Here is a 45,178-nt window from a genome sequence, read left to right as displayed (position 1 = left end):
CCCACCGCCCACCGCCCACCGACCGGTCTTCGAACGCGGGAACCGTCCGGAATCCGGCCGTCCGCACGGCGCGCCGCCGTTCGGCGCGGCCCGTTGCCCCCGCGAGCGCACCGTCCGGCGGGGCCTGGCCGTGCCGGACGGATCGGGGCCACCGAGTGGCATGGTTGTTGCCTCCTTGCAAGCGAGCCGCCGCCCGGGATCGAACGACGACCCCGCTCGAACCGGAACGCGGCTCGTCACGACTTCAATCATTGGAGACATCACCATGGAAGGACTTTCGCAAGTCCAGGTCTTGGGCATCGACGCGGGCGGCACGATGACCGATACCTTCTTCGTGCGCGACGACGGACGGTTCGTCGTCGGCAAGGCGCAAAGCAATCCGGACGACGAATCGCTCGCGATCTTCAACTCGTCGCAGGACGCGCTGGCGCACTGGCAGCGCGACGTCGACGACGTCTATCCGGAGCTCGTCACCTGCGTGTACTCCGGCACGGCGATGCTCAATCGCGTCGTGCAGCGCAAGGGGCTCGACGTCGGGCTGCTCGTCAACAAGGGCTTCGAGCACGTGCACCTGATGGGGCGGGCGATCCAGAGCTACCTCGGCTACGCGCTCGAAGAGCGCATCCACCTGAATACGCACCGCTACGACGAGCCGCTCGTGCCGCTGTCGCGAACGCGCGGCGTCACCGAGCGGACGGACGTCCAGGGCGAGATCGTCATTCCGCTGCGGGAGCACGAAGTGCGGCAGGCCACGCGGGAGCTGGTCGCCGCCGGCGCGAAGGCGATCGTCATCTGCTTTCTCCAGTCGCACAAGAACGCGACGAGCGAGCGCGCGGCGCGCGACATCGTGCGCGACGAACTGGCCGCGCGCGGCGTCGATCTCCCGGTGTTCGCGTCGGTCGACTACTACCCGCAGCGCAAGGAGAGCCACCGGATGAACACCACGGTGCTCGAGGCGTACGCGGCCGAGCCGTCGCGGCAGACGCTCAGGAAGGTCAGCGACCGCTTCCGCAAGCACGGCGCGAAATTCGACCTGCGCGTGATGGCCACGCACGGCGGCACGATCAGCTGGAAGGCGAAGGAACTGGCGCGCACGATCGTATCGGGGCCGATCGGCGGCGTGATCGGTTCGAAGCTCCTCGGCGAGGCGCTCGGCTACGACAACATCGCGTGCTCGGACATCGGCGGCACGTCGTTCGACATGGCCCTCATCACCAAGGGCAAATTCGCGATCGCGTCCGACCCGGACATGGCGCGCCTCGTGCTGTCGCTGCCGCTCGTCACGATGGATTCGGTCGGCGCGGGCGCCGGCAGCTTCGTGCGGCTCGATCCGTACAGCGGCGCCATCAAGCTCGGCCCGGACAGCGCCGGCTATCGCGTCGGCACGTGCTGGCCCGACAGCGGCCTGACGACGGTGTCCGTGTCCGACTGCCACGTCGTGCTCGGCTACCTGAATCCGGACAACTTCCTCGGCGGCCAGATCCGGCTCGACGTGAATCGCGCGCGCGAGCACATCGCCGCGCAGATCGCCGGGCCGCTCGGGCTCTCGGTGGAGGACGCGGCGGCCGGCGTGATCGAACTGCTCGACCTGCAACTGCGCGAATACCTGCGCTCGAACGTCAGCGCGAAAGGCTACAACCCGACCGAATTCGTGTGCTTCTCGTACGGCGGCGCGGGGCCGGTCCACACGTACGGCTACACCGGCGGCCTCGGCTTCCGGGACGTGATCGTGCCGGCGTGGGCGGCCGGCTTCTCGGCCTTCGGCTGCGCGTGCGCGGATTTCGAGTACCGCTACGACAAGAGCGTCGACCTCGCGCTGCCGCAGCTCGCGCCCGACGCCGACAAGGCGCAGGCCGCGCAGACGATCCAGAAGGCGTGGTCCGAACTGGCCGCCAAGGTCGTCGAGGAATTTCGCATCAACGGCTTCAGCGAGCGGGACGTGATCCTGCGGCCGGGCTTCCGGATGCAGTACATGGGCCAGCTCAACGATCTCGAGATCGAATCGCCGATCGCGAGCGCGTCCGGCGCGGACGACTGGGACCGGATCGTGACGGCCTTCGAGGACACCTACGGCCGCGTGTATGCCAGCTCGGCGCGCTCGCCGGAGCTTGGCTTCTCGGTCACGGGCGCGATCATGCGCGGCATGGTCGTCACGCAGAAGCCGGTGCTGCCGGAAGACCCCGTCGCGGGCCCCACGCCGCCGGCGGACGCACGCATCGGCACGCGGCGCCTGTACCGGCACAAGCAGTGGCACGACGCGGCGATCTGGCGCATGGAGTCGCTCAGGCCGGGCAACGAGATCGCGGGGCCCGCGATCATCGAGTCCGACGCGACGACGTTCGTCGTCCCGAAGGGTTTCGCCACCACGCTCGACAAGCACCGCCTTTTCCACCTCAGGGAAGTCGTTCAAGGAGACACGCGATGAACATGATGTCCAGCCAGGAAGTCGGCTTTGCCGACCTGCTGAAGAACGGCCAGACGCTCAAGCAGTTTCGCGATGGCATTCTGGCGCGCACCGCGCAAACCGGCCATTACAACGGGCTCGAGCGGCTCGCGTTGCGCGAGCGCGATCCGATCCGCTACGAGAAGATGTTCTCGAAGCTGCGCGGCGGCCTCGTGCATGCGCGCGAAACGGCCAAGAAGATCGCCGCGAGCCCGATCGTCGAGCAGGAAGGGGAGCTGTGCTTCACGCTCTACAACGCGGCGGGCGACTGCGTGCTCACGTCGACGGGGATCATCATCCACGTCGGCACGATGGGCGCGGCGATCAAGTACATGATCGAGAACAACTGGGAAACCAATCCGGGCATCCAGCCCGGTGACATGTTCACCAACAACGACTGCTCGATCGGCAACGTCCACCCGTGCGACATCGCGACGATCGTGCCGATCTTCGCGCAAGGCAAGCTGGTGGGCTGGGTCGGCGGCGTCACGCACGTGATCGACACGGGCGCGGTGACGCCGGGCTCGATGTCGACGGGCCAGGTGCAGCGTTTCGGCGACGGCTACATGATCACGTGCCGCAAGACGGGCGTGAACGACACGCCGCTGCGCGACTGGCTGCACGAAAGCCAGCGTTCGGTCCGCACGCCGAAGTACTGGATTCTCGACGAGCGCACGCGCATCGCCGGCTGCCACATGATCCGCGCGCTGATCGAGGAAGTTATCGGCGAGGAGGGCCTCGACGCGTACGAGCAATTCAGCTTCGAGGTGATCGAGGAAGGACGGCGCGGCCTGCAGACGCGCATCAAGGCGATGACGCTGCCCGGCAAGTATCGCAAGGTCGCGTTCGTCGACGTGCCGTACAACCATCCGGACGTGCAGACCTCGTCGGCGTTCGCGAAGCTCGACTCGATCATGCATTCGCCGGTCGAGATGGAGATCCGCAAGGACGGCTCGTGGCGTCTCGATTTCGAGGGCGCGAGCCGCTGGGGCTGGCACTCGTACAACGCGCACCAGGTCGCGTTCACGAGCGGCATCTGGGTGATGATGACGCAGACGCTGGTGCCGACGCAGCGCATCAACGACGGCGCGTATTTCGGCACCGAGTTCCACCTGCCCAAGGGCGCGTGGATGAACCCGGACGATCGCCGTACCGGGCATGCGTACGCATGGCACTTCCTGGTGTCGGGCTGGAGCGCGATGTGGCGCGGCCTGTCGCAGGCGTACTTCAGCCGCGGCTATCTCGAGGAAGTCAACGCGGGGAACGCGAACACGTCGAACTGGCTGCAGGGCGGCGGGATCAACCAGGACGGCGACATCCACGCGGTGAACAGCTTCGAGGCGTCGTCGTGCGGCACCGGCGCGTGCGCGATCAAGGACGGCCTGAATCACGCGGCCGCGATCTGGAACCCCGAAGGCGACATGGGCGACATCGAGATCTGGGAGATGGCCGAACCGCTGCTGTACCTCGGCCGCAACGTGAAGGCGAACTCGGGCGGCTACGGCAAGTATCGCGGCGGCTGCGGATTCGAGACGCTGCGCATGGTCTGGAAGGCGCAGGACTGGACCATGTTCTTCATGGGCAACGGCTACATGAACAGCGACTGGGGCCTGATGGGCGGCTATCCGCCGGCCACCGGCTATCGCTTCGAGGCGCATCGCACGGGCCTCGAGGAGCGCATCGCGCGCGGCGAGAGCCTGCCGCTCGGCGGCGACGCGAATCCGGATCTCCCCGACTACGAACATCACCTGAATGCCGGCGCGGTCGTCAAGCGCGACCAGCAATGCATGACCACGGAGGATTGCTACGACAACTACGACCTCTACCTGAACTACCTGCGCGGCGGCCCCGGCTTCGGCGATCCGCTCGACCGCGAGACCGACGCGATCGAGCGCGACCTCAACAACGCGGTGCTGCTGCCGGAATACGCGAGGAAGGTTTACGGGGCGGTCGCGACGCGGGACGCCAACGGGATCTGGACGGTCGATGCGCAGGCCACGGCGCTGCGGCGCATCGAGATCCGCAACGAGCGTCTCGCACGCGCGCAACCGACCCGCGAATGGATGAAGGGCGAACGCGAGCGGATCCTGCGCAAGCACGCATCGACCCAGGTGCAGCACATGTTCGCGACGAGCTTCGGCCTGTCGACGAAATTCGAGCAGCGGTTCCGCGCGTTCTGGGAGCTGCCGGACACGTGGACGCTGACCGAGGACGAACTCGACGTGCCGACCTACGGCTCGAAATTCCGCATGGACCTGTCGAAGATGCCCGACGTCAATACGGTGGTGCTGGTCGAGGAGTGAGCCGGACCGTTCGCACCACCACCCATATGGAGGACTGGAGATGTCTACCTACACCAAGGAACAGATCAGGAACATGGTCGACGGCAAGCTCGACTGGGACACGACGTTGCGCATGCTGTCGATGCCGAAGGACGGGGAGCGCTTCCGGATGTATGTCGAGGCGCTGCAGCACAAGCTCGGCTGGAAGGACCGCATCGTGCTGCCGCTCGGCCCGCACCTGTACATCGTGCAGCAATGGGCGACGAAGCACTGGGTCACGCAGTGCGACTGCGGCCACGTGTTCTGCGACTACCGCGACAACTGGAAGCTGCACGCGAGCATCTTCGTGCGCGAATCGGAGGAGGCGATGGACGAGGTCTATCCGCGCCTGATGGCCCCCGACACGCAATGGCAGGTGTATCGCGAGTACTACTGCCCGACCTGCGGCGCGATGCACGACGTCGAGGCGCCCACGCCGTGGTATCCGGTGATTCACGACTTCGAACCCGACATCGATGCGTTCTATTCGGAATGGGTGAAGCTGCCGGTGCCGGAGCGCGCGCAATGATCTGACGCTCGACGCTGCCGGCGCGGCTCGCCATGCGCCGGCCCCGCTTCGGCGCGTCCGCGCGAGGCGTTCGATTTCCGGCCGTTCGATTTTCGAACGGCCGGTTTCTTTTCGTCCGCCCGTCGACCCGGGTTTTCGCCGGCGCGCGGGGCCGGGCGACCACGCGCGGGCGCGCGCCGGCTGGCCCGCGCATTGCTTGCGGTGGCTTGCGGTGGCTTGCGTCCGGACGGCCGTCGCTGCGCCGGAACGGAGTACGATAGTCGCCACGCCCGCCGCCGGCTGCGGCCGGGCCCCCACAAGTCGACAAAAAGGCCGCTGCGACGGCCTTGCGGTTCGTGCCGTCGCGAAGCCGCCAGGAGACAGACATGCAACAGAGAGGCACGCCGATGGACTGGTTTCCCAGTCCGCATCACGACGCGAGCATCATGGCCGCCTGGGAGCATCTGGTGACCGGCAGCGACTGGCGCTCGCCCGACGTACGCGGCGTGATCGACGACTCATGGCAGCGCTGTCTCGTCGGCCAGGTCGATCCCGGCGTTCACCGCGCGCCGCCGCCGCTCGACGAGGACGGGCTCGTGCAGTGGCGGACGTCGAACGCGCGCCTCGTCGACGCGAGCCTGCCGCTGATGCAGCAGACCCGCGATTTCCTTTCGCAGACGGGCACGGTGATGCTGCTGGCCGATCCCAGCGGGATGATCCTCCAGCAGGAAGGCGACCTGCGGATCGTCGAGCCCGCGCGCGAGGTCGGCCTGGTGCCGGGATGCGAGTGGACCGAGCTGAATTGCGGCACCAACGCGATCGGCACCGCGCTCGCGCTCAGGCAGCCGGTCCAGATCCATGGCGCGGAGCACTTCTGCGCGGGCATCAAGCGCTGGACCTGCTCGGCGACCGTCATCCAGGATCCGCGCGACGGACACGTGCTGGGCGTGATCGACATCTCGGGGCTGGCCGACACCTACAACCGCTACGGTCTCGCGCTCGCGGTGTCGCTCGCCGGCCGTATCGAGAGCCGGCTCGCGAAGCTGGGCATGGCGCGCCGCCTGAGCCTGCTCGACCGCTGCGCGTCGCGCTTCGGGGCGTCTTCCACCGATGCGGTGCTCGTCGTCGACGAACGCGGCCGGCTCGTCAAGGCCAACGCGCAGGTCGTTCCCGTGTTGCGCCGGTTCGGCTTCGACATCCGGTGCGACGCGTCGCTGGCGCTGCCCGAACTCGACCGCTACACGGGCGACGGCCGCCTGCCGGCAAATGCGCCGGCGTGGCTGCGACTCAGCCACATCGAAACGGTGCGCGACGGCGCGGACGTGCTCGGCTACCTGATCGTGACGCCCGGCGTCGCGAATCCGCGCGGCGCCGTGCCGCTCGCACGCGGACGGGAACGGCACGGCGATGCGCCGCGAGGGTTCGCGCGCATCGTCGGCGATAGCGCCGCGTTGCGGGAGGCCGTGAACCGGGCGCGCCAGCTCGCGCCGTCCAAGGTGCCGGTGTTGCTGCTCGGCGAGACCGGCGTCGGCAAGGAGCTGTTCGCGCAGGGCATTCATCAGGCGAGCGAGCGCGCCGACGGCCCGTTCGTCGCGCTCAACTGCGGCGGGTTGTCGAGAGACCTGCTCGCGAGCGAGCTGTTCGGCTATGCGGAAGGCGCATTTACCGGCGCCCGCAAATCCGGCGCGGCGGGCAAGATCGAGGCCGCCGACGGCGGCACGCTGTTTCTCGACGAGATCGGGGAGATGCCGCTCGACATCCAGCCGCATCTGCTGCGCGTGCTGGAGGAGAACGAAATCTACCGGCTCGGCGAGAACACGCCGCGCAGGGTGAATTTCCGGCTGGTCGCGGCGACGCACCGCGACCTGAAGGACGCCGTCGCGAAAGGCCGGTTCCGGATGGATCTGTACTACCGGATCGCGGTCACGACCGTGTCGATTCCGAGCCTGCGCGAGCGGGGCGAGGATCTGCCGGCGCTGATCGCGCACTGGCTGGCGCAGTTGTGCGACAGCTATGGCCTGGCCCCGAGAACATTCGACGACGACGCGTATGCGCGCCTGCTGCGCTATCCGTGGCCCGGCAACGTGCGGGAACTGCGCAACGCGATCGAAGGCTCGCTGCTGCTGTCGGACGGCCCCGTGATCAGGGCCGACAGGCTGCCTGCGGAGATCGGGGCGGCGGCGTCGGTCGATGCGTGCGCGGTGCAGGCCGCGGACGCGCTCGCGCCGGACGTCGGCGATTCGTTGAAGAAGGCCGAGGCGGAATCGATCCGCCGCGCGCTCGCGCGTCATGCCGGCAACCTCACGAAGACGGCGGGCCAGCTCGGCATCGCGAAGAGCACGCTCTACGAAAAGATCCGCAAGTATCGTCTGCTCGATGCGGTGAGCGACGTCCGCCGGAGTCGCGCGCGGTAAGCCGCGGCGGGTGCCGCCGTGCGACGGGCGCAGCCGCCCGTGGCGTCGTCGCGTCCTTCCGGCCGCGCCTGTCGGCATTTTGCAAAGAATGACGGTGTTGCCGGCCCGATCCCACTATGCTTCGCTTTTTTGCGATAAGCCGCCGGGGACGGCACAATGTCCGCGCTCGCGCCGTCGAGGGACGCGCGCCGGTGTTTCATGCGGGTGCCCCGGTCGTCGTGTATCGACAGGTCCGCGAGCGGGCGAACGCGTGGCCGGCCGGATGACGCCTCGATGCGATGGCGGACCGGACGCCGCCCGCCGCCCGTCGCAACGGGAATCCATCGCGTGCCGGGGTCTGTCCGGCACGTACAACGACAACGAAGGGAGGGCCGTCCATGAGGCTGGACGACGAAAGGGAAAGCACGAACGTCGAGGATCGTCGCGGCGCCGGCGGTTTCGGTGGCGGGCGAGGCGCGACGATCGGCATCGGCACGATCGTGGTTGCGCTGGCCGCGTCGTATTTTTTCGGGATCGACCCGCGCGTGGTGCTCGAGGGCGCCTCGGCGCTGCAGGGCCGCCAGCAGCAGGCCCAGCCGGCCCCGGCGCAGCGCCAGGGTGCGCCGGCGAACGATCCGGGCGCGGTGTTCACGCGCAAGGTGCTCGCCAACATCGAGGATACATGGTCGGGCATCTTCTCGACCCAGTTGCATGCGCAGTACCAGCCGCCGAGGCTCGTGATGTTCACGAACTCGACGCCGACCGCCTGCGGCACGGGCCAGACCGCGATGGGGCCGTTCTATTGCCCGGCCGACCGCAAGGTGTATATCGACCTCGGCTTCTACGACGAGCTGCGCCGGCGATTCGGGGCGGGCGGCGATTTTGCGCAGGCTTACGTGATCGCGCACGAAGTCGGCCATCACGTGCAGAACCTGCTCGGCATTTCCGACAAGGTGGATGCCGCGCGCAGGCGGTCGACCCGCGCGCACTCGAACGCGCTGTCGGTGCGGATGGAGCTGCAGGCCGACTGTTTCGCCGGCGTGTGGGCGAACAACGCCCAGCGCGCGAACCGGCGGCTGATGGAGCCCGGCGATTTCGAGCAGGGGCTGAAGGCGGCGGCCGCGATCGGCGACGATCGCCTGCAGCAGCAAGGGCAGGGCTACGTCGTGCCGGAAAGCTTCACGCACGGCACCAGCGACCAGCGCGTGTACTGGCTGCGGCGCGGGATGGAGTCGGGCGAGGTGAGCGCCTGCGACACGTTCGCCGCGAACGCGCGCTGACGGCGCGTCCGTCGTCGCGTCCGCATCGTCCCGGCCCGGCCGGGACGATTTGCCGATTTGTGCTCACCGGCACGTGGCGGCGCCGGTAGGCTGGCCCGGACCTCGAGATTCGATCCGTTCGCCCGCCCGCCGATTCCGCCATGCCGACCTCATCCGTTTCCGCCGACCAGGGCGCCGCCGACTGGCAACGCGCGCTGCGCGCGTGCGTGGACGCGTTCGACGCGTTTGCGAGCCCGTCCGCGATCGTGTTCTACCGGCTCGACCAGAGCGGCGAACCGGCCGATTTCGAGCTGTTCGGGATGCCTGAATCGATGCATCGCACCTATGTCGCGCGCTACCGGATGCTCGATCCGCTGCATCCGTCGCGCTGCGCGGCCGGCGAGCGCGCGGTCGTCACGCTCGCGTCCCAACTGCCTGACGAAAGACGCGACGCCTCCGCGTACTGGACCCGTTTCCTGCGGCGGCACGACGTGGCCGACGTCGTCGAGATCTGGCTGCGCGACGCGGGCCGCACGGTCGGCGCGTTCTCGCTGCTGCGCTTCGGCGCGGGGCGCGCCGACGGCGACGGCACGGCAGGGCGCTTCGCGCCCGGCGAAATCGACGCGCTCGCGCGGCTGCAGCCGGTCGCCGAGGCCGCGCTGAGCCCGCTGCTGCGCGCCCGGCGCGGGATTCACCGGATCGGCTGCGAGGAGCGGCTCACCTATCGCGAGGAGCAGATCGCGCGCCTCGTGCGCGACGGCTGCTCGAACAAGGAGATCGCGCGCGATCTCGCGCTGGGGCAACCGACCGTCAAGACGCACCTGATGCGCATGTACCGCAAGCTGGGCGTGTCGAACCGCACGGAACTGGTCGGGGCGCTGTTTCTGTCATCCGGCGCATAATCGCGGTCCGGACATCGACCTTTTCCCGATCGCGGATTCATGAATATCCAAGCGCTGCTGGCCGTGCTGCTCGTCCTGCCGGGCGCGTCCTCCACCCTGGCCTTCGCGCAGCAGGGCGATGGCGACGCATGCGTCGTGCTGCTACCGACCCGGATGATGGCCGACGACGTCGGCACCCCGCCGGCGGACGGGTGGCTCGGGCTCGCGCCCGACGGGCGCCGCTGGAAGCTCGCGCCGGCGCGCCTCCGCCTCGAACCGGTGCAACCGGACGGTGAAGTCGTCGACATCCGGTCCGACCTCGCCAGTGCCGTCGCGCTGTTTCGTTGCGGATCGCTCAGGCCGGGCAAGGTCGACGCGGCGAACGTGGCGCTCCCGAACGGCGGGGCGGTGATCGAGCCCGGTGTCGAACCGTTGCGGGTCGGTTTTCACGGCCGCCGGTATGCGTTGCGCTACACCGCATCCGGTTCGGTGATCGCAGAAGGCGGCGGCCGGCGGTCGGTCCTGCATGATTTCGGCGGCAGCATGCCGCCGTTCCGCGCGACCCTGATCTGGGCGGGCAACCTCGATCGTGACGGCGGGCCGGACTTCCTGATGGAATTCGAAAGCGGGATCGGCGCGAACGTCTGCCTGTTCACCTCGCACGGCGCCGGCCGGAACGAGCGGGTCAGACGCGCGGGCTGCACGGAGATCAGCGGCTGACCGGCAATCGATGGGGATGCGTGCCGGCTGAACGGGCGGAACGGGTCGGGGCGCTGTTTCTGTCATTACTCGGCATGTCGGCGCTGCGGGCCGTGCGGTACGTCGCGCGCTTGTCGAATCGACCGGGATCGATCCGGCATCCGTCTTGCCGTCGGCACGCCGCCGCTGCGAAGCGTGGATGTACACGGTGCGCCAGCAGCCGAATTCCGCCGAAGGATCGCACTTCCGGCGACGAAATCCTGCAGGGTCGACTTCCGCCGTGCGGCCATGCAATCCGGGGCGGGTTCGGCGCAACCGGACAATTCGATCGGAGATGACGGGGGCTGGCACGCTGCGATTCGCACCGAACGCCGCTCAAGGCACGTGCCGCAAGTGACAAATGTTCAATTTTTGCCGTATTCGTATCGGTAGCATGGAGTCCTCGTCGCTCCGGCCTGGAACCATGCGTTGATGTGGCGTTTCTCGTGTCGAAATCGTCAGTGTCACCTCCCGATGGCTTTCCCGACGGTATCGCGGCAGGGTGGCGCGTGCGTCAGGAAGACGATGTCCGCCGGCACGGGCGTGCCAACCCCGCAGCGGTCGCGTTGGCGCAACTGCTTGGGTTTGCCCCTTCAGCGAAGCCCGCCGCCAGCCAAGCCGGGAGAGCAATCCCCTCCCGATCGTGACAACGTCGATTCGCGGATACCCGAACCGCAGTGTTCGTCACGTATCGTCTCGCGGGCCCGGGCAAGGGCCATGCGGCATTCATCGCGGGCAAGTCCTCGCTACGCGAATCCGCCCGGCGGGCTTGATCGATTTCCCTGCTCCGTGACTCCCCGACCCCAGTGATGGCGAACGAACCGAACATCTCTCAGGAGAAAGTCAGCAAGGTGGCGGAACAGATCCGCGACGCGGGCGGTCGCCCGACGGTTCGCGCCATCCGCGAGCGCCTGGGAACGGGCTCGATGACGACCGTGCTGAAGTTCTTTCAGGTATGGCAGGACGCCCAGATCCGGCCGGCGGAGGTCCCGGTCGTCCTTCCGCATGCGGTACAGCGGGGGGTGCTGGATTTCGTCGCGGCGGAAGTGGAGCGGGGCAGGGCCGAGTTGCGGACGGACCTTGAAATCGCGAACCAGGTCAATGCGGATCTCGTCCTCGAATTCGAACGGCAAGCGGCAGTCGGCGAGAATCTGTCGGCGTCGCTCGTGCGCGCGGACGCGGAAAAGGCCGAGCTTTCCGGGCGTCTTGCGCGGATGGAAGCGGAGCGTGACGAGGCTCGCCGAGGCGCGGCGGCCGAACGCGCGGCGGCAGAATCCGTGCGCCTGGATCTGGCCAGGGCGTTGCTTCGGCTCGAAGCGCTGTCACGTCTGGAGGCGGATCTCAAGGCCGCCCGCGAGGGCCTGGAGCAGGAACGCGTCGCGCGCATGAAGGCCGATCAGGCGGCAGCGGTGGCGGCCGCGAAATCCGACGCGGCTCGCGACGCGCAGCAAGTGCTCGAGCGCACGCTCGAAGCGTTTCGGTTGCATGGGCGGGAGAAGGAGGCCGATTAGTCCGATCTCCGTGCGGAACTCAGGAAGCGGCGCGGCGGCGCCCCTTCGTTCCGAACGACGTACGGCGATCCGGCGGCCGAGGGCGCGCGCGCCGTTCGACGCGCCGCGTGTCGACAAGGAGTCGACCGGCGCGAGGAAGTAGTGCCCGGTGAATGGCGTTCCCGATGGAAGGGGCGAATCCGGACTGTGAGGTCGGCGGCCGACGAATACCGCTGATAGCCGGCGTGAGGGCGCTCCGGATCGGTGGCGATCGACGCTCCCCGGTCTTGCGCAATTGCGTCGGGCGCGATGTGGCCGGTATGTCCGATCGCCCGCGGCAATCTTCCGCGAAGAACCCGGAATGCCGTACCCGGAAGGCGGGACGCGAAGGGCGCGGGAGCAATGCAGTCCGGAGAGACCGGGGGAGTCGCTATCGCTTGCTCAAAATACGATAGCCCGGACTGCGAAACGATATTAACGCCGGTCCATCTGCGGCATTGTGAACAGTTGTGATCGTGTCATGCGTCGGGTCCGAATGTGACCCTCGATCGCGCAAGCCGGTGCCGTCAATCGGGCAAGCCGTTCGTGAGTCGTCCCCTTCAGAGCGAGCCGTCGCGGCTCATTCATCAGACATGACGAGACCCCGGCGGGGCCATGCGGCGGCGAGCAGGCTGGTCCGACGCCGGCACCTTCCCCCTCGCTTGCAAGGCCATGTCGATCGTCGCGTGAGAGCTTGCACCTGAACGCCTTGCACGACCGGCATCGTGCAAGGCCCGTTTTTCCCGCCGGCCGCCCCACGGCGTTCGAACCCGCCACCTGTCTTCCACGCGCTGCCAATTTGCGCTCACCGGGCGCGATCCCTCGCCGATACAGTGGTCCGACGTCCGCGTGCCCCCGCGCACGCGGCCCGCCACGACAATCCTCGAGACGCCCATGAGCAACACGAACCTCGTCGCCGTCAGCGACACCGTGCGCACCTTCGTTGCGCGCGAATTCGGCCTCTTCATCGACGGAGACATGCGGCCCGCGCACGCGGCCGCGCGACTCGACGTGTACGACCCCGCGACGGGCGAGCGGCTGGCGACGGTCGCGGATGCCGACGAACACGACGTCGACCGCGCGGTCGCCAGCGCGAAACACGCATTCGACACCCGCGTGTGGAGCGGCCTGCGCCCGGCCGACCGCGAGCGCATCCTGCTGAAACTCGCCGACCTGATCGAGGGCGACGCCGAGACGCTCGCGCAGCTCGAAACGCTGAACCAGGGCAAGTCGATCCACGTGTCGCGCGCGATCGAGGTCGGCGCGAGCGTCGAGTACGTGCGCTACATGGCGGGCTGGGCGACCAAGATCACCGGCCAGACGCTCGACGTGTCGATCCCGTTCCCGCCCGGCGCGCGCTATACGGCCTATACGCGCAAGGAGCCGGTCGGCGTGGTCGCGGCGATCGTGCCGTGGAATTTCCCGCTGATGATCGCGGTGTGGAAGCTGATTCCCGCGCTCGCGGCCGGCTGCACGATCGTGCTGAAGCCGTCGCCGGAAACGCCGCTCACCGCGCTGCGCCTCGCCGAGCTGGCCCGCGAGGCGGGGGTGCCGCCCGGCGTGTTCAACGTCGTCACCGGCGGCCGCACGTGCGGCGCCGCGCTCGCGCGCCATCCGTCGGTCGCGAAGATCTCGTTCACGGGCTCGACCGCGACCGGCAAGCTGGTCGGCGCGGCCGCCGTGCAGAACATGACCCGCTTCTCGCTCGAGCTGGGCGGCAAGAACCCGATCGTGATGCTCGACGACGTCGACGTCGCGCAGGCGCTCGACGGCGTCGCGGCCGGCGCGTTCTTCAACCAGGGGCAGGTGTGCGCGGCCGCGTCGCGCATCTATGTGCACCGCAGCAAGTTCGCGCAGCTCGCCGACGGCCTCGCGGGCGTCGCGCAGTCGATGAAACTCGGCGCGGGCCTCGACACGACCGCGCAGATCAACCCGCTCGTGTCCGCGCACCATCGCGACAAGGTCGTCCAGCACATCGAGGGCGCGCGCCGTGCGGGCCTCACGTTCCTCGCGGGCGGCACGCCGGCCGACGATCTGCCCGGCTACTACGTGAAGCCGGCCGTGATCGCCGATCCGCATCCGGACAGCGCGATCGTGCGCGACGAGGTGTTCGGCCCGGTGCTCGTCGTCGTGCCGTTCGACGACGCGGCCGACGCCGTGCGTCTCGCGAACGCGTCGCCGTACGGCCTCGCCGCGAGCATCTGGAGCAACGACCTGACGCGCGTGATGAACCTCGTGCCGCAGATCGAGGCCGGCACCGTGTGGGTGAACTGCCATATCCCGCTCGACCCGTCGATGCCGTTCGGCGGCTACAAGCAATCGGGCATCGGCCGCGAATTCGGCCAGTACGCGATCGAAGGCTTCACCGAAACCAAATCCGTCTGCATCGCGCACTGACGCGCGCCCCCAACCTCGAACCCGAACCCCGGACGATCCGGGTTCACACGATCCGACAGTGGAGACTGCAATGAGCTACAACGAAGCGAAATTCTGGCACCCGATGCTGCACCCGAACGAGATGAAGCAGCGCACGCCGATCCGTATCGTGCGCGGCGACGGCTGCTACGTGTTCGACGAACAGGGCCGCAAGCTCGTCGACGGCGTTGCGGGCCTGTGGAACGTGAACGTCGGCCACAACCGCCAGGAAGTGAAGGACGCGATCGTGCGCCAGCTCGACGAGCTCGAATACTTCCAGCTGTTCGACGGCATTTCGCATCCGCGCGCGGAAGAGCTGTCGAAGAAGGTGATCGACCTGCTCGAACCGGAAGGCATGCGGCGCGTGCTGTACAGTTCGGGCGGCTCCGATGCGATCGAGACCGCGCTGAAGATCGCGCGCCAGTACTGGAAGGTGCGCGGCCAGGCCGACCGCACCAAGTTCATCTCGCTGAAGCAGGGCTATCACGGCACGCACTTCGGCGGCGCGTCGGTGAACGGCAACACGGTGTTCCGCCGCAACTACGAGCCGAACCTGCCCGGCTGCTTCCACGTCGAGACGCCGTGGCTGTACCGCAACCCGTTCACGCAGGATCCGGAGGAACTCGGCCGGATCTGCGCGGAACTGCTGGAGCGCGAGATCCAGTTCCAGAGCCCCGACACGGTCGCCGCATTCATCGCGGAGCCGATCCAGGGCGCGGGCGGCGTGATCGTGCCGCCGGCCAACTACTGGCCGCTCGTGCGCGAGGTGTGCGACCGCTACGGCGTGCTGCTGATCGCCGACGAGGTCGTCACGGGCTTCGGCCGCAGCGGCAGCCTGTTCGGCAGCCGCGGCTGGGGCGTGCGCCCGGACATCATGTGTCTCGCGAAAGGGATCTCGTCGGGCTACGTGCCGCTCGGCGCGACGGTCGTGAACGCGCGGATCGAGGACGCCTTCGCCGCGAATGCGGATTTCGGCGGCGCGATCATGCACGGCTACACGTACGCGGGCCACCCGGTTGCGTGCGCGGCCGCGATCGCGAGCCTCGACATCGTCGTGAAGGAAGACCTGCCCGCGAATGCGGCGAAACAGGGCGCGTATCTGCTCGAGGCGCTGCAGCCGTTCGCGGAACGCTTCGCGGCGGTCGGCGAAGTGCGCGGCAAGGGGCTGATGCTCGCGCTCGACCTCGTCGCGAACAAGGCGACGCGCGAGCCGATCGACCCGCTGTCCGGCTATGCGAACGCGGTCGCGGAAGTGGCGCGCGAAAACGGCGTGCTGGTGCGCCCGGTCGGCACGAAGATCATCCTGTCGCCGCCGCTCGTGATCCAGCGCGAGCAGCTCGACCGGATCGTCGACGCGCTCGCGGCGGGCTTCGAGGCCGTGCCGTTCGCATGACCGCGTGACGGCGACCCGCGGCGGGCGGCGTGACGGCCGTCGCGGGTTTGCCGATTTGCGCTATGACCGGATTATTTTGCCTGCGTATTTTTTCGACATCGGATCACGATGTGATCGACAGGGGTCCAGGGTACCGAAGCGCTGAAGCGCCGCCCCGGGCCGACCGCAAGGCATGTGGCCTCGGGCGCCGGCAACGCGCCGGTCGAGGCCGATCAAGGAAGGAGACAAAGATGTCGGGATGGTCAGGAGTGACCGGCGCGGCGGGCGAGACGTCCGCGGGCGCACCGGGGGAAGCGGGCGGCGGCACGGCGCTGAAGGCGGGTGCGGTCGGTTTTCCGACCGCGCTGGCGAGCGCCGTCGGCCTCATCATGGCGAGCCCGGTGATTCTCACCGCGACCTCGGGCTTCGGGATGGGCGGCTGGGCGTTCGCGGTCGCGATGATCATCGCGTTCGTGATGATGCAGGCGCAGGCGACCACGTTCTCCGAAGCCGCCGCGATGCTGCCGACGGCCGGCTCGGTTTACGATTACCTGTCGTGCGGGCTGGGCCGCTTCTGGGCGATCACCGGCACGATTTCCGCGTACTTCCTCGTGCACGTGTTCGCCGGCACGGCCGAGACGATCCTGAGCGGCATCATGGCGCTCGTCAACTTCGAATCGCTGAACGCCGCGTTCGAGAAGCACAACAGCTCGTGGCTCGTCGGCGTCGGCCTCGTGATCACGTTCGCGATCACCAACATCATCGGCATCAAGGTGTTCAGCAAGCTCGAGATCGTGCTGACGGCCGGCATGTGGCTGTCGCTGATGATCTTCGGCATCCTCGGGCTCGCGGCCGCGCCGGCCGTGCACCTCGACGGCTGGTTCGGCGGCTCCGAAGTCGGCACGTCGGTGCCGGCCGTGCTGTCGCTCGTCGGGATGGCGATGTTCATGTTCGTCGGCTGCGAGTTCGTCACGCCGCTCGCGCCGGAAATGAAGGCGCCGGGCCGCACGATTCCGCGCGCGATGGCGCTCGGCCTCGTCGGCGTCGCGATCTGCATGTTCCTGTACGGCGCGGCGATCCGCCGCCAGGTCGCGAACGTGCCGGTGAGCCCCGACGGCCTCACGCACCTGCTCGACACGCCGGGCGCGATTCCCGCGTTCGCGCTGCAGGTGCTCGGGCCGTTCGGCCGCGTGTGGTTCGGCATCGCGTTCCTGTGCGCGGGCGCCGCGACGATCAACACGCTGATGGCCGGGTTGCCGCGCATCCTGTACGGGATGGCGATCGACGGCGCGCTGCCGCGCTGCTTCGCCTACCTGCATCCGCGCTTCAAGACGCCCGTGGTCGGCATCGTCGCGGCGGCGATCGTGCCGATCGTCCATGCGTGGCTGATCAACGGCAATCTCGACAGTATCCTGCACCTCGTGCTCGCCGCGACCTGCGCGTGGGGCACCGCGTACCTGCTCGTCACCGCGTCGGTCGTGATGCTGCGCATCCGCCGCCCGGACCTGCCGCGCCCGTACCGCTCGCCGCTGTTCCCGCTGCCGCAGATCGTATCGAGCGTCGGCATCGTGCTGGCGATCTGGTACATCACGCCGCCCGGCATGAACGCGCGCGACATCTACGTGCCGTTCGGCGCGATGCTCGGGCTGACCGCGCTGTATGCGCTGTTCTGGACGCTCGTCGTGCAGCGCCGCCACCCGTTCAAGCCGGTGCCGGTCGAGGAAGTGCTGCGCAACGAGCACGTCGCATCGTGAAGTCCGCGCTCGCCCGCTGGCGCGCGGCGCCCGCCGCGCCGCCGCCCGGCCATCGCCCGGGCGCGATCGCCGCGCGCGTGCTGGTCGACCTGCAGGCCGCCCGCGACGACGGCGTCGTCGGCGGTGGCCTGGCCGCGCGGCTGCCCAACGGCGTGCGGATCGGCGTCGAGGAGCGGGTCGAGCGCCAGTTCCTGATGCATACGGTCTGCGTGAAGGTCGCGGCGACCGTACCCGGCCCGGCCGCGCAGGGCAGCGCGCGCGTGCGTCAGACCGGCTGGCTGCGCCGCACGGGCATCGACGCGGTGCCCGGGGCGGATTGCGACCCTGTTTTCATCCGCACGGTGGCGGCGCTGGTCGCGGCGCCCGCGCTGGCCGGCGCGCTGCGGCCGCTGCACCTGACCGACTGCACGATCGATGCGCGCGACGGCCGCTGGACGCTCGCGATCGTGCCGTTCGGCGGCAGCGAGGTCGTGAACCGGATGCCGTCGTTTCGCCGCTACGTCCGGCTGACCGCCGAACAGGCCGCCGCGCTGTCGGCGGCGCTGCTTGCGTTCGAAACCGCACTACGCGGGATTTTGCACGGGTAAGCTGTGGCGTTGCGGCCGGGCGAACGTGCGGGCCGCATCCAGAATCAGGGTTTTACCGGAGGCGCCGATGTTGTTCCAGTCACGCTCACACGAAGACGTGCACGACCACGGGCTCGCGATCGCCGGCTGGCATCAGGTCTACCGCCAGATGACGCCGGGCCGCTTCAAGGGCACGGTCACGCAGGTGCTGTACGACGATTTCCACTTCTTCCGCGAAACGACCAACCGGCGCGTCGCGCAGACCGGGCTCGCACCGGCCGGGCGCACCTCGCTCGCGGTGCCGCTGTCCGTGCCGCTCGCGGGCACGTTCCAGGGCCAGCCGATCGACGGCTATGCGCTGCTCGCGCTGCGCGCCGGCGAGGATTTCGAGTTCCACACGCCGGAAGGCATGGGGCTCGTCGGGATCAGCGCGGCGTCCGACATGGTCGACGAGCTGTGCGAAGCCGAGTTCGGCGCGGCCGGCGCGCGCAAGCTGCGGCACGTGACGCGCCTGTCCGACGAGCAGGGCGTCGCGCTCGGCGTGCGGCTGTCGGCGCTGATCGACGACGCGCAGCGCAATCCGGGCCACCTCGAATACGCGGCCACCCGCAAGATGTTCCGCGACGCGATGCTCGGCATGTTCCTCGACGCGCTCGAACAGGGCATCGGCGTCGAGCGCCGCGACATCACGCACGCCACCTACAGCGACATCGTGAGCCGCTGCGAGAAGCACCTGCGCGACCGGCCCGAGGAGCCCGTCACCGTGCTCGAACTGTGCCGCGCGCTGCGCTGCAGCCGCCGCACGCTGCAAACGAGTTTCCAGCGTGTGGCCGACGTCACGCCGGTCGGCTATCTGCGCACGATCCGGCTGAACGCGGTGCGGCGCATGCTGCGCACGACGTCGGTGCAGCAGCTCGGCGTCGGCGAGGCCGCCGCAAGCTGGGGCTTCACGCATCTCGGCTATTTCGCGCGCGAATATCGCGACCTGTTCGGCGAGCTGCCTTCCCAGACGACGCGTCCCGAATGACGTCCGCGCGCCGTTGCGTGCGGCGCGTTCCACCGTTTGCCGATTTGCGATAGAGGTCCTGAATTTTCGCTGGATAGAGTCCTGTCACCCATATCGATAACTCCATCGGTTTGCACTGCGAACCGATGACAACAGAGGGGCGGGACATGAAGATCGGACGACGACTGGCCACGGCGGCGGCTACGCTGGGCTGCCTGCACGCACACGCACAGACCTCGGGCAGCGTGACGCTGTACGGCACCGTGGACACCGGCATCATCTACTCGACGAACCAGCAGTTCACGCGCGCCGACGGCAGCACGGGCGGCGGCCATGCATGGCAGATGGGCGGCGGCAACCTCGTGCCGTCCCGCTTCGGCTTCCAGGGCGCCGAGCCGCTCGGCGGCGGGCTCGACGCGGTCTTCACGCTCGAGCAGCAGTTCCTGTCGGCGAGCGGGCAGGCGCTGCAGGGCGGCACCGCATTCAGCCGGCAGGCGTGGGTCGGGCTGCGCAAGGACACGATCGGCACGCTCGGCCTCGGCCGGCAATACGACTCGTACACGGACATGCTCGGCGCATACGCGTCGAGCAACAACTGGGCGACGCCGTACGGCTCGCATCTCGGCGACGTCGACAACCTGAACGCCGCGTTCAACTTCAACAACGCGGTGAAGTTCACCAGCACGGATTTCAACGGCCTCACGGTCGGCGGCACGTTCAGCTTCGGCGGGCAGGCCGGCGACTTTTCCGCGAAGCGCGGCTATGCGGTGGCCGCGACGTACACGCGCGCGCCGGTGGCGTTCTCGGTCGGCTACCTCGACCTGCACCAGCCGCTCGACGCGGCGCTCGGCGGCGCGAACGGCTATATCGGCGATTTCGCGTGCAGCAACCCCGGCGCGATGTACTGCCTGCTGCAGGACGCCGGCTCGATGCGCGCGTTCGGCGCGGGCGGCTCGGTGACGCTCGGCGCGGCGACCGTCGCGCTCACCTACACGCATACGCGCCTCGGCGACAGCCGCTACTTCTCGGGCGCCGCGCAGCCGGGCACGCAGGCGTTCACGTTCGACATCGGCGAGCTGAACGTCACCTACATGTTCACGCCGGCGCTGCAGGGCGGCGTGGCCTACATCCTGAATGCCGCGCATACCGACGGGCGCGGCACGACGCGGTTTCACCAGGTGAACGTCGGCACGAACTACAGCCTGTCGAAGCGCACGGCGCTGTATGCGGTCGCGATCGGCCAGATCGCGAGCGGCACGGGGCTGGGCACCGACGCGAGCGGCAACGCGGTGAACTACGCGCAGATTCCGGTGCTCGCGAACAGCAACTCGAGCCGGCAACTGGCCGTGATGGCCGGGATCCGCGTGAATTTCTGACCGGGCCGGGGCGTGCCGGAACGGGCGACCGGGCGGGGCGGCGGGGCGCGGCCACCGCTTATCCCGCCGCCTGCCATAAATTCTTAACGATCGGTGTGAACAATGGCGTTCGCTTCAGGCGGCCAGAAGCGTCGCCCGCGTTGCACACGTGTGCAACGCCTGGCCGTCCCGCCACCACGCCGAACGAGAGAGACCTCATGACCCTGCTGAGCCGCCTGCGCGCGCTGTCCGCCGCCCTCGCGCTGTCCTTTGCCGCCACGCACGCCGCCGCCGCGGATCTCGTCATCGCCGGTCGCGACGACATCTATGGCAAGGGGCTGGCCGACGCCGTCGCCGGCTTCAACAAACTGCACCCGGGCACCGAGATCGAGCTGCTCAAGCTGCCGAACGCGAACCTGTACCAGAAGCTCAAGCTGTCGATGCGCGAAGGCACCGGCGCGTACGACCTCGTGATGATGGACGACACGTGGGCGCCCGAATTCATCGGCAACGGCTGGCTCAAGCCGCTGCCCGCGTCGCTCGCGGACGCCGATCTCGTGCCGTCCGCCGTCGCGCTCGGCCGCAATGCGGCGGGTGCGTTGTACGCGCTGCCGATCGTCGGCAACGTCGAGATGTTCGCGTACCGCAAGGACCTGCTCGCCAAGTACAAGCTGCAGCCGCCGCGCAACTGGGACGACGTGCTGAAGATCGCGCAGACCGTCGGCGGCGCGGACAAGAGCGTGTCGGGCGTCGTGTTCCGCGGCACCAAGGGCAACCCGGTCGTGACCGGCTTCCTGCCGATCCTGTGGGCCTACGGCGGCGACGTGTTCGACCATGCCGGCAACGTGACGATCGATTCGCGCGAGGCGCAGGCCGCGCTGAAGACCTTCCTCGCGCTGAAGGCGTCCGCGCCGAAGGACGTCGACGTGTACGGCGCGGCGGAAGTGCGCGACGCGCTGCAGCGCGGCACGGCCGCCCAGTCGATCGAAGTGTGGCCGGCGTGGGTGCCGGCGCTCGACGATCCGAAGCAGTCGCGCGTGGTCGGTCAGATCGCGCTGCAGCCGCCGCCCGGGCAGACCGCCGGCCCGGCGCCGATGCTCGGCATCTGGCAGATGGGCATTCCGAAGGATGCGCCGCACGCGAAGCTCGCGCAGGACTTCCTCGTCTACCTGACGGCGCGCGACACGCAGGCGCGCCTGGCCGGCATCGGCATTCCGCCGACCCGCCGCAGCGTGTTCAACGATCCGGCGCTGGTGCGCCAGTACCGCTGGTATCCCGATCAGCTGAAGGCGCTCGAGGCCGGCCGCGCGCGGCCGCGCGTGAAGGACTGGCAGCAGGTCGAGAGCATTCTCGGCGACCAGCTGCAGCTCGCGCTGACCGGGCAGGCCGCGCCCGACGCCGCGCTGCGCCAGGCGCAGCAGAAGATCGCGCAGGCCATGGCCGCGGCCGGCAAGTGACGGCCCGTCCCGCCCCGTCGTCCGGAGGCCGCGCATGAAAGCCTTCGGCCGCAGCCTGCCGTTCGTCGCGCTGCTCGGGCCCGCGCTGCTGGTGCTCGCCGCGCTCGCGCTGTATCCGGTCGTGCAGGTGCTGATCGATTCGTTCTGCCAGGTCGACTACGCGGCGGGCCGCCGCGCGTTTGCGGGGCTCGCGAACTATCGCGCGGTGCTCGGCGACGACGCGTTCGCGGCCGGCTTCGGCAACACGCTGCGCTTCACGGTCGTCGCGTCGCTCGCCGAGGTCGCGCTCGGCTTCGGCCTCGCTCTGCTGTTCGTGCGCGCGTTTCCGGGGCGGCGCATCGCGCTGCCGCTCGCGATCCTGCCGATGATGCTGTCGACGCTGGTGTGCTCGGCGATCTGGCGCAACTGGCTGAATTTCGACGGTTTCCTGAATGCGCTGCTCGCGACGGTCGGCATCGACGGCGTGCGCTGGCTGTCCGATCCGCATCTCGCGCTGTGGTCGCTCGCGCTCGTCGACGTCTGGCAGTGGACGCCGATGGCGTTCCTGATCGTGCTCGCGGGGCTGCAGTCAATTCCGCAGGAACTGTACGAGGCCGCGCGCACCGACGGCGCGAGCGAGTGGCAATGCCTGCGCGACGTCACGCTGCCGCTCGCGGCGCCGCAGATCGGCCTCGCGCTGCTGCTGCGCTCGATCGACACGTTCAAGCTGTTCGACAAGGTCTATGCGCTGACGGGCGGCGGCCCCGGCAATGCGACGCAGACGCTGTCGACCTATATCTACGACACGGGCTTCCGCTTCTTCAACGTCGGGCCGGCGAGCGCCGCGTCGGTGCTGATGCTCGCGGCGTCCGCACTGCTGGTTTCGGGGTACGTATGGCAGACGGTTCGGAAGCGGCGCGCATGACGGCGCGCCCCGCAGGCATTGCGCCCCCGCGAACGGGCGCCGCATTCGGTCGCGCGCTGCCGTGGGGGTTGCGCATCGTCGCGCTCGCGCTGTTGCTGCTGCCATGTTTGTGGATGGCCGGCGCGGCGTTCATGCCGACCCTCGAACGCCTCGATCATCCGTTGCGGATCTGGCCGGCCGCGCCGACCTTCGAGCATTTCGCGTCGGTATGGTCCAACGGCATCGGTGCGCCGCTGTTCAATTCGCTGCTGGTCGGCTTCGGCACGACGCTGATCGCGCTGGCGCTCGCGTTTCCGGCCGCCTACGCGCTGGTGCGGCTGCGGTTCCCGGCGCGGCTCGACCTGCTGTTCCTGGTGCTCGTGCTGGCGTTGAAGCTGATGCCGCCGATCACGATCGCGGTGCCGCTGTTCGCGCTCGCGAAGCGGCTGCACCTGCTCGATTCGATGCCCGGCCTGATGCTCGCGTACCAGATCTATGCGTTGCCGATGGCGATCTGGATGCTGCTCGCGTTCGTGCGCGACGTGCCGGTCGACTACGAAGAGGCGGCCTGCATCGACGGCGCGGGGCTGGCGCGACGACTCGTGCAGATCGTGCTGCCGCTGTGCGCGCCGGGGCTGATCGCGACCGCGATCTTCGTGTTCATCGCCGCGTGGAACGAGTTCCTGATCGCATTGCTGTTCGTGTCGACGCCGAGCCGATTCACGCTTCCGCTCGCGATCGCGGGCTACGTGACGGAGAACGGCATCGACTGGGGCGACCTGATGAGCGCGGGGCTGATGGCGTCGCTGCCCACGCTGGCCGTGGCCGGCTATGTGCAGCGCTACCTGTTGCGCGGGTTCGCGGGCGGGCTGAAGTGACGCGCGGCGACGCCGCGCCCCGATCCGCGCTGTTACGCGCAACTGGCCCGCACCACCTGCATGACCGGCACGACGCGCGTGCGCGACGGGCCGTCGAACGTCTGCATCCGGTCGGCAAGCAGGTCGGCCGCCGCCTGCGCGAGGCCGCGGGTGTCCTGCCGGAGCGTCGTCAGCCGGTAGGCATCGTATTCGGCGGCCGGAATGTCGTCGAAGCCGATCACGCGCAGGTCGTCCGGCACCCGCAACCCGAATTCGCCGCGTGCGGCGTCGATCACGCCGAGCGCGAGCAGATCCGACGAGCAGAACACGCCGTCGGGCCGCGCGCCGCTCGCGAACATTCGCCGCGCGGCATCGCTTCCGCTTGCGTGGGTGTCGGACGGCGTGTCGATCACGCACGCGAGCGTCGCGTCGAACGCGTCGCCGCGCCCGATCGCCTGCTCGAACGCGGCGGCGCGCGACCGCGCGCTGTAGCTCGCGTCGCGCGGCCCGACGAATGCGAGCCGGCGCGCGCCGGCCCGCACGAGACGCTGGGCCGCGTGGGCGGCGCCCGCCGCGTTGTCGCTGACGACGATATCCGCGCCCGGCAGGTCCGCTTCGCGGTTGATCATCACGACCGGGATCCGGTGTTCCAGGTACTGCTGCGCGACCGACAGCGGCGGCGACGCGGACGTCATCACGAGGCCCGCGATCCGGTAGCTGAGCAACTGTTCGAGCGATTGCCGGACCTGGCGCGGATCTTCGGCGTTGGTGACGAGCGGCGTGAGCGCGCGCTGCCCGAGCGCGGCCATCAGGTCCGACAGCAGCCGCGCGCGGAACGGATTCTCGAACCCGGCCGTCACGACGCCGATCATGCTGCTGCGCTGCGTGATCATGTCGCGCGCGATCAGGTTGACCTGATAGCCGAGCGCGCGCGCGGCGACCATCACGCGTTCACGCGTCTGCGGCGCGATGCTCGCCGTCGGCGAGAAGGCGCGCGACACCGCGGAGCGCGAGACGCCGGCCCGCGCCGCGACGTCCGACGCGGTGACCCACGGTTTTCTTTCCTTGTCATTCATCGATTCATGATCCCTTCGAGCCACGATACGTGCATGCCGCCTGCCGACTGGATGTCGGCGCTCGACGACGCGCGGCCGCTGCATACGCTGACCCTACCGGGCAGCCATGACACCTGTGCGTATACCGTCGACGATCTGCTCGTGCGCACGCAGCGCGCGCCGCTCGACGCGCAGCTCGCGCACGGCGTGCGGCTGCTCGACATCCGCTGCCGGCACGTGCGCGACGCATTCGACATCCATCACGGCGGCATCGCGCTCGGCATGACGTTCGACGACGTGCTGGAGACTTGCGCGCGGTTCCTCGATGCGCATCCGCGCGAATGCATCGTGATGTCGGTCAAGGACGAGTGGCCGGCGCACGCGTGCACGCGCGGTTTCGACGCGACCTTCGACGCGCATCGCGCGCGGCATCCGCGGCTGCGCTGGCACGCCGGCGGCACGCTGCCCGCGCTCGGCGACGTGCGCGGCGCGATCGTGCTGCTGCGGCGCTTCCGCAGCGGCCGGCCGCTCGGCATCGACCTGACCGCGTGGCCCGACAACGCGACGTTTACGATCGACCATCCCGACGGCGCGTTCGTGATCCAGGACGAGTATCGCGTGCCGGTGGCCGCGTCGATCGGCTGGAAGTGGCGGGCGATCGACGCGCTGCTGACGGACCTGCCGGCGCCGGACAGCGGCCGCTGGGCGATCAGCTTCTGCAGCGGCACCGGGATGGGGGCGAATCCGTCGGTGGTCGCGTACGGCGACGGCAGGGTGCGGGGCATTCATGCGCGGCTCGCCGAGCGATTGCGCGAGCGGCCCGGCCCGCATGGCGCGATGCTGCTCGATTTCTGCGACGACGACGACTGGGCGCTCGTGCGCGCGCTGATCGCGTGCAACGCTTACGCGCCGGCGCCCGGTGCGTGGCGCCGGTCGTTTCGCTGCTAGTGCAGATTCGCGGTGAAGAATGCGAGTGCGCTGGCGTCGAGTGTCCGGTGAAATGCGATGCGATCGAAGTCGCCGGCATCGATGCACACGCGCGGCGATATCTTTTTCAATGCGTCGGAACACGGCGCGACGAACGCGAAATGCGCCGCGTGCCGAACGACGTGAAATTCCGGCCGCTGCGGCAACAGGCCGGCCAGCGCCGGGACGGTGGCCGGCTCGACGCCGTCGCCGCCTTCCTCCGATGCCCAGAGCTGGATCGGCGCGTGAATGTCCTTCACCGTGTCGGCGGTCGGGAATTCGTCGAGCGGATCGGCCAGCACGTACGCCTTGATGCGCGGGTCGCGTGTGGGGGGCGGGAGGGCAAGGTCGCGGTCGCGAATCTGCCGGCAGATGAGCCAGGTCGGGTCGGTGCAGGCGACCGGCGCGTGCACGTAATCGGGATTGCCGCCGGCCAGCACGAGCCCGGTATAGCCGCCGCGCGAGAAACCGAAGAAGCCGATCCGGGCGGGATCGATGCGAGCGGCGTCTGCCGAGCTGGCGAGCATGTAGTCGACCAGGCGCTTCATGTCGACGGGGCGCTCGGCGAATTCGTGAATGTCGGCCTGATGGCTCAAGTCGAGCGCCGTGTCGCCGGGATGGTTGATGGCCGCGACCACATAGCCCGCGTCCGCGAGCGTTTCCGCGAGGTCGTGATGGCCGAGGAGCGTGCCCGCGTGCCCGTGCGAGATCACGACGAGCGGCAGCTTGTCGCCGACGGTCGGGCAGTCGCGCTGTCCTTTCACTTCGAAGGGGCCGATCGCGAGCGTCTGCGCGGGTTCCGCGCAAGGCGTCCACACGACCGCCTTCAGTTCGGGCCCGCCGGCGTCGGCCGGGATCCGGACGAACTTGATGCCGGCCGCATGCGCGACCGAGGCGGACAGGCAGAGCAGGACGGCCGATACGGTCGACAGCCAGTTTTTCACGGTGAAATCCTCCGGAGCAACGATGCGACTGCGGTTGCGGGTCGCCGGCCACGCGCCGGCCTGCGATGCAGGGATACGACGATCAGTGCGCGTCGCCGATCGTGATGCAGAAATGCAGCCGGTCCGTCGTGTCGGGATGTGCGTCGTGCCAGGCCTGCGCGTCGGACACCATCGTGCTGCGGCAGAACCCGGCGGCATCCGCAGGCGGCCAATCGGCGAGACACACGGTGCCTTGCGGCGCGGTGTCTTGTCATGCTGGCTTTCGGGCGACTGTCCTGACGCAGGCAACCTCGTGCGTACAGGAAATTTCGATCCGGTCCGATCGCGATCTCCCTCGCGACGCGCAATACCGCAGGCCCGGCGTCAACCACTTTCCCGTTCTGACCGAGCGCGGCGTGCGTGGTGTTCGAAACGTATGAGGTTTCGATTATAGTGACGGCCGTTCCAGCCTGTCCGCCTGAATTGCCGTCATGACTGCACCGATCCTGATTCGCCCCGCCACGCGGGAAGACGCGGCCGCGATGGCCGCCGTGGAAGTCGCCGCCGCGCAGCGGTTTCGCGAGATCGGCATGGCCGGCATCGCCGAAGCCGGGCCGACCGATCCGGACGCCGTGCTCGCGCGCATCGACCGCGGCCACGCGTACGTGGCGGTCGACGCGCTCGGTGCGTGCGTCGGGTTTGCGTTCTACCGGCCGCTCGATGCGCAGCGGCTTTATCTGGAGGAGCTGGATGTCGCGCCGTCGCATGCCGGACAGCGCATCGGCGCACGCCTGATCGAACAGGTGGCGGCGCGCGCGGCGCAGGACCGCATCGCGCAGGTCGTGCTGTCGACGTTCCGCGACGCGCCGTGGAATGCGCCGTACTACGCGCGCCTGGGTTTCAGGATCGTCGACGCCGCCGCGCTCGACGACGCGCTGCGTGCGATCCGCGCGCACCACGTCGAGCTCGGGCTCGACGAGACGCGGCGCGTATTCATGTGCGCGGACGTGCGCAGCTGAACACGCGCCGCCCGGCCGTCAGGCCGCGTCGCTCAGCGCCGGGTAGTCGGTGTAGCCCGTTTCGCCTTCCGCGTAGAAAGTCTCCGGCACCGGCTTGTTGAGCGGTGCGCCGAGTTCGAGGCGGCGCGGCAGGTCGGGGTTCGCGATGAACAGCTTGCCCCACGCGATCGCGTCGGCGGTGCCGTTCGTCAGCGCGGCCTGCGCGGTGTCGGGCGTGAACTGCTCGTTCGCGATCAGCGGGCCGCCGAACGCTTCCTTCAGGCGCGGGCTCAACTGGTCGCCCGAATACGATTCGCGCGTGAAGATGAACGCGATCTTGCGGCGGCCGAGTTCGCGTGCGACATGGCCGAACGTCGCCGCCGGATCGGAGTCGCCCATCGTGTGCGCGTCGCCGCGCGGCGCGAGGTGTACGCCGACGCGGCCGGCGCCCCACACGTCGATCGCGGCGTCGACCGCTTCGAGCAGCAGGCGCGCACGGTTCTCGACCGGGCCGCCGTACGCATCGGTGCGCCGGTTGGTGCTGTCCTGCAGGAACTGGTCGAGCAGGTAGCCGTTCGCGCCGTGGATCTCCACGCCGTCGAAGCCGGCGGCCTTCGCGTTCTCGGCGCCCTTGCGGTATGCGGCGACGACGCCCGGGATCTCGTCGAGTTCGAGCGCGCGCGGCGTCACGTACGGGCGCTGCGGGCGCACGAGGCTGACGTGGCCGCCCGCGGCGATCGCGCTCGGCGCGACCGGCAGGTCGCCGTTCAGGAACACCGGGTCTGAAATCCGGCCGACGTGCCAGAGCTGCAGCACGATGCGCCCGCCGGCCGCGTGCACGGCCCGCGTGACCTGCTTCCAGCCTTCGACCTGCTCGTCGGACCAGATGCCCGGCGTGTCCGCATAGCCGACGCCCTGCGGCGTGACCGACGTTGCCTCGGTGATGATCAGGCCGGCCGTTGCGCGCTCGGCGTAGTAGCGGGCCATCAGCGCGTTCGGCACGCGTGTCGCGCCCGCGCGGGAGCGGGTGAGCGGCGCCATCACGATGCGGTTCGGCAGGTTCAGGTCGCCGAGGGTAACGGGATCGAACAGGGTGGGCATGGCAGATAACCTCTTCACGAAAGGCGGGGCCGCGTGCGTCACGCACGGCGGAGGCCCGCATGGCCGGTTCGGCCGTTGGCTAGAGTTCGCGGCGCAGGGCGTCGTGAAATGCGTCGATGACGGCCTCGTTGCGCTGGAAGAACGCCCACTGGCCGATCCGCGTCGACGTCACGAGCCCCGCGCGCTGCAGTGTCGCGAGGTGCGCGGAGACGGTCGATTGCGACAGCCCGCAGCGCGCATCGATCTGGCCCGCGCAGACGCCGTGTTCGTACGGCAGCGTCTGGTGCGGGAAATGCACGTCCGGCGTTTTCAGCCAGACGAGGATTTCCCGGCGCACGGGGTTCGAGAGCGCTTTCAGGATCGCTTCGATGTCGAGTTCGGTCGGCATGGATGGGTGGGGCGTTTCGGTCGGGCAAACGGGTATCGTCGATGGGCGAATCTTATATCGGAACTTGACGATATATTTGAAAGCACTGCCGGCAATGGGGTTGATAGCGAAACGCGATTGCGGGGACGGAGCAGGGACGTGCGGTGAAGGCGGGGCGGAACCGCCCCGCCGCGGAGCTGGCCGCTTTCAGGCCGGCAGGCCGAGGATCTCGTAGCGCCCTTGCGTCGCGTCGACGTGGCCGAGCGTGTCGAGCACGCGTATCACGGGCGGATGGCCGTACACGCGCTCGACCATCGCCTTGTACTCGTCGCCGTGCCAGCGCTCGGCGGCTTCGCGGGTGCGCCACACGTACACGCCGCCGCCTTCGTGCGTGGCCGGATCGTAGAAGTACCACTTGTGCAGCAGGTCGGGGTTCAGCGCCCACTTCACGGCGGTCGTTTCATAGCGGTTCCGCAGCGTGGCGAGGTCGACGTCGGGCTGCAGCTTGAACAAGACGATTTCGGTGATCATGGCAGTGCTTCCTGTCGCGAATCGTGAGGATGCGGCAAAGATGCGGCGGGGCGCGGAGCCGCACGGTGCGCCCCGGATGCCGCGCCGTTCAGTACGGCGACGGCCGGTTTTCCGTGCGCCATTTGAGATCGGCCGGCGTGCCCGGTCGCGGCGGGCGCATGCCCTCGATCGCCCAGAGCCCGAACGGCGTTTCGCCGATATGGATTTCCCAGCGCAGGCCGCGTTCGCCGATGAACGGCGCGAGGCGCTGGCCGACATGGTGCATGAATCGCGCCTGCTCGGCGGGATCGTCGATCTGCCGCGCGATGTGATCGACCCGGATCCGCACGAAGTCGCCGGTCGGCTTGCCGCCGATCAGGAACGACGCGGGCGGCAGCGGCTGAAACAGCACGTTCACGTAGAAACGCGGCAGGAATCCGTCGTAGAAGCCGACGATGCGTTCGGCGATCTCCAGCTTGTCCGCGTCGGTGTAGGCGAGTTCGGGATGGTAGATGTTCCAGAGCGGCATGGATGTTCCTCGGTGCGTGAGAAGAAGGGGCGGGCGTCGCTTTACGCGGCGCTGTAGCGCGCGGCGGGCAGGCCGTCCCGCGTGACGGCGTGCAGGAGGTTGCCGCGCGCGCCGTCGAACTGCTGCCACGCGCCGAGATCGTGGAGCGTCGGGAAGCAGACGGATTCCTCGTGATCCAGTGCGTGCAGCGCCGTGTCGACGAGCGTTTCCGGCGTCATGAACAGCGAGTCGGGGAACGGCGCGGACGCCTTGCCGAAGAATTCCGTGCGCACCGGCCCCGGCATGACGGCCTGCACCGCGACGCCGCGCGGCGCAAGCTCGGCGTGCAGCGACCGCGTGAAATTGAGCACATACGCTTTCGAGCCGCTGTAGCCGCCCGCGCCGGGCACCGGCATCAGCGTGACGATCGACCCGATGTTCACGATCAGCCCGCGCCCGGCCGCGCCGCAACGGCGCGCGGCCGCGAGCGAGAGCCGGGTCAGCGCGAGCACGTTGACGCGGATCATCGCGTCGACGGCCGCCGGATCGACCGACGCCGACAGGCCCAGCGCGCCGAGCCCCGCGGCATTGACGACGCCGGCGAGATCGACGGTGCCGTCGATCAGCGCCTCGACCCGCGCGACGCCCTCCTGGGTCGACAGGTCGGCGGCGACGGCCTCCGCGTCGCATCCGTAGGCGGACTGGAGCCGGTCGGCGAGCGCGGCGAGACGTTCGCGCCGGCGCGCGACCAGGATCAGGTCGTAGCCGCGCGCGGCCAGACGATCCGCATAGACCGCGCCGATGCCCGACGACGCGCCGGTTACGACGATCACACCTCGATTTTCCTGCTTCATGTACGAACCTCCTGGAAGGATGGGCTGGCAAGATTTCTGATAACTCTTATTATTAGAGTAAGTGTCGGACGATGTGCCGTCAAGCGGGGCCAGATGCGATACGATTGGCGCCGCGCGCGCGGACCTGTGCGGCGCATCGAAGTCAGGAAAGGTGATTCGCGATGAAATCCAAGAGTTTTGACGGCATGACCTGTTCGATCGCGAGCGTGCTCGACGCGCTCGGCGATCGATGGAGCTTGCTGATCGTGCGCGATCTGGCGCTGGGGCTGGCGCGCTACGACGATCTGCATCAATCGACGGGCGTGACCCATGCGACGTTGTCCGACCGCCTGAAGGCGCTCGAGGGCAGGGGGCTGATCGAGCGCCGGCTGTATCAGTCGCGCCCCGAGCGGTACGAATACCACCTGACGCAGCGCGGGCGGGACATCGGCATCGTGCTGATGGCGCTCGCGCAGGTCGGCGACGCCTGGGGGCTGGCGGAATCGAAGGCGCCGCCGCTGTGCTTCACGGAGGCGCGCTCGGGGCATGCGGTGCGGCTGGCGGCGGTCGATGCCGAGACGGGCAAGCCGGTCGACATGGCGGACCTGCGGGTGGAGGCCGGGCCGGGTGCGGACGACATCATGCACTGGCGGCTCGAGAAGACGCGCGCGCGGCGCAACGCGTCGTGACGAGCGAGTCGTGCGTGCGCCGCCGGCGCGCGGTTCATGACGGAAACCGCGCGGCGCCGGGCTCCGGCGGCAGGCGCAGCCCGTTCGTGAGGTAGCTGACGGTCCGGTAGAAGCCCGCGAGCATCAACAATTCGAGTAGTGCCTCGTCGCTGAACCGCGGGCGCAGTTCGTGCCACAGGTCGTCGTCGACGTCGCAATGCAGGTGGAGCGTGTCGCACAGCCGGATCAGCAGGCGGTCGGCGTCGTTCCAGCAGGTATCCAGGGCCGAGCCGACGGCCAGCGAGCGAACCTGTTCGCGGGTCAATCCCGCTGCCGGAGAAAACACGGAGACATGCACGCCCCATTCGTATTCGGACCGGCACAGCGCGGTGGTGCGGTCGATGACGATCTCGCGTTGGCGGATGTCGAGATGGCCCTTGTCCAGCAGGCCGGCGGCAAAGAACTTCGTGAACAGGCGCGCGTCGCGCGCCAGCGTGGTGAACAGCCGCAGCGGCGGGCGGCCCCGCATGACCCGGTCGATCGACGCGGCGATGTCGGGGGCGAACGGCGGTACTGCGCATGCGATGCGTTGAGTCATGTGAACTCCTCCATGCACGTGGCGAGCGCGTGTCAACGAGCGCAGTCGCCGATGGCCGAGCCGGTAGCGTAGGCTGCGTGCTTTAAAAAGTAAAGCACGGATGAGAAAAATGACGCTTGCCTGCGGGGCCGCTTGCGTGCGACAGTGCATCACCGCGTTGACGCAGCGCGGCGTTTGCTTTAAAAAATATAGCATGACTACACCCAGGATCGGACAACGCGTCCGCGGATCGAAGACAGGGCGGCCCATCATGGTCGTGCTGGATCTGCTCGGGCGGCGTACGACGCTGCGCATCCTGTGGGAGCTGCGCGGCGAGCCGCTCACCTTCCGCGCGCTGCAGGAAGCCTGCGACACGAACACGCGCCTGCTCAACATGCGGCTGGCGGAGCTCAGGGCGTCGGGCCTCGTCGAGCACGGCGAGGGCGGCTATGGCATGACCGCCGAGGGCCGCCGGCTCGAAGCGGCGCTGCAGCCGCTGCTGGGTTGGGCAAGACAATGGGCGAAGCGCGACCCGGAAGGGTTCGAGGCGGCCGATCGCGAGCAGTCCGGCGACGCGCGCTGACCGATCGACACGCCGGCGCGCATCGCGACGTCAATCCGGTTCATGCGGTGCGCATGAGCCATTTTTGTTTGCGGAGTGCTTTCATGTCAGTTCGGGCCGTCATATTCGATTTCGATCTGACGCTGGCGGATTCGTCCGCCGCGATCGTCGAGTGCACGGAATACGCGTTGCACCGGCTGGGCGCCGCCGGCGCGACGCCGGCGCAGATCGGCGCCGTGATCGGGCTGCCGCTGCACGAGATGTTCCGCTCGCTGACGGGGGAAGCCGACCCGGCGCGGGCCGACGCGTTCGCGCGTCACTTCGTGGCGCGCGCCGACGAGATCATGGTCCAGGGCACCCGCATCTATCCCGAGGTGCCGCCGCTGCTCGCGCGCTTGCGCGAGCAGGGCCTCGCGGTCGCGATCGTTTCGTCGAAGTTCCGCTACCGGATCGAGGCGATCCTCGCGCTGAACGCATTGCAGTCGTCCGTCGACGTGCTGGTCGGCGGGGAAGACGTGCAGCGCCACAAGCCCGATCCGGAAGGGCTCGTATTGGCGCTGGCGCGGCTTGGCCTGCCGGCCCGCTCCGCGATCTACGTGGGCGATCACGCGGTGGATGCGCAGGCGGCGGAGCGGGCGGGCATGGCGTTCGTCGGCGCGGTGAGCGGCATGACCTCATCCGACGGATGGGCGCGCGCGGGCAAGCAGTCGGTCGCCTCGCATATCGGCGAACTGGACGCGATCGTGCGCGAGATGCAGCGCGACTCTTCCGCAGCATAGGGTCGGCACGGCCGCGGGCAGCGCAGGCGCGCCGCGCGAGCCGCCCCCGGCCATCGCCGACAAGGACACCGAGCATGCCTCGCACCGCGACTTTCGACATGCGCGTCGATCATCGTCTTCCCGCCGCGCCGCTCCGCGCGCTCATCGACCGCTACTGGAGCTGGGACGGCGCGGGCATGCCGTCGCCGGCGTTGCTGCCCGTCATGCCGGGGCCCGGCGGCATGGAGATCTTCTTTCATTTCCACGCACCGTTCGAGCGCCGCTCCGTCGACGGGGCGTGCGTGCAGGCGTTGCCGCACGCGCATGTCGCGTGCGTGCGCGGCGCACCGATCCGGTTCGCCACGCCGGCGGCGCCCGGATTCGTCGCCGTGCGCGTGCGGGCGGGCGCCATTCCGAGGCTGACCGGCCTGCCCGCGACGGAGCTGGCCGATTCGGTCGTGTCCGCCGAGGACGTGTGGGGCCCGCCCGTGGCGGAGCTGGCCGAGCGCATCGCGCTCGGCGCCGGCGCGGCCGAACGCGCGGCCCTGCTCGACGATTTCTTTCTCGCGCGATTGCGCAAGCCGTCGCGCGGCAGCCGCATCGACGACGCCGTCGCGGGGCTGCTGCGGGGCGATCCGGCGCGGATCGCCGACGTCGCGGCCGCGGCCGGCCTGTGTCGCCGTCAGCTCGCGTATCGCTTCCGCGCGGCGACGGGCTCGTCGCCCGTGCGCTTCAGGCGGCTCGCGCGGCTGCAGCGCGCGCTGCGGACGATCGTGCTGGCGTCGCCGGATCGTTCGCTGACGGATCTGCTCGACGCCGGCTATGCCGACCAGGCGCATCAGACGCACGAATTCCGCGCGCTGACCGGGTTCAGTCCCGGCGAGGTGCGGCGCGCGGCGCTCGCCGGACATGCGCATTTCTACAATGCGGCGTGGCCGCGCTAGCGAATACTGGGCGTCCATTCATTTCGTACAGGAGCCGCCATGGACGCCAGCCTCACGCTTGCCGAAGCCGATCGCCAACCCGCCGCCGAGAGGCTCGGGGATGAACTCCGACAGATCGGGGTGCGGGCGTTTACGGCGGCCGGCTACCGGGTCGGCACGGTTCGCCATCTCGTGCTGCTGCGTTTCGCGGAACGCGTACCCGAATCGCTGCAGCGCGAGGCCGTCGAGGCATTCCTGGCGCTGCGCGACAGTTGCGTGCGCGACGGCCGGCCGTACATCCTGTCGATCGAGCACGGGCTGCAGGGCAGCGGGGAAGGGGCGGATCGCGGCTTCGAGCACGCGTTCCTGCTGAGCTTCGCTTCCGAGGGCGATCGCAACTACTATGTCGGCGAGCCGGTGGTCGACGACCCGGCCTTCTACGACCTTCAACACCATGCATTCAAGGCGGATATCGGCCCGCTGCTGGACCCGCAGCACGTGCTGGTGTTCGACTACACGCTCGCCGGTGCGCCGGGCGGGCACGCATGATGCGCTGATCGCGGCCGGCGATCCGGATGCGCCGCGGCATGCGCCGATGCCGCGGCATGCGGGCCGTCTGCGATGGAAGCGCGGCGCCTTTCCGGGCGAGCCGCCGGCCTGCGCGATCGCGCCCGACCGGACGGCGCGGACCGTGGCCCGTGGCCCGTGGCGCGGCTGGCGATCCGGGGCGAGGTCGCCCGGTTGGCCGCCGGGATATCGGTGCGGGTGACGGGTCGCCGCCGGCCCGAGGCAACCGCCCAGCGGGCGGCCGGCCGGACGGCTTTTCGCAACCGTCCGGCAATGCGCGACGGATTCTGCGACGATCGCCGTTAAAGTGATATCCGTCACCCGATCCGTCACCATGTCACCCATGTCCGTCGCTTTCGCCAGATTCCTGCCCTCGCGCGCGCTGCCGGTTGTCCGGGCGCTGTCGTGCACGCTGTCGCTCGCGGTTGCCGCAGCCGGCCTGCTGGGCGGCGCGCCCCCGGCCGACGCCGCCACGCAGCGCGAACGCCTCGACGCACCGGTCAAGGCCGTCGCCGACCAGCGTCTGGCCGTCGATACGCCGCAAGGCGGCGCGGTGCTGCCCGTCTACGCCGATCGCCCGCTCGACCAGGCCGCGCCCGACGTCACGCGCGTCTTCATCGTGATTCACGGCACGCTCCGCAATGCCGACGCGTACTATGCGTCGGGGCTCAAGGTGGTCGAACAGGCCGGCGCGGCCGGCCAGGGCACGATGGTCGTCGCGCCGCAGTTCCTGACGCGCGCCGATACGCGCGCGTTCTCGTTGCCCGCGCAGACGCTGGCCTGGACGCAGGAAGGATGGAAAGGCGGGGACGCCGCCCGTCAGCCGGGGCCGGTCAGTTCGTTCGCCGCGCTCGACGCGTTGCTGGCGCATTTCGCCGACCGCAGCCGGTATCCCGCGTTGTCGACCGTGGTGGTGATCGGGCATTCCGCCGGCGCGCAGTTGCTGCAGCGTTACGCGGTGGCCGGGCGCGAGGGCGACGCGCTGGCGCGCGGCGGCATCGCCGTGCGCTATGTGGTCGCGAACCCGTCGAGCTACGTGTATTTCGACGACGAGCGGCCGGACGGCCAGGTGCTCGCGGGCGGCGCCTGCCCGCGCGCGACGGAGTGGAAATACGGGCTGAAGTCGGCGCCGCCGTACGTCGCGTCGCAGGACGTGCGCGATCTCGAGACGCGCTATGTCGCGCGCCATGTCGTGTACCTGCTTGGCCAGGCCGACACGAACCCTTACACCCATTTCATCGACCGTTCGTGCGCGGCGATGGCGCAAGGCCCGTACCGGCTCGCGCGCGGGCTCGCGTATTTCGACTACCTGAAGAAGCGGCATCCGGCCGATCTCGCGCAGCAGGTCGTCGAAGTGCCGGGCGTCGGGCACGACAATCTCGGCATGTTCACGTCCGCCTGCGGGCAGGCCGTGCTGTTCGGCCAGGCGTTGCCCTCGTCGTGTCCGGTCGTCGCCGGTACCGCACCGGAGGCCCGCACGGAATCGCCGTAAGACGGCTCGAGATCCTCGCGGCGAAGGCGATCGATCAGAAAAATGCAGGAATCGACAAGATAATTTCATTTCCCTGCGGGGCGCTCCCGGTTCAGGATGACGACGTTGCCGGGAGCGCCCCATGAACATCACGATCCTCGACGATTATTTCGACACGCTGCGCACGCTGCCGTGCTTTCGCAAGCTGGACGGGCACGCGGTCACGGTCTGGAACGACCACGTGCAGGATGTCGACGTGCTGGCGGAACGCCTGCGCGACACCGAAGTGCTGGTGCTGATCCGCGAACGCACGCAGATCCGCGCGCCGCTCGTCGCGCAATTGCCGAGGCTGCGGCTGATCAGCCAGCGCAGCGTCTATCCGCACATCGACATCGAGGCGTGCACCGCGCACGGCGTGATCGTGTCGTCGAACCAGCACGCCGGCACGCCGTCCCATGCGGCGGCCGAGCTGACGTGGGGCCTCGTGCTCGCCGCGATGCGCCGGATTCCGCAGCAGATGCGCGCGCTGCAGGCCGGCCGCTGGCAGATCGGCGTCGGGCGGACGTTGCGCGGGCGCACGCTGGGGATATACGGCTATGGCCGGATCGGGGCGGAGGTCGCCCGGTACGGCGCCGCGTTCGGGATGAACGTGCTGGTCCTGGCGCGCGAAGCGTCGCTGCAGCGTGCGCGCGACGACGGGTGGAACACGGCCCCGGACAAGCGTGCGTTCTTCGAAACCTGCGACGTGCTGTCGCTGCACATGCGGCTCGTGCCGGCCACGCTGCGCCGGATTCCGCAGCAGATGCGCGCGCTGCAGGCCGGCCGCTGGCAGATCGGCGTCGGGCGGACGTTGCGCGGGCGCACGCTGGGGATATACGGCTATGGCCGGATCGGGGCGGAGGTCGCCCGGTACGGCGCCGCGTTCGGGATGAACGTGCTGGTCCTGGCGCGCGAAGCGTCGCTGCAGCGTGCGCGCGACGACGGGTGGAACACGGCCCCGGACAAGCGTGCGTTCTTCGAAACCTGCGACGTGCTGTCGCTGCACATGCGGCTCGTGCCGGCCACGCGCGGCATCGTGACGGCCGACGATCTGGCCCGGATGAAACCCGGCGCGCTGTTCGTCAACACGAGCCGTGCGGGCCTCGTCGCGCCGGGCGCGCTCGAGGCGGCGTTGCAGGCCGGCCGGCCCGGGATGGCGGCGGTGGACGTCTACGAGACGGAGCCGCTGCGCGATCCGCGGCATCCGCTGTTGCGTTGCCCCGATGTCGTGTGTACGCCGCACATCGGCTACGTGACCGAGGACGAATACGAGACGCAGTTCTCCGATGTGTTCGACCAGATCGTGTCCTTCGCGGCCGGGCAGCCGATCCACGTGGTCAACCCGGAGGTGCTGGCGCGCGACACGGCGTCGATCGAGCCGCTGATCCTCGACCTGCTCGAATGGATCGGGCGCGGCACGCGGCCCTACGAAGAAGTGATCGATGCGTGGCGGACGTCGTGCCCGCGCCTGCCGGTATGGGAGGAAGCCTGCGCGCGCGGCTACGTGATCCGGCACCCCGCGCATGGCGGTGGGGCCCTGGTCGAGGTCAGCGCGGCCGGCCGCGCGCGCCTGCAGGCCGCTCGCGGCTGAGCGCGGCGGCCCGGCCGGCGTGCGGCGGCGGCGCCGCGCGTCATGCGGGCTGTTGCGTGCCGGGCGGTGCGCTGGCGTCGAATACCGTCAGGCCTTCGGTCGGGTCCGTCGGCAGGTCCCACGGACGGGCGGCAATGGCCCGCTGCGCGGCCTCGTAGCCGGCCTGCCGGCGGGCGGCGATGCCTTCCGGCGTGAAATCGATGTCCTTCAACTGATTGTCGCCGGCGAGCCGCGGCGCCGCGAGCTTGACCAGATGCATCGTGGTTTCGCATCCCCACGCGGCCAGCCGGTGCACGGCGGGCGACGCGCGTTCGGCTTCCGGCACGTGCCGCACCAGTTCGCGGATCACATGACGCAGCCGGTGGATCTGCTGCTGGCGTGCGATGTGGCTGTCGGTGCGGCTCGCGTACTGGATGTCCTTCTGCCGCTCCGACACCTGCCAGATGCTTTCGGGCTCGGGGCCGGCCGGATTCCACACCTGTACCGAGAAGATGATCGAATTGCGGCGCGGGTTGTCGTCGAGCACCACTTCGACCGGCGTATTCGAATACACGCCGCCGTCCCAGTACGGCTCGCCGTCGATCCGGATCGCCGGGAACGCGGGCGGCAGCGCGCCCGAACTCATGATGTGTTCGAGTCCCAGCCGGGTCTCGCGCGAATCGAAATAGCGCATCGTGCCCGTGCATGCGTTGACCGCGCTGACGGTCAGGCGCGGGCGGCCCGCGTTGAGCAGGTCGGGCTCGATCAGCGACGCGAGCGTCTCGCGCAGCGGCGCGATCCGGTAATACGACGCGCGATCGACGCCGAGGCGCACCATCGGCCCGAACCACGACGCCGGATTGGGCTGGAAGAACCCCGCGATGCCGCCGCCGATGATCATCAGCTCGGCCAGCGTCCGGTCCCAGCCGGGCAGCAGCGGGGCGTCGAAACGGGTCCGTTCGGTCACGCGCTGCCAGAACGCCGACAGCCTTTCGTGGCGCCGCTCCAGCGGATTCCCGGCGATCAGCGCCGCGTTGATGGCGCCGATCGACGTGCCCACCACCCAGTCGGGCCGGATGCCGGCTTCGTCCAGCGCCTGAAAGACGCCGAGCTGGAACGCGCCCAGTGCGCCGCCGCCCTGGAGCACCAGCACGACCTGCCCGGGAAGATCCATGCGTGCCGGCTGGCTTGCGGTCATGGCGTGCCTCGCTGTGTATGACGGTGGGTCGGAGCCGAACGGTTCGATTCAGTTTAGGCGATCGGCGGCGGGGGGCGCTCGCCGCGCGCCCGCGTGATGCGCCGCGTCATTCGACGGTGATCGTCTCCTTCATGAACGGATGAATTCCGCAGAACACCTTGTAGACGCCGGGCTTGTCGAAGCGGAACGAGTAGGTCTCGCCCTGGTCGAGCGCCTTCGAGTGGAAGAGGCCGGCATCGTTGACGACGGTGTGCGGCTCGCCGTCGAGGTTCTTCCACGTGACCGTCGCGCCGGCCTTGATCGTGGTCGACATCGGCGAGAACATGAAATTGCGGATCGTCACGAGCGGGCCGTCCTGGCCTTGCGCGAACGCGGTGAGCGGCGCGCCGGCGGCGGCCACGCACAGGAGCAGCGCCGCGACGGCGCCGGTGGGCTTGAAGCGGGTCATGTCGGTCTCCTCGAGCAGCGGCGCATCAGGCCAGCGTCGCGTCGTGCAGCGCCGAAGCGGCGGGGTGGCCCGCGAATTCGACGGTCGTCACGCCGAGCATCGCGGGCAGCCGGTCGCGCGGCACGGTCAGCGGGACGGGGCCCGGGCCGTTGCCGGCCGTCGGCTGCGGGAACGCGGTGGAGCGCGCCGTGTGGAACGTCACGTTGCCCTCGACCTTCGACACGATCTGATGAATGTGCCCGTTCAGCACGGTGACCGACCCGAAGCGGCGCAGCAGCGCCATCGTCTGCGGCGCGTCGCCGGTTCCCCAGCCCCACGGCTCGTAGACGGTCCACATCGGCATGTGCGAGAACACGACGATCGGCGTGCTCGACGTGCGGCCCTCGAGATCCCGCGCGAGCCACGCGAGCTGATCGTCGCCGAAGCTGCCGAGCCCGTTCGGCTTGAAGTGCATCACGTTGACGAGGCCGATGAAATGCACGCCGGCGTGATCGAAGCTGTAATAGCCGCGGTTGTCCGACGCCTTGCCGAACCGGCCGAAGTACTCGGCGCCCGAGCCGTCGGTGACGTCGTGCTCGCCCGGCACCGTGTGCAGTTCCGGCACGCGCAGCGCCGACAGGAGCTGCGATGCCCGGTCGAATTCCTCCGGCTTCGACAGGTGCGTGATGTCGCCGGTATGGATGGCCAGCGCGGGCATGGCCGGCATCGCGTTGACGAGTTCGATCGTCTGCCGCAGCGTGGCCGCCACGTCGGGATTCGCTTCCTTGTTGAAGCCGATGTGCGTATCGCTGATCTGCACGAACAGCGGCCGGCCCGCGTCGGCCGGGCGGGCGTCGCCGGTCTGCGCGAGCGCGAGGTCGAACGGCGTCAGGATGCCGCCCGACAGCGTGAACAGCGTGCCGAGCCCGCCGAAGGCCATGCATTGCAGGGCCTTGCGGCGCGACGGGCGGGTGGGGGTCGATGAAGACATGTGAGCCTCGCAATCGTATGACGGAACCGGACGGCCGGATCGTCCTGGAATAAGCCGGCGCCTTCGCCTGCGATACCGGCGCGACAGCGGATTTATTCCCGCGCGTTACACGGCCGGATGCCCGTGTCCGGGGCCTGCGCGGGCATGCGGGACGTCGGGGTCGCGTACCGTCAATGTCCTGTAAGTGACACGTCACATTTACGTCACGATCGACCGATAGCCTGCCACTCCGAGTTACCTCTCCGGAGCCCCTTCATGCCGAATCTCGCGGCAACGGAAGCCGGCGGCGCGGTCAGCAGCCGCACGCGCAGCATCAGCCTCGCCCTGTTTTTTCTGATCATTGCGTGCGGCATCGTCTATGTCGGCATTCATCTCGTTTCCGACCTCAGTCCCGTCAAGGAAAGCTCGGTCCTCCCGTTCCTGCTGCTGATCGTCGCGCTGCTGATCGCGCTCGGCTTCGAATTCGTGAACGGCTTTCACGACACTGCGAACGCGGTCGCGACCGTCATCTACACGCATTCGCTCGATCCGCACCTGGCGGTCGTCTGGTCGGGCCTCTGGAACCTGTGCGGCGTGCTCGTGTCGAGCGGCGCCGTCGCGTTCGGCATCGTGCAGCTGCTGCCGGTCGAGCTGATCCTGCAGGTCGGCAGCGGCGCCGGCTTCGCAATGGTGTTCTCGCTGCTGATCGCGGCCGTCACGTGGAACCTCGCGACCTGGTATTTCGGGCTGCCGTCGTCGAGCTCGCACACGCTCGTCGGCTCGATCATCGGCGTCGGCCTGATGAACCAGATCGTCAACGGCCCGTCGGGCACCAGCGGCGTCGACTGGAACCAGGCGCTCGGCGTCGGCAAGGCGCTGCTGTTCTCGCCGCTCGTCGGCTTCGTGCTGTCGGCGCTCGTGCTGCTGCTGCTGAAGGCGCTCGTGCGCGTGCCCGCGCTGTACCAGGAGCCGAAGGGCAGCAAGCCGCCGCCGTTCTGGATCCGCCTGCTGCTGATCCTGACCTGCACGGGCGTGTCGTTCGCGCACGGCTCGAACGACGGGCAGAAGGGCATGGGGCTCATCATGCTGATCCTGATCGGCGTGATGCCGACCGCGTACGCGCTGAACAAGGCCGTGACGCCCGACCAGGCGAGCACGTTCGTCGCGGTGGCGCGCCATGCGTCCACGACGCTGGCCAGGTACGCGGACCCGGCCGAGCAATCCGCGCATCCGCGCGCCGACGTCGAGGCATACGTGCGCACGCACAAGCTGACGCCGGCGACGATTCCCGCACTGGGCAAGCTCACCGACACGATCGCCGACCAGGTCGCGCAGGCCGGCGGAATCTCGAGCGTGCCGCAGAACCTCGTCGACAACGTGCGCAACAACATGTACGTCGCGTCCGAGGCGATCCGGCTGATGGAGAAGGCGAAGGCGCCGGCGTTCTCGGTCGAGGACGCGAGCGTGCTCGACGCCTACAAGCAGCAGATGGACCGTGCGACGAAGTTCATCCCGACGTGGGTGAAGGTCGCGGTGGCGATCGCGCTCGGCCTCGGCACGATGGTCGGCTGGAAGCGGATCGTCGTGACCGTCGGCGAGAAGATCGGCAAGTCGCACCTGACCTACGGGCAGGGCGCGTCGGCCGAGGCCGTCGCGATGCTGACGATCGGCATGGCCGACGCATACGGGTTGCCGGTGTCGACGACGCACGTGCTCGCGTCGGGCGTAGCCGGCACGATGACGGCGAGCGGCTCGGGCCTGCGCTGGGATACCGTGCGCAACCTCGTGCTTGCCTGGGTGCTGACGCTGCCCGCGTCGATCGCGCTGTCTGCCGCCCTGTACTGGGCGCTGCACGGACTGTTCTGACCGCGCCGGGGGGCGCGATGTCCGGCCGTGCGGCACGCGGCCGGTCCCATCGATTTTTCATTCAACACAAGACGCTACCGATGGATATCAGTTTCGATCCGAACCGCACCGCGAACGCCTCGGCGTGGCGCGTGCTACCCAACCGCTGGGATGCCGTCGCGTTTCCGCTGATCATCTGCCTGCTCGCGATGACGATCATCGGCTTTCACCAGACGATGGCGCCGATCGGCGTGCTGCAGACGCAGAAGATCTCGCTCGATCCGTCGAACCTGCCCGAATATGCGCTGCGCACCACGTTGCGGATGCTCGCGGCGATGGTCGCGTCGCTCGTGTTCACGCTGATCTACGGCACGCTCGCGGCCAAGAGCCGCCGCGCGGGCATGGTGCTGATCCCGATCCTCGACATCCTGCAGTCGGTGCCGGTGCTCGGCTACATCTCGTTTACGGTCACGTTCTTCATCGCGCTGTTCCCGGGGCGCGTGCTCGGCGCGGAGCTCGCGGCGATCTTCGCGATCTTCACGAGCCAGGCGTGGAACATGACGTTCAGCTTCTACCAGTCGCTGCGCACGGTGCCGCGCGACCTGCACGAGGTGTCGCGCGGCTTTCACCTGACCGCGTGGCAGCGCTTCTGGAAGCTTGAGGTGCCGTTCTCGATGCCGGGCCTGATCTGGAACATGATGATGTCGATGTCGGGCGGCTGGTTCTTCGTCGTCGCGTCGGAGGCCATCACGGTCGGCAACCAGACCATCACGCTGCCGGGGATCGGCGCGTATCTCGCGCAGGCCATCTCGGACAAGAACCTCGGCGCGGTCGGCTGGGTGATCGTCGCGATGACGGTCGTGATCCTCGCGTACGACCAGCTGTTGTTCCGCCCGCTCGTCGCGTGGGCCGACAAGTTCCGCATGGAAAACACCGCATCGGGCGACGCGCCGCAATCCTGGCTGCTCGACATGATGCGCCGCACGCACCTGATCCATCAGCTGCTCGTGCCGGCCGGCTGGCTGCTGTCGCAGGCCGCCCGCGTGCCGCTGCGCCTGCCGTCGTTCAAGGGCGTCGTGGCGCGCGGCCCGGTCAGCCGCCGGTCGTCGCGGATCGGCGACGTCGTCTGGGGCGTGCTGGTGATCCTGCTGACCGTATACGTCGTGTGGCGCGTCGTCACCTTCGTGGCGACCGGCGTGACGATGACCGAGGTCGGCCACGTGTTCGTGCTCGGGCTCATCACGCTGCTGCGCGTCCTGTTGCTGATCCTGATCGCTTCGGTGATCTGGGTGCCGCTCGGCGTGTGGATCGGGCTGCGCCCGGCGCTGGCCGAGAAGATCCAGCCGCTCGCGCAGTTCCTCGCCGCGTTCCCGGCGAACCTGCTGTTCCCGGTGTTCGTGATCGTGATCGTCCGCTTCCACCTGAACGCGGACATCTGGCTGTCGCCGCTGATCGTGCTCGGCACGCAGTGGTACATCCTGTTCAACGTGATCGCGGGCGCGATGTCCTACCCGAACGACTACAAGGAAGTGACGAAGAACTTCCATATCCGCGGCAAGCAATGGTGGCGGCAGGCAATCCTGCCCGGCATTTTCCCGTACTACGTGACGGGCGCCATTACCGCATCGGGCGGCGCATGGAACGCGAGCATCGTGTCCGAGTTCGTGCAGTGGGGCGATACGAAGGTCGTCGCGCACGGCCTCGGCGCATACATCGCGCAAACCACCGCCGCCGGCGATTTCCCGAAGATCATCCTGGGCATCGCCGTGATGTCCCTGTTCGTCACCCTGTTCAACCGTCTGCTGTGGCGCCCGATGTACGCCTATGCGGAATCCCGGCTCCGTCTCGATTGAGAGTAAGCGCGATGCAAAATCCGAATGTTGTGAATGCCCCTGTCCAGACGAACCAGCCCGCCCAGCCGCCGCGTCTCGGTGAGGAGATCCTGCGCGTCGATCACGTCTGCCGCGGCTTCAACAAGTCGCAGGGCGAGCTGCTGGTGCTCGACGACGCGAACCTGTCGCTGCGCGAGGGCGAGATCGTCGGCCTGCTCGGCCGCTCCGGCTCCGGCAAGTCGACGCTGCTGCGGATCATCGCCGGCCTGATCGAGCCGACCGGCGGCGAGGTGTCCTATCTCGGCAAGCCGCTGAACGGCCCGGCCGAAGGCGTTGCGATGGTGTTCCAGACCTTCGCGCTGTTCCCGTGGCTCACGGTGCTGCAGAACGTGGAGGCCGGCCTCGAGGCGCTGGGCGTCGACGCGCGCCGGCGGCGCGAGCGCGCGCTCGCCGCGATCGACCTGATCGGTCTCGACGGTTTCGAGAATGCGTACCCGCGCGAGCTGTCGGGCGGCATGCGCCAGCGCGTGGGCTTTGCGCGCGCGCTGGTGGTCGATCCGACGATCCTGCTGATGGACGAGCCGTTCTCGGCGCTCGACGTGCTGACGGCCGAGACGCTGCGTACCGACCTGCTCGATCTGTGGACGCAAGGGCGCATGCCGATCAAGTCGGTGTTGATCGTCACGCACAACATCGAGGAAGCGGTGTTCATGTGCGACCGCATCCTCGTGCTGTCGTCGAACCCGGGCCGCGTGATCGCCGAGATCAAGGTG

The 45,178-nt window shown here is 69.0% G+C and carries 41 protein-coding genes; 29 read left to right on the top strand and 12 right to left on the bottom strand.

The window, feature by feature from the left end; genetic code table 11:
- Positions 1-265: 265 nt before the first annotated feature.
- The 17 genes from GQ56_RS0113880 to GQ56_RS0113790 all read left to right on the top strand — a co-directional run bounded on the left by GQ56_RS0113880 (position 266) and on the right by GQ56_RS0113790 (position 23,758).
- Entirely contained in the window at positions 266-2,425 is a 2,160-nt protein-coding gene (locus GQ56_RS0113880) for a hydantoinase/oxoprolinase family protein (RefSeq protein WP_031399234.1), read from the top strand.
- Positions 2,422-4,746, top strand: coding sequence for a hydantoinase B/oxoprolinase family protein (locus GQ56_RS0113875; protein WP_031399233.1), 2,325 nt, complete (start codon positions 2,422-2,424; stop codon positions 4,744-4,746). The genes GQ56_RS0113880 and GQ56_RS0113875 overlap by 4 nt, the downstream gene beginning before the upstream one ends.
- 40 nt (positions 4,747-4,786) lie before the next feature.
- Positions 4,787-5,293, top strand: coding sequence for an acetone carboxylase subunit gamma (locus GQ56_RS0113870; RefSeq protein WP_031399232.1), 507 nt, complete (start codon positions 4,787-4,789; stop codon positions 5,291-5,293).
- Positions 5,294-5,658: 365 nt separating this feature from the next.
- Positions 5,659-7,686 (top strand): sigma-54-dependent Fis family transcriptional regulator, encoded by a 2,028-nt coding sequence (locus GQ56_RS0113865; RefSeq protein ID WP_407638589.1) that lies wholly within the window; start codon positions 5,659-5,661, stop codon positions 7,684-7,686.
- Between the two features lie 377 nt (positions 7,687-8,063).
- Positions 8,064-8,945, top strand: a complete 882-nt coding sequence (gene ypfJ / locus GQ56_RS0113860; protein ID WP_031399230.1) for a KPN_02809 family neutral zinc metallopeptidase — start codon at positions 8,064-8,066, stop codon at positions 8,943-8,945.
- A gap of 140 nt (positions 8,946-9,085) precedes the next feature.
- Positions 9,086-9,826, top strand: a complete 741-nt coding sequence (locus tag GQ56_RS0113855; protein ID WP_031399229.1) for a helix-turn-helix transcriptional regulator — start codon at positions 9,086-9,088, stop codon at positions 9,824-9,826.
- Between the two features lie 63 nt (positions 9,827-9,889).
- Entirely contained in the window at positions 9,890-10,525 is a 636-nt protein-coding gene (locus GQ56_RS0113850; protein WP_235212699.1) for a hypothetical protein, read from the top strand.
- 827 nt (positions 10,526-11,352) lie between these two features.
- Complete coding sequence (locus GQ56_RS40150; protein ID WP_052007259.1) at positions 11,353-12,054, top strand: DNA-binding protein; 702 nt, start codon at positions 11,353-11,355, stop codon at positions 12,052-12,054.
- A 912-nt stretch (positions 12,055-12,966) separates the two neighbouring features.
- Positions 12,967-14,469, top strand: a complete 1,503-nt coding sequence (locus GQ56_RS0113830; protein WP_031399226.1) for an aldehyde dehydrogenase family protein — start codon at positions 12,967-12,969, stop codon at positions 14,467-14,469.
- Between the two features lie 70 nt (positions 14,470-14,539).
- Positions 14,540-15,880, top strand: a complete 1,341-nt coding sequence (locus GQ56_RS0113825) for an aspartate aminotransferase family protein (RefSeq protein ID WP_031399225.1) — start codon at positions 14,540-14,542, stop codon at positions 15,878-15,880.
- A 230-nt stretch (positions 15,881-16,110) separates the two neighbouring features.
- Complete coding sequence (locus GQ56_RS0113820) at positions 16,111-17,613, top strand: APC family permease (RefSeq protein WP_031399224.1); 1,503 nt, start codon at positions 16,111-16,113, stop codon at positions 17,611-17,613.
- Positions 17,610-18,200, top strand: coding sequence for a DUF3156 family protein (locus GQ56_RS0113815; RefSeq protein WP_031399223.1), 591 nt, complete (start codon positions 17,610-17,612; stop codon positions 18,198-18,200). The genes GQ56_RS0113820 and GQ56_RS0113815 overlap by 4 nt, the downstream gene beginning before the upstream one ends.
- Positions 18,201-18,267: 67 nt before the next feature.
- A complete protein-coding gene (locus tag GQ56_RS0113810; protein WP_031399222.1) occupies positions 18,268-19,206 on the top strand; it encodes a helix-turn-helix domain-containing protein in 939 nt (312 codons plus the stop codon).
- Positions 19,207-19,352: 146 nt separating this feature from the next.
- The gene (locus GQ56_RS0113805) at positions 19,353-20,561 is read left to right on the top strand and encodes a porin (RefSeq protein WP_031399221.1); all 1,209 of its coding nucleotides are present in this window, start codon (positions 19,353-19,355) and stop codon (positions 20,559-20,561) included.
- Positions 20,562-20,758: 197 nt separating this feature from the next.
- Positions 20,759-21,997: an ABC transporter substrate-binding protein gene (locus GQ56_RS0113800; RefSeq protein ID WP_031399220.1), complete on the top strand. Its 1,239-nt coding sequence runs from the start codon at positions 20,759-20,761 to the stop codon at positions 21,995-21,997.
- Between the two features lie 34 nt (positions 21,998-22,031).
- Positions 22,032-22,901, top strand: coding sequence for a carbohydrate ABC transporter permease (locus GQ56_RS0113795; protein WP_031399219.1), 870 nt, complete (start codon positions 22,032-22,034; stop codon positions 22,899-22,901).
- Positions 22,898-23,758: a carbohydrate ABC transporter permease gene (locus tag GQ56_RS0113790; RefSeq protein WP_031399218.1), complete on the top strand. Its 861-nt coding sequence runs from the start codon at positions 22,898-22,900 to the stop codon at positions 23,756-23,758. Before GQ56_RS0113795 ends, GQ56_RS0113790 begins: the two co-directional genes overlap by 4 nt.
- Before the next feature lie 32 nt (positions 23,759-23,790).
- On the opposite strand, the gene GQ56_RS0113785 is transcribed toward GQ56_RS0113790, so the two are convergent.
- Positions 23,791-24,813: a LacI family DNA-binding transcriptional regulator gene (locus GQ56_RS0113785; RefSeq protein WP_031399217.1), complete on the bottom strand. Its 1,023-nt coding sequence runs from the start codon at positions 24,811-24,813 to the stop codon at positions 23,791-23,793.
- A 6-nt stretch (positions 24,814-24,819) separates the two neighbouring features.
- Between GQ56_RS0113785 and GQ56_RS0113780 the strand changes: the two genes are divergently transcribed.
- Entirely contained in the window at positions 24,820-25,740 is a 921-nt protein-coding gene (locus GQ56_RS0113780; RefSeq protein ID WP_152601754.1) for a phosphatidylinositol-specific phospholipase C, read from the top strand.
- Here the strand turns inward: GQ56_RS0113780 and GQ56_RS0113775 are convergent.
- The gene (locus tag GQ56_RS0113775) at positions 25,737-26,702 is read right to left on the bottom strand and encodes an alpha/beta hydrolase family protein (protein WP_031399215.1); all 966 of its coding nucleotides are present in this window, start codon (positions 26,700-26,702) and stop codon (positions 25,737-25,739) included. The two genes, GQ56_RS0113780 and GQ56_RS0113775, sit on opposite strands and share 4 nt — an antisense overlap.
- Positions 26,703-26,784: 82 nt before the next feature.
- On the bottom strand, positions 26,785-26,928 hold the full coding sequence (locus tag GQ56_RS45560; RefSeq protein WP_160257515.1) for a hypothetical protein: 144 nt from the start codon (positions 26,926-26,928) through the stop codon (positions 26,785-26,787).
- Positions 26,929-27,172: 244 nt separating this feature from the next.
- Between GQ56_RS45560 and GQ56_RS0113765 the strand changes: the two genes are divergently transcribed.
- Positions 27,173-27,700: a GNAT family N-acetyltransferase gene (locus GQ56_RS0113765; protein ID WP_031399214.1), complete on the top strand. Its 528-nt coding sequence runs from the start codon at positions 27,173-27,175 to the stop codon at positions 27,698-27,700.
- Positions 27,701-27,718: 18 nt separating this feature from the next.
- Here the strand turns inward: GQ56_RS0113765 and GQ56_RS0113760 are convergent, their stop codons facing one another.
- The 5 genes from GQ56_RS0113760 to GQ56_RS0113740 form a co-directional block, all read right to left on the bottom strand.
- On the bottom strand, positions 27,719-28,780 hold the full coding sequence (locus tag GQ56_RS0113760; RefSeq protein WP_031399213.1) for an alkene reductase: 1,062 nt from the start codon (positions 28,778-28,780) through the stop codon (positions 27,719-27,721).
- Positions 28,781-28,859: 79 nt separating this feature from the next.
- On the bottom strand, positions 28,860-29,168 hold the full coding sequence (locus GQ56_RS0113755; protein ID WP_031399212.1) for an ArsR/SmtB family transcription factor: 309 nt from the start codon (positions 29,166-29,168) through the stop codon (positions 28,860-28,862).
- Between the two features lie 186 nt (positions 29,169-29,354).
- Positions 29,355-29,678 (bottom strand): hypothetical protein, encoded by a 324-nt coding sequence (locus GQ56_RS40145; RefSeq protein ID WP_052001191.1) that lies wholly within the window; start codon positions 29,676-29,678, stop codon positions 29,355-29,357.
- An 88-nt stretch (positions 29,679-29,766) separates the two neighbouring features.
- Positions 29,767-30,186, bottom strand: a complete 420-nt coding sequence (locus GQ56_RS0113745) for a tautomerase family protein (protein ID WP_031399211.1) — start codon at positions 30,184-30,186, stop codon at positions 29,767-29,769.
- Positions 30,187-30,227: 41 nt separating this feature from the next.
- Positions 30,228-31,019, bottom strand: coding sequence for an SDR family NAD(P)-dependent oxidoreductase (locus tag GQ56_RS0113740; protein WP_031399210.1), 792 nt, complete (start codon positions 31,017-31,019; stop codon positions 30,228-30,230).
- A 161-nt stretch (positions 31,020-31,180) separates the two neighbouring features.
- Here GQ56_RS0113740 and GQ56_RS0113735 point away from each other — a divergent pair, with 161 nt between their 5' ends.
- On the top strand, positions 31,181-31,687 hold the full coding sequence (locus tag GQ56_RS0113735; protein ID WP_031399209.1) for a winged helix-turn-helix transcriptional regulator: 507 nt from the start codon (positions 31,181-31,183) through the stop codon (positions 31,685-31,687).
- 34 nt (positions 31,688-31,721) lie between these two features.
- Here the strand turns inward: GQ56_RS0113735 and GQ56_RS0113730 are convergent, their stop codons facing one another.
- Complete coding sequence (locus GQ56_RS0113730) at positions 31,722-32,264, bottom strand: carboxymuconolactone decarboxylase family protein (protein WP_031399208.1); 543 nt, start codon at positions 32,262-32,264, stop codon at positions 31,722-31,724.
- 250 nt (positions 32,265-32,514) lie between these two features.
- On the opposite strand from GQ56_RS0113730, the gene GQ56_RS39340 reads away from it, so the two are divergent.
- From GQ56_RS39340 to GQ56_RS40135, 6 genes are all read left to right on the top strand, one after another.
- Positions 32,515-32,826, top strand: a complete 312-nt coding sequence (locus GQ56_RS39340; protein ID WP_031399207.1) for a winged helix-turn-helix transcriptional regulator — start codon at positions 32,515-32,517, stop codon at positions 32,824-32,826.
- 83 nt (positions 32,827-32,909) lie between these two features.
- The gene (locus GQ56_RS0113720; protein ID WP_031399206.1) at positions 32,910-33,584 is read left to right on the top strand and encodes an HAD family hydrolase; all 675 of its coding nucleotides are present in this window, start codon (positions 32,910-32,912) and stop codon (positions 33,582-33,584) included.
- A gap of 74 nt (positions 33,585-33,658) precedes the next feature.
- Positions 33,659-34,507, top strand: a complete 849-nt coding sequence (locus GQ56_RS40140; RefSeq protein ID WP_161788563.1) for a helix-turn-helix domain-containing protein — start codon at positions 33,659-33,661, stop codon at positions 34,505-34,507.
- A gap of 39 nt (positions 34,508-34,546) precedes the next feature.
- Positions 34,547-35,035: a Dabb family protein gene (locus tag GQ56_RS0113710; RefSeq protein ID WP_043301375.1), complete on the top strand. Its 489-nt coding sequence runs from the start codon at positions 34,547-34,549 to the stop codon at positions 35,033-35,035.
- A 352-nt stretch (positions 35,036-35,387) separates the two neighbouring features.
- Positions 35,388-36,545 carry an alpha/beta fold hydrolase gene (locus GQ56_RS0113700; RefSeq protein WP_031399202.1) on the top strand — a complete coding sequence of 386 codons (1,158 nt, stop codon included), beginning with the start codon at positions 35,388-35,390 and terminating at the stop codon, positions 36,543-36,545.
- Between the two features lie 121 nt (positions 36,546-36,666).
- Positions 36,667-38,154 carry a D-2-hydroxyacid dehydrogenase family protein gene (locus tag GQ56_RS40135; protein ID WP_052007257.1) on the top strand — a complete coding sequence of 496 codons (1,488 nt, stop codon included), beginning with the start codon at positions 36,667-36,669 and terminating at the stop codon, positions 38,152-38,154.
- Positions 38,155-38,194: 40 nt separating this feature from the next.
- Here the strand turns inward: GQ56_RS40135 and GQ56_RS0113685 are convergent, their stop codons facing one another.
- The 3 genes from GQ56_RS0113685 to GQ56_RS0113675 form a co-directional block, all read right to left on the bottom strand.
- A complete protein-coding gene (locus tag GQ56_RS0113685; RefSeq protein ID WP_031399200.1) occupies positions 38,195-39,331 on the bottom strand; it encodes a patatin-like phospholipase family protein in 1,137 nt (378 codons plus the stop codon).
- A gap of 106 nt (positions 39,332-39,437) precedes the next feature.
- Positions 39,438-39,779 carry a cupredoxin domain-containing protein gene (locus GQ56_RS0113680; RefSeq protein ID WP_031399199.1) on the bottom strand — a complete coding sequence of 114 codons (342 nt, stop codon included), beginning with the start codon at positions 39,777-39,779 and terminating at the stop codon, positions 39,438-39,440.
- A 25-nt stretch (positions 39,780-39,804) separates the two neighbouring features.
- A complete protein-coding gene (locus GQ56_RS0113675; protein ID WP_031399198.1) occupies positions 39,805-40,749 on the bottom strand; it encodes a metallophosphoesterase family protein in 945 nt (314 codons plus the stop codon).
- Positions 40,750-41,004: 255 nt separating this feature from the next.
- Here GQ56_RS0113675 and GQ56_RS0113670 point away from each other — a divergent pair, with 255 nt between their 5' ends.
- The 3 genes from GQ56_RS0113670 to GQ56_RS0113660 form a co-directional block, all read left to right on the top strand.
- Complete coding sequence (locus tag GQ56_RS0113670; protein ID WP_031399197.1) at positions 41,005-42,594, top strand: inorganic phosphate transporter; 1,590 nt, start codon at positions 41,005-41,007, stop codon at positions 42,592-42,594.
- An 80-nt stretch (positions 42,595-42,674) separates the two neighbouring features.
- Complete coding sequence (locus GQ56_RS0113665) at positions 42,675-44,426, top strand: ABC transporter permease (protein WP_031399196.1); 1,752 nt, start codon at positions 42,675-42,677, stop codon at positions 44,424-44,426.
- 11 nt (positions 44,427-44,437) lie between these two features.
- Positions 44,438-45,178, top strand: a 741-nt coding sequence (locus tag GQ56_RS0113660) for an ABC transporter ATP-binding protein (RefSeq protein WP_031399195.1), incomplete at its 3' end; no start/stop codon positions are given.

It is taken from the genome of Burkholderia paludis (assembly GCF_000732615.1).
Classification (GTDB): domain Bacteria; phylum Pseudomonadota; class Gammaproteobacteria; order Burkholderiales; family Burkholderiaceae; genus Burkholderia; species Burkholderia paludis.
This window is presented reverse-complemented; position numbering and strand designations above follow the sequence as displayed.

What these genes read in the sequence shown, in the direction of transcription:
- GQ56_RS0113785 (WP_031399217.1), bottom strand. Translation starts at nt 24,813, where the DNA reads ATGAATGACAAGGAAAGAAAACCGTGGGTCACCGCGTCGGACGTCGCG.
- GQ56_RS0113790 (WP_031399218.1), top strand. Translation starts at nt 22,898, where the DNA reads ATGACGGCGCGCCCCGCAGGCATTGCGCCCCCGCGAACGGGCGCCGCA.
- GQ56_RS0113825 (WP_031399225.1), top strand. Translation starts at nt 14,540, where the DNA reads ATGAGCTACAACGAAGCGAAATTCTGGCACCCGATGCTGCACCCGAAC.
- GQ56_RS0113880 (WP_031399234.1), top strand. Translation starts at nt 266, where the DNA reads ATGGAAGGACTTTCGCAAGTCCAGGTCTTGGGCATCGACGCGGGCGGC.
- GQ56_RS0113865 (WP_407638589.1), top strand. Translation starts at nt 5,659, where the DNA reads ATGCAACAGAGAGGCACGCCGATGGACTGGTTTCCCAGTCCGCATCAC.
- GQ56_RS0113755 (WP_031399212.1), bottom strand. Translation starts at nt 29,168, where the DNA reads ATGCCGACCGAACTCGACATCGAAGCGATCCTGAAAGCGCTCTCGAAC.
- GQ56_RS0113875 (WP_031399233.1), top strand. Translation starts at nt 2,422, where the DNA reads ATGAACATGATGTCCAGCCAGGAAGTCGGCTTTGCCGACCTGCTGAAG.
- GQ56_RS0113820 (WP_031399224.1), top strand. Translation starts at nt 16,111, where the DNA reads ATGTCGGGATGGTCAGGAGTGACCGGCGCGGCGGGCGAGACGTCCGCG.
- GQ56_RS0113805 (WP_031399221.1), top strand. Translation starts at nt 19,353, where the DNA reads ATGAAGATCGGACGACGACTGGCCACGGCGGCGGCTACGCTGGGCTGC.
- GQ56_RS0113800 (WP_031399220.1), top strand. Translation starts at nt 20,759, where the DNA reads ATGACCCTGCTGAGCCGCCTGCGCGCGCTGTCCGCCGCCCTCGCGCTG.
- GQ56_RS0113720 (WP_031399206.1), top strand. Translation starts at nt 32,910, where the DNA reads ATGTCAGTTCGGGCCGTCATATTCGATTTCGATCTGACGCTGGCGGAT.
- GQ56_RS0113855 (WP_031399229.1), top strand. Translation starts at nt 9,086, where the DNA reads ATGCCGACCTCATCCGTTTCCGCCGACCAGGGCGCCGCCGACTGGCAA.
- GQ56_RS0113830 (WP_031399226.1), top strand. Translation starts at nt 12,967, where the DNA reads ATGAGCAACACGAACCTCGTCGCCGTCAGCGACACCGTGCGCACCTTC.
- GQ56_RS0113670 (WP_031399197.1), top strand. Translation starts at nt 41,005, where the DNA reads ATGCCGAATCTCGCGGCAACGGAAGCCGGCGGCGCGGTCAGCAGCCGC.
- GQ56_RS40135 (WP_052007257.1), top strand. Translation starts at nt 36,667, where the DNA reads ATGAACATCACGATCCTCGACGATTATTTCGACACGCTGCGCACGCTG.
- GQ56_RS39340 (WP_031399207.1), top strand. Translation starts at nt 32,515, where the DNA reads ATGGTCGTGCTGGATCTGCTCGGGCGGCGTACGACGCTGCGCATCCTG.
- ypfJ (WP_031399230.1), top strand. Translation starts at nt 8,064, where the DNA reads ATGAGGCTGGACGACGAAAGGGAAAGCACGAACGTCGAGGATCGTCGC.
- GQ56_RS0113745 (WP_031399211.1), bottom strand. Translation starts at nt 30,186, where the DNA reads ATGCCGCTCTGGAACATCTACCATCCCGAACTCGCCTACACCGACGCG.
- GQ56_RS0113740 (WP_031399210.1), bottom strand. Translation starts at nt 31,019, where the DNA reads ATGAAGCAGGAAAATCGAGGTGTGATCGTCGTAACCGGCGCGTCGTCG.
- GQ56_RS0113760 (WP_031399213.1), bottom strand. Translation starts at nt 28,780, where the DNA reads ATGCCCACCCTGTTCGATCCCGTTACCCTCGGCGACCTGAACCTGCCG.
- GQ56_RS0113700 (WP_031399202.1), top strand. Translation starts at nt 35,388, where the DNA reads ATGTCACCCATGTCCGTCGCTTTCGCCAGATTCCTGCCCTCGCGCGCG.
- GQ56_RS0113730 (WP_031399208.1), bottom strand. Translation starts at nt 32,264, where the DNA reads ATGACTCAACGCATCGCATGCGCAGTACCGCCGTTCGCCCCCGACATC.
- GQ56_RS0113680 (WP_031399199.1), bottom strand. Translation starts at nt 39,779, where the DNA reads ATGACCCGCTTCAAGCCCACCGGCGCCGTCGCGGCGCTGCTCCTGTGC.
- GQ56_RS0113685 (WP_031399200.1), bottom strand. Translation starts at nt 39,331, where the DNA reads ATGACCGCAAGCCAGCCGGCACGCATGGATCTTCCCGGGCAGGTCGTG.
- GQ56_RS0113765 (WP_031399214.1), top strand. Translation starts at nt 27,173, where the DNA reads ATGACTGCACCGATCCTGATTCGCCCCGCCACGCGGGAAGACGCGGCC.
- GQ56_RS0113810 (WP_031399222.1), top strand. Translation starts at nt 18,268, where the DNA reads ATGTTGTTCCAGTCACGCTCACACGAAGACGTGCACGACCACGGGCTC.
- GQ56_RS40150 (WP_052007259.1), top strand. Translation starts at nt 11,353, where the DNA reads ATGGCGAACGAACCGAACATCTCTCAGGAGAAAGTCAGCAAGGTGGCG.
- GQ56_RS0113710 (WP_043301375.1), top strand. Translation starts at nt 34,547, where the DNA reads ATGGACGCCAGCCTCACGCTTGCCGAAGCCGATCGCCAACCCGCCGCC.
- GQ56_RS0113665 (WP_031399196.1), top strand. Translation starts at nt 42,675, where the DNA reads ATGGATATCAGTTTCGATCCGAACCGCACCGCGAACGCCTCGGCGTGG.
- GQ56_RS0113870 (WP_031399232.1), top strand. Translation starts at nt 4,787, where the DNA reads ATGTCTACCTACACCAAGGAACAGATCAGGAACATGGTCGACGGCAAG.
- GQ56_RS0113735 (WP_031399209.1), top strand. Translation starts at nt 31,181, where the DNA reads ATGAAATCCAAGAGTTTTGACGGCATGACCTGTTCGATCGCGAGCGTG.
- GQ56_RS0113780 (WP_152601754.1), top strand. Translation starts at nt 24,820, where the DNA reads ATGATCCCTTCGAGCCACGATACGTGCATGCCGCCTGCCGACTGGATG.
- GQ56_RS0113675 (WP_031399198.1), bottom strand. Translation starts at nt 40,749, where the DNA reads ATGTCTTCATCGACCCCCACCCGCCCGTCGCGCCGCAAGGCCCTGCAA.
- GQ56_RS40140 (WP_161788563.1), top strand. Translation starts at nt 33,659, where the DNA reads ATGCCTCGCACCGCGACTTTCGACATGCGCGTCGATCATCGTCTTCCC.
- GQ56_RS40145 (WP_052001191.1), bottom strand. Translation starts at nt 29,678, where the DNA reads ATGATCACCGAAATCGTCTTGTTCAAGCTGCAGCCCGACGTCGACCTC.
- GQ56_RS0113795 (WP_031399219.1), top strand. Translation starts at nt 22,032, where the DNA reads ATGAAAGCCTTCGGCCGCAGCCTGCCGTTCGTCGCGCTGCTCGGGCCC.